The sequence below is a fragment of the Endozoicomonas sp. ALB091 genome (assembly GCF_049310265.1).
Taxonomy (GTDB): Bacteria; Pseudomonadota; Gammaproteobacteria; order Pseudomonadales; family Endozoicomonadaceae; genus Endozoicomonas.
In genome coordinates this window covers 833,017-890,687 of sequence record NZ_JBLYNQ010000006.1, presented here as the reverse complement: position 1 = coordinate 890,687, position 57,671 = coordinate 833,017, and the positions used below count along the sequence as shown (strand labels likewise).

Genomic DNA, 57,671 nt, shown 5'->3' with positions numbered 1-57,671 from the left:
CCCCAATATGAGTGGAGCACTCTCTGTTGATCAGCCCAATGCCATGTACCTTGTGGAACTGGCACTGGATCTGTCCAGGCAGGTGTTGCGTACAGGAGGTGTGTTTCTGGTTAAGGTGTTTCAGGGTGAAGGCTTTGATGCCTATCTGAAAGATATGAAAACCAGCTTTGACAAAGTGCAGACCCGCAAGCCAACGGCTTCCAGGGCGCGCTCAAGAGAAGTATATCTGCTGGCCTCTGGCTTCAGGGGATAATACCGGGCGTTGAATAATAGGATGCATTAATCAGCATGATAGAAGACAATCACTGTCACACCGTCCGCTGATCGTGTATCGTTGCAGATAAGCATTAATACATAATCACAGCGAGCCAGGGGAACGTGCTCAATATAAACGATTACCTGAGGCTTAAGTACGCTCAAGAGAGGTTAGCCCCTTGAATGATATGGCAAAAAATTTGATTCTCTGGGTCATAATCGCCTTGGTGCTATTGACCGTCTTTAAAAACTTTGATGGCATGCAGTCGTCTACCCAGAAGGTTGCCTATTCTGACTTCATCAGCATGGTAGAAAATCGCCAGGTCAGTAAGGTTGTCATTGATGGTTTTACCATCACCGGCATGTTAAACAACAGTGAACGTTTTGAAACCAATCTGCCGCCCACGGTGCCAGACAACAAACTGATGGATGAACTCCTGCTGGGCAAGGTACAGGTTGAGTCCAAGCCTATTGAAAAGCAGAGTATCTGGACACAGCTATTGGTGGCCAGCTTCCCGATTCTGGTGATTCTTGCGGTATTCATGTTCTTCATGCGTCAGATGCAGGGCGGCGGCGGAGGCCGGGGTGGCCCGATGAGCTTTGGCAAAAGCAAGGCCCGCCTGCTGTCTGAAGATCAGATCAAAACCACGTTTGCCGATGTAGCCGGTGTTGAAGAAGCCAAGGAAGATGTTCAGGAGCTGGTAGACTTCCTGAAGGATCCCGGTAAATTCCAGCGTCTGGGTGGTCGTATTCCCCGGGGCGTTCTGATGGTGGGTCCTCCGGGTACCGGTAAAACCCTGATTGCCAAAGCGATTGCCGGTGAGGCCAAGGTTCCGTTCTTTACCATCTCCGGTTCTGACTTTGTTGAGATGTTTGTAGGTGTTGGTGCCTCCCGTGTCCGTGACATGTTTGAGCAGGCCAAGAAGCAGGCACCGTGCATCATCTTTATTGACGAGATTGATGCGGTCGGTCGTCACCGTGGTGCCGGTATGGGCGGTGGTCACGATGAACGTGAACAGACCCTTAACCAGCTGCTGGTTGAGATGGACGGTTTTGAAGCGAACGACGGTATTATTGTAATTGCTGCTACCAACCGTCCTGATGTCCTTGACCCTGCGTTATTGCGCCCTGGTCGTTTTGACCGTCAGGTGGTGGTTGGCTTGCCGGATATCCGTGGTCGTGAGCAGATCCTTAAAGTGCATATGCGCAAGGTTCCGGTTTCTGACAATGTGCAGCCTTCGGTTATTGCACGTGGTACTCCGGGATTCTCCGGTGCCGACCTGGCCAACCTGGTTAATGAGGCGGCGCTCTTTGCAGCACGGGCTAACCAACGTACGGTGGGTCAGAAAGAGTTTGATCTGGCGAAAGACAAAATCATGATGGGCGCTGAGCGCAAGTCCATGGTCATGAGTGATAAGGAAAAGAGCAATACGGCTTATCATGAAGCCGGTCATGCCATCGTTGGTCGATTGGTTCCGGACCATGATCCAGTCTACAAAGTGAGTATTATTCCGCGAGGTCGGGCGCTTGGGGTGACCATGTTCCTGCCTGAAGAGGACCGCTACAGCCAGAGCCGCCAGGCACTACTGAGCCAGATATGCTCACTGTTTGGTGGCCGTATCGCCGAAGAAATGACGTTGGGCAAAGATGGGGTTACAACCGGTGCCTCCAATGATATCCAGCGTGCTACCCAGATTGCCAGAAGCATGGTGACCAAGTGGGGCCTTTCTGAAAAGCTCGGTCCACTGCTCTACGATGAGGATGAGGGTGAGGTTTTCCTGGGTAAAAACTACGGTAGCGGTGGTTCCAGGATGAACGTTTCCGGTGAAACGGCGAAGATCATTGATGAGGAAGTTCGTCGGGTTGTTGATGAATGTTACTCCCGCGCCAACCAGATTCTCGTCGATAACCGCGACAAGCTGGATCAAATGGCTGAGGCGCTGATTCAGTACGAAACCATTGATAGTGATCAGATTGATGACATCATGGCTGGCCGTGAAGTTCGCCCTCCCAAGGATTCTGGTGATAACGATGACAGCGGTGTAAAGACTGCTGCTGATGAGTCTGAAGTAAAGGCGGAAGATGGTGATAAAAAAGATTCAGGTGGTTCGATTGGTGGCCCAGCTGGGGAGCACTGATCGTCAGTCAGGTCTATGATGATGAAGGGCAGGTTTATCCTGCCCTTTTTTGTATCTGCCAATTTGTCGATGAATCATGGTTATCGGTTTTTTGGCCACGGTTGGTAAGTAGTTGGCCAAATGGAATCGTATATTTCTGGCTAAGTGGGCAGTTGCTATGCAAGGCGCAACGTAGGGAGCATAGCCGTAGCTATGTGACCGGAGTTGCAACGCCGCACGACTGCATGGATGCAGGAGATAGAGCAACGCAGGAGCAGTTGCCGGGAGTGACTGACAACTTAGTCAGAAATATATGATTTCATTTGGTTAACTACTTATACCCGCTCAGGGGGAGTGATTGGTCAGGGTGGCCATCAGAAAAAATGACTGAACGGGATCTGAGGAGTATTCATGAGCAACGAATTCAAGTTGAACTGTGCAGGGAAAATGCTGGATCTGAACAGGCCCAGGGTGATGGGGGTTTTGAACGTTACACCGGACTCTTTTTATCAAGGGAGCCGCTGTGCTGATAACTGGCTGAATGTTGCCGAGCAGATGATCAAGGACGGGGCGGATATTCTGGATATTGGTGGCGAGTCGACACGCCCCGGTGCTTCCGGTGCGCCAGCCCAGGAGCAGGAGTTAGAGCGGGTTCTGCCAGTTATTGAAGGTTTGGCGTCGCGCTTCAACGTCATTATTTCCATTGATACCAGCTCTCTTCTGGTGATGAAAGAGGCGGTAAAAGCGGGCGCGGGGATTATTAATGATGTCCGGGCGTTGCACCGTGAGGGGGCGTTGGAAGCAGCAGCGGAAACGACAGTTCCCATTATTCTGATGCACTCTCTTGTTGATCAACCTGAGCCCGGGGTTGTACCGGTCTATGGTGATGTGGTTAAAGAGGTCAGCCAGTATTTGATGGCTTGTGTGGAGCGCTGCGAGAAGGCCGGAATTGCCAGGGAGCGCTTGATACTGGACCCGGGCTTTGGGGGCGGTATGTTTGGTAAAACGCCAGTGTACGATCTTGAAATGCTGAAGGGTTTTCGCCGCTTCCATGAAGCGGGTCTGCCGGTATTGGCGGGTATGTCCAGAAAGTCGTTTATTGGGGCAACCCTGGATCGGGATACCGAAGACCGGCTTCCGGGCAGTTTGGCAGCAGCTGCGCTGGCGGCACAGGCAGGTGCTCATATCATCCGTGTGCATGATGTCAGGGAAACGGTTGACGTCCTGCGTTTGCTTCAGGCCGTTGACGAAGCTTAACGTTTTCATTTCAAAAAATAATGATGCCTGCCAGTCTGGAGATCGAGCTTCCGCAGTGGTGGGTAGTCTTCACTGTCATTAAGTCATCAATGTCGCCTATTCCTTAAACCCTCTTCGTTTCAAGATAACCTGATGGTACTGGTGGTTCACTTGAATGAGTGAGATGATTACCAGATATTGCTTTCAGAAATTCTTGGTAAACGGCTATGGCTCGAAAATATTTTGGTACCGACGGAATTCGAGGGAAGGTGGGTGACTTTCCAATTACTCCGGATTTTGTCCTGAAGCTGGGCTGGGCAGCGGGTCGTGTGCTGGCGGAACAGGGTGAAGGGAAAGTCATTATTGGCAAGGACACCCGAATCTCCGGGTATATGTTTGAGTCCGCGCTTGAGGCCGGTCTGTCTGCCGCCGGTATCGATGTTGTCCTGACCGGGCCAATGCCGACCCCTGCCATTGCCTATCTGACCCGAACCTTTAATGGGCAGGCGGGTATTGTTATCAGCGCCTCCCATAACCCGTTTTACGACAATGGTATAAAGTTTTTTGCAGGCGACGGCACCAAGCTATCCGATGAGGTTGAGCTGAAGATTGAAGCATTGCTTGAGTCAGAGATTGAGGTAGTGGATTCCCAGAGTCTGGGTAAAGTGACTCGGATGAATGATGCTGCAGGCCGGTACATTGAGTACTGCAAGGGCAGCACTTCCCAGCAGCTGGATCTGCGTGGCATGAAAATTGTGATTGATGCCGGCCACGGTGCAACCTATCAGGTTGGTCCTGCGGTCTTTCGAGAGCTGGGTGCGGAAGTGATACCGATGTGCATCCATCCGGATGGTGTCAACATTAACGAGAACGCAGGCGCTACCAGCCCGGAAGGCATGGCTGCCAGAGTCAGGGAAACCGGTGCGGATCTGGGAATTGCCTTGGACGGTGATGGTGACCGGGTCATTATGGTGGATGATCAGGGTGAGGTCGTCGATGGCGACCAGCTGCTGTTTATTATTGCCATGGATCGCCATTCCAGGGGGATCTTGAAGGGTGGTGTCGTGGGCACGTTGATGACCAACCTGGGAATGGAGAAAGCATTGGAAGCTGCCGGCATTCCCTTTGCCAGGGCCAATGTCGGTGACCGTTATGTCAATGAACTGCTGATAGCCAATGACTGGCAGCTCGGCGGTGAGTCTTCAGGCCATATTATCTGTCGTGATGCATCGACCACGGGTGATGGCATTGTCTCGGCCTTGAAAGTGTTAAAAGCCATGCAGGCAGCAGGTAAGTCACTGTCTGAAATGGTGGCTGCGATCACTCTTTATCCACAAGTTATGATCAATGTCCGGGTGCAGAATAAGCGGGACACCGACACCATTGCGGGTATTGTTGAGGCGGTAAAAAAAGCAGAAGAAGAGATGGCTGGAAAAGGTCGCGTTCTTCTGAGAGCTTCAGGAACTGAGCCAGTCATTCGGGTGATGGTAGAAGGTGAAGACGGCGTTCAGGTAAAGGCTCAGGCGGAAAAGCTGGCAAAAGTGGTTGAACAGGAAATGTGCTGAATGTCACCCGGTGCAGGTATCGGCTTGCACCGGAGCTGTGTTGCCTTGATTTCAATAGCTTCGCAGGGCTTGACTTATTGTATGTTGGTGTCTTTCGGGTTAGTATTCCGGCCTCGCGATCAAAGAGGTAAGCGGTATGCGTCAGCCACTGGTAGCCGGAAACTGGAAGATGAATGGTTCTTCTGACAGTATCCGTGAGCTTGTTGATGGAATCCTTTCGGGACTTGAAACCAAGGCTGAGGTGCTCGTTTTTCCACCTAGCGTATACGTTCAGCAGGTACGCGACTTGCTGAAGGGTTCTGCGGTTAAATTTGGTGTGCAAAATGCCTCTGATAACCTGTCAGGAGCCTACACGGGTGAAATCTCTCCTCTGATGGCCAAAGACCTTGGCTGTGAATATGTACTTATTGGTCACTCTGAGCGTCGTTCCCTCTATGGCGAAACCGATGCCGATGTGGCTGCAAAATTCTGTGCTCTGGTTGATCAGGGTCTGGTACCAGTCCTTTGTGTTGGTGAGACTCTGTCTGAGCGCGAAGCTGGTGACACTATGAAAGTAGTGGCTCATCAGATCAATACTGTGCTTCGGGCTGCTGGTCCGGAGCGTCTGGCTAATTATGTAATTGCCTATGAACCAGTTTGGGCTATTGGAACCGGTCTGACTGCAACCCCTGAACAGGCGCAGGAAGTTCATGCTGAAATTCGTGCGCTGCTGGCAGAAAACGATCCGTCCATGGCGGACAGAACCCGTGTTCTGTATGGTGGAAGCATGAAGGCTGACAACGCGGCAGAACTGATGAGCCAGCCTGATGTTGATGGTGGTCTGATCGGTGGTGCTTCGCTGGTAGCTGCTGATTTCAAGGTGATTTGTCACGCTGCGGGATAGTAATGGAAACCATTATTCTTCTTGTGCACGTGCTGGTAGCTGTTGGCGTGATCGCTATGATCATGCTGCAGCAGGGCAAAGGTGCAGAAACAGGAGCCAGTTTTGGCTCGGGGGCTTCACAAACGGTGTTTGGAAGCCAGGGCTCAGCGAACTTTCTGAGCCGTACAACCGCTATTCTGGCAACGATCTTTTTCGTCACCAGTATCGGTCTGGCGATGATGGCCAGGCAGAAAGCTGATAGTGTTGCTGATGCTGGTTTACCATCTGTTCAGATTGAACAGAGTGTGCCGGTCAATGATGCGCCTTTTTCGGTTGATTCATTAGAAAACACTATCGAAAGCGATGCGCCTGTGTTAGAGTCTCAGCCCGTTGAGAGCAGCGGCTCCAGCAGCTCTGAAAACCCTCAGTAAGATTTAAAATCTTATTGATTTATAAAGAGTTTTCAGAAATAATTTTGCTGTCGCCGAGAGCGACAGTTAAGGCCGAAGTGGTGGAATTGGTAGACACGCTGTCTTGAGGGGGCAGTGCCCGTATGGGCGTACGAGTTCGAGTCTCGTCTTCGGCACCAATAGAATCAAGGGTTTACGGGGATTTAGGAATAGACTAATATGGTCGTTTATCAAAAAAATTCCCAAAAAAAAGCGGCCAAAAATAGCCTCTTAATAGTATTTTGGTTCATGACTATTGTTTGACAATAGTCGCATAAAAAAAAGGCCTGAGATGGCCTTTTTTTGTACCTTCGTTTTCTTCATCTCGTTCCTTTGACTTCCTGTGTTTTACGGATGTAAACCTTCTTGGCTTCCAGGGTTTGTGTCCGGATACCAGTCCTTCATGATCCGATACTCCTTTTGCTTTCAGGTCATGGAAGTGCCACTTTCCTGCAATCAACTTTTCTTTGGCGGCGCTATTAATCAGATTCTGCCACTGGGTGTCCAGCGTGTTCTTGACCATTTTTTTCCCCGGCTCCATCTGGACACCCTTTTGAGCTTTGACGTTAGGTGCACCAAAGACGTACTCGAACTTTTCCCCCTGGTTAAATTCATCCAGCATGGCCAGTGCTTTTTTCAGCCGTGGTGTCCAGAGCGTGATTTCATCCAGTGAGCCTTTTGCCCTTCCGGGTGTAAGCTCTCAAAAACTGCTGGTGGAAGCTACCGGTGTCTTCAGCCACTGGCTGGGCATCGGCATCGGTGACCCTTACGACCCGGAGCCTGAAACCACCAAAGAGCCACTGGCCCACCCAGCCATGTTGACTCACGTCACTGTGGTACCATCGGAAGGGGATTGATATTATGAAGTGGCGGCTCGAGTGCCGGATGTTTTTGCCAGCCAGCAATACAAGTTCCGGGGTAAGAAACTCTACGAGTATTACTATGTGACGGAAACTCTACGAGTATTACTATGTGACGGAAACCGTCGAGTGCTTTACCGGTTTCACCCTGTTGGTGGTAGAACGGGAGTTACGACCAGGGCCTGGTATGTTTCTGGCCCTGCGTGAAGAGAATGGTAAAAAACAGTTGTGCAGCTTTCTGATCAGTTATAAAGGTCTGGCCAGACCAATACCCGTACGCCGGATATGCAGACCATTGGCCGGGTGCGAATTATGGATTACTGGGAATTGGAAACAAAACGATAGGATGACAGGCAGCTGATGGAAGTAGTTGAATCCGGTTTTACGCCTGAAAAAACAGTCGCAGAAGCATCCCCGAAGCCCAGATTGCTGGTGCTTCAGGATCTTCAGCAAATGGACTGGAAACGGTTTGAGGAGCTGTCTCAGAGATATTTCCAAAAGAAGGGATATAACGCCCGTCTGACTGGTTCCGGTGCGGACGGGGGTGTTGATGTTATTCTGGAAAAAACGACACAGGAAGGAAGATCCGTTAAGGTTTACGTTCAGTGCAAAGCCTGGTCATACCAGAGGATAGGGGTTAAGGCGGTTCGTGAACTGTATGGGGTGATGGCTGCTGACGGCGTTCCGGTGGGCGTGTTTATCACCGCCAGTGATTTTACCGAAGATGCACAGGCCTTTGCCAAAGGTAAAAAGCTGCAACTGATTTCTGGCAACAGGCTTCTGACACTGATCAGCCAGTTGCCGGAAGTGCAGCAGAAAGAGCTGGCAACGGATAGCCTGTCTGGTGATTACGGGACTCCAACCTGCCCGCAATGTGATATCAAGATGGTGCTCAGAACTGTCTCAAAGGGAAAGAATAAGGGCAATCAATTCTGGGGCTGCAGAAACTTTCCGGGCTGTCATCAAAAGCTGTATTTGAAAAGGGATGAGAAGAACAGCAGCGTTTCATTAACCAGTGTTTTAGGTATTCCGCCAAAAGTAACAGGTGACTCTGTTGTCATTAACCGTCGTCGTGTTTCTGACCCTTCGAATGCTTATGACAGTGAGCCAATGGTTGCCAGAAAAACACGACGACCGAAGGTTTCCGGTAAGACCTCAAACGGGAATAGCCACAAACCATTGCTGATCAGTGGTGTTTTTGTATTTGTGGTTATGGCGTTGGTGATCAAGGGAATCTCAGCCGTATTGGCGTTCCTGTCAGAGTCCACCAATAGCCATGGGGCGAAAGTCCATCAGCAGGCACAACAGACCTATTTGGAAAAGGGAAACAGGCCAGAATCGTTATTTGTGGAAAATACAAACCGGACTTCTGAACCGATAAACCCGCCTGTTCAGCAATTATCGACTGCCTATGACCAGCAAGTGGCGATGATGGAGCAACAGGCTGTCCTGGCCAGTGATCAGAAAATACTACTTGAGATACAGGCCAACCGGGAGCAGGAACAAGCCAGGGCGAATGCCTGGAAAGCCTGGTATCAAATGCCCCGGGGTTGTGATGACTGGCTCTCTGAAGAACATATGATTGAATGCATTAACCAAAAGATGAGAGCCAAAAGGGAATTTGAACAGCTTTGGGCGGAAGGTAAGATCTAATCTCTCAAATCTCCGGAACCAATCGCCCCGCCTCCGCATACTGGTATTTTTTCTCCAGTATCTTCACCCCCCAATCATGATATGGTCCCGACTAAGAGCATCCTCTGGGTCTCAGGACAGGTTGCCAGCCAACCTTACTGTGCCAGCACCTTCTTCAATTTTGCTCAAGTGTCTTCCGACATAAACGAGACCCGCTCAAACAGTAAGTCCCGGTCCGGGTGTAATTCCAACAGGCTCATGCCACGGTCGGTATGTTTAGCGATAAAGGCCGACACCCGTCACTTTTTGCATAACGGCCTGCCAGGTTTCTCAGCTCTGCCAGTTTTATCGCTGTATTGCACAAACCACTCAATGTAGAGTCGTTCATTGGTGATGGCTGGGGCTTCGGGGATGGTGTCAGTGGTCCTCATATAGTGATTCGCTAAATCATTAAGGTCAGGCTTCAGCAGGTTGTAGCTCTTCCAGATAGGAAACAGGAAATGAAATCCAGGCATCCTGGCCCTGGATAATCATACCTGTGATCGATTTCACGCCAAGAAACATTTTGTACGCTTTGTCCCCTTTCATCTGGCCAATACGATATTCAGGCTGGATACGGTCAATGGCTGTTGACTTATGAGTGTACAGGACGGCATTGTGAAGGTCGTTTAAATAAACGGTGGGAATGTTCACAGGGCGCTTTTTGCTGATGAACACCAGCTCTTCAATCCCTTCGCCATCCACAAAGCTGCCATCATCAATGACATAAAAATAAACCCACTTGTCCCGCAGGAGCTGACACAATGATCTTAGGGCACTGGTACTATTGGTTGCGGTGATATTCTCAAGGGTTTGTTCGGTATCCATAAACGTTCGTTCATCCATACTCTACGATTGATTCTCGGTCAGCCTCCTGGTGCAGCTAGGCGTTGATACCCACAACGTTCGTGCTGAGGCTGTCGAAGGGTGGAAACTTCGGACTCTAATAGATCGTGCCAGGCACCCTTCGACTCCGCTCAGGGTGAGCGGAGCTTGTACACGTCAAACTCATTGAAACCATGTATTAGGGCAAAAAACAGGGCTCATGAGCAATCAGCTCAAAGCACTGCTCTATATCCTGATCATAGAAGACTTCGTGCCACTTATCGGTGTGCCGCATATAAGACAGCGCATAGGTATTATTACCGCTGTAGGTCATTCTGGCAAACTTCCGTTCAAAGGACGGGCTGATGGCAACGGGAGATGGGCAGTGGTAAGTGGCGCAGAAATAGAAAAAACTGCCATGCCATTTGGTAAAGATATCCATCAGATAGTTGAACCTCGGGTTCTCCGGCGGAGGCTGGACATTTGCCGGTTTCAGGTATTCCTCTACCCATCGGTCGGCCCGGGCTTTCAGGGCCGCTTTGGTCTCGGGTGATACTTTGGGGTTGGATGCCCGTTTTGCGGGCATCCACATATAACTGCTCATAAATCTCTCTGCTGCCAGATACTGCTCTGATACATTGCATACAATCCAAGGTGGCCCCAAATTCCTACGCCATTGGCCAGGATATCCCCGTTCTCTTTTCAAGAGCGCTGCCCGCAAAAGAAAAGCTGCCTTTTCGGGGAGCGGGCAGCGGGAAGCGATCTCTAAAGGGCATAAAGCGTATCGTAGCAATGTGGTCGCTTCGATAAAACCTTCAATACTGGCACAGTCAAAACGTCTGCCCTTGAATTTATAAGCCAGCACACAACCACGCAGAGATTGCTTCTTCATTAGCACCCGAAAGGTACACTGGCAAAGCTTCCTGCTCAGACATGGCAATCAATTGATGAAAAAGGTCAACCCCGGCAATTCACTCGGTAATATCCTGAGATAGGTATTAGAAATAGTGGAAATAAGTAAGTTCTTCCGGGACAAACACTCTCAGCCTGTTTAAACGCTATCCTTATACAAAAATAGCGACAAGAGACAGGATGAGTACCCGTGAACATTGACGATGTTATCAACCGGTTATCAAACCATGTGATGGGTGAGCTGCCCAGAGAAACCCTGCTGGCGGCCAGTGAGCAGCGGACGGAATTGATTCCGCGCCTGCTGGACTATCTCGAAGGCGTTGCCGGGCAGGGGGATGAGATACCCGAAAGCCAGCGTGTGGATCTGGTCTTTTTTGCCTTTTACCTGCTGGCTCAGTTCCGGGAATCAAAGGCATTGCCGGTGATGCTCCGGATAGTGTCGGCCAAACCCCGGACGGTCAATCGACTGCTTGGTTATGTGGTCAGTGAGAGCCTGGCTCGAATACTGGCATCGGTGATCGCTGGTGAAGTAAGCAGCGAAAGTGACACCAGTAACGGATGTAACGTGGAACCACTGAAGCAGTTGGTTGAAAACACAGCGGTTCATCCTTGCGTTCGATCTTCCTGTTTGACCTGCCTGACGATTCTGGTTTTCCATGGGTTTCTACCCCGAGAGGTGCTGTTCAGCTACTTTCAGCAGCTGTTTAGTGATGGGCTTGAGCAGGAGCGGAGTCCGGTCTGGGACGGATTGGTCTCTAACTGCATCATTGCCGGAGCCGCCGAGCTGGAAACTTCTGTTTTGGACGTGTTTGACCGGGGACTGCTGACCGATTCATTTATGGGCAGGGAGCGGTTAGGTACGATGTTACAGGAGCATTCCGGCGAGGTAAGCTTTCCATCCTATGAAAGCTCTGCCCTGATTGATGATTGTGTGGCTGAGTTGCAAGGTTGGGCCAGCTTTAACAGCACGCGGCCGCAGGAGAAGCCCGCTGAAAGAGCACCTGTCGGAAGCAACGCGGAGCCAGAGGGCGCTCAGCGTGTGATGCGGCCCTGGCCAGCCAGAAAGCCACCGGTTCGCACGCGAGCGGGGGCTCAGCGGTTGCCAGGTCAGCAACGGCCCTTTCCACCTTCCTCTCCCGGAAAGCCCGCACAGCCGCTGGTCAGACAACACCCGAAGGTGGGAAGAAATGATCCCTGCCCCTGCGGTAGCGGGCGCAAGTATAAGAAGTGTTGCGGCTGATGGGTGAGAAAAGGCCGTTTCCCACGGGATGAACCGTGGGAGTGCAATACCAGTGATATTCAATGCTTTTGAACTGAATCCGCCATTTACCAAAACCTGCGTAAAGCATCGCCCAATGCGGGCGGTGATAATAAGCAACAAGCCCGTAGAGGGCTTGCAGAACCGGAAGTCTTAAGTATTTACAGGTGTTTAGTATTTCTGTAATATTTGCGACATGAAAACAAAACGTGCTTTTAAAGAAAGATTCTACCCAACACCTGAACAGGAAGCACTCCTTGCTCAGTCGTTTGGTTGTGGCCGTTTTGTTTATAACAACACCCTCCGTTTTCGCACTGATGCCTACTACAAAAATGGGCAATCTATCTCCCATTCCAAGGCAGAAAAGCGGCTTGTGTCGCTCAAGACAGAGTTCCCATTTCTGGCTGATGTATCCAGCGTCATCCTGCAACAAACACTCAGGGATCAGCAGGAAGCCTTCAAGAACTTTTGGGCTGGCAGGGCGAAATACCCCAAATTCAAAAAGAGACATTCGAGGCAAAGTATACGGCTGACAAAGGCCGCTTTCAGCATGAAAAAAGGCCAACTGTTCATCGCCAAAAGCAAAGAACCGCTGAATATCCGCTGGAGCCGAGAACTTTGTTCTGAGCCTTCCAGCATCACCATCAGCAAAGATCGGGCGGGCCGGTACTTTGTTTCCATGCTTTGCGAGTTTGAAGCTAAACCAATGTCTATCAGCAACAAGACAGTAGGTATTGATTTAGGTTTAACCGATCTGTTCATCACATCGGACGGTAAAAAATCCGGCAATCCCCGTCACACCCGACGCTATGAGCAAAGGCTCGCCTACCTTCAGCGTCAACTGGCTAAAAAGCAGAAAGGCAGTAACAATCGAGCCAAAGCAAGGCTCAAGGTTGCCCGTGTCCATGCCAAAATAGCCGACTGCCGGATGGATGCTACCCACAAGGCATCCCGTACACTCATTAACGAAAACCAAGTTGTGTGCGTTGAATCGTTGGATGTGAAGGGCATGACGGAAGGCCGCCCCATCAAAAATCCAAAGCTGGCAAAACATATCGCAGATGCCAACTGGGGAGAGTTTGTCCGACAACTGAAGTACAAGTCTGAATGGGCTGATCGTACTGTGGTTGAGATAGACCGTTTCTTTCCCAGTTCCAAGCGGTGCTCCTGCTGTGGGTTTGTCCATGAAAGTCTGCCGTTGTCTATTCGTGAATGGGATTGCCCTGAGTGCAATACCCATCACGACAGGGACATAAACGCAGCAAAGAATATAAGAACCGCCGGACTGGCGGGGTTAGCCTGTGGAGCGACTGGAACGGGGATAGCGGCTTAAAAACCGCTATCTAGGGAAGGCGTGTTGAAGCAGGAAGGTTCTTGGAGCGATCTAAGAACCCTCGCCCGATAGGGCGGGGAGTGTCAGATGTTGCTATCATCGACATAATGAGGGTTTGATTGACCATACCAGCTGCAAAGTCCCTTGTGGTTACGCCCATCGTGTAATGGCTTAATATTTGCGTAAGATGGCTGATCGTCTGGTAATGGAAAGCTTAAAGATTTAGCGAAGTCTTCTACTTCTTTAATTTGTTCTCTAATTAACTTTCCTCTACTTAACTTTTTTCTAATTATAGGAGTTAGTGCGTCAGTACCGCCCCCTAACATTCTTGAGACAATACAATGCCTGGCAGTTAAAAGACCCTGTTGTTTAGCTACTGCATGTTCTGTGGATTTCAAAGCTGGAACTAAATTATCTTTTACTTGAGATGCCAAAGAGTTTAAAGCTTCTTCAGTTATATCAGGATATGCAATTCTGTATGCATTTTTAGTAAGTTCAATAGATGCTTTGATATAATATTCTTCCTTGCATTGCCATAATCGCATTGCATCGTGTAAAGACAGGGTCTTTTTAAACTCACTTTTATTTGAGTTTTCTATTAGTATATCTTTCAGCTTATTCTCTAGATTAAGCATATGTTTAATCATGGAAAGAACAATCTGATTGTTTTTTTGGGAAGCGATGAGGGAGTTATCCCAATGGGGAATTGTCCCGTCAGATCCAGCAAATGGCATATCAATAGTGCGTATTAGTAGACCATTCTTTCCCCTAAGTGGAATGAGTGGATATTGTAATGCACTTGCCGATGAGTCAAGTTCCTTTAAAGGTATATTTATATCACTATGAATGCCGCCGTATGTATAGAGGAGCGCTAGCCGATAATAATCACTTCGTAATGCTTGATTTTCCAGTCCTACGTTGTGTAGTTGCGTAATGTTAACAAAGTCTTTATAGAGCTTATCGCAGTCAGGCTCATTAGAATCTTTTAATGCTTTATAAAAGTCTTCATTCAGTTTGTCGACGGTGATGATTTCCACCGTCCCGGATATACCATCACATTTTGATTCTGCAGCAATAAATTTCATTGGTTTATCAGTCAGAACGCAAACATGAAAATCATTGAACTTTCCAAGGCTCTTAAAATGGTGAACTATTTGTACCTGTCTCTCAGGGAGAGTTTTCTTACCAACCCATTCAAAAAAATGGTTTCTTGGAATTAATTCTCCATGTGTTTGACTTGTAAATTCTTGATATGCACTCTTTATTTCAGAATCTTTTAGTATTAACTCTTCGATAAAGTTTTTTGTAGGTAAAGCTTGAGTGGAAGAAATGTTCATAAAACTCCGTTTAACTAATTAAATCCTTTGATCACAAAGAATTAAAATTGTTAAATTCTAACTAGTAATCAGCTTAGAGTGTGTGGTCAAGAAAAAGTTCCATAAGTTCGAATGAGAAAAGAGCACTACCCGCAAAACCTGTTCTGGTTGTGCGGGTAACGTACAGCAGATCACAGGCGATAAAACACCTATCCGGAGATAAGTTCCTCACTTTGGATGTCCAGCCGGGACTTCACCCGGCGTTCTTCCAGTTCTTTCTCTGCCTGTTCTTGCAGTTTTCCAATGTACTCACAATAGGCCGTCAGATTTTGCCTGCGGTTCTGGTCGAATTGTTCAAAACGATGTTTAAAGATCAGCTGATCCTCTTTGCTCAGGTTCATCCAGCTTGGTCTGAAACCCAGGTCTTCCGGGTTTAACAGGTCGTGCACAGCGACCCATTCCTCGCCTTGGCGAAGTTTCATGCCGGGGTTGATAATGTAATGGCCTCGACGGATGCGTTTGAATAGCCTGCGGTTATAGGGTGCATCCCGATCGACCTCATTGCCGGAGAGAATACTGCTGATGTAGCTCTGCTTTTTCCGACGTTCCGGTAAGACCTCGTCCGGCAGGGTTTGCACCCATTCGGTAATGTCTTTGGCCGAGAAACCCTCGCCTCTGCCTGCCAGTTCGCCCAGTTTGCGATAAAACATGGCAAACATCAGGTTCAGTACAAACAGTCCCATCAGGCGCTTGTCCAGCTTGATCAAACGGCCTTGGGTCTGGATGGACAGGCTGTCCGGTTCCAGGTTGCTGTAGACCGGTGCCAGTTTATGGCGGGCATAGCGCTCATCCATCAGTGCCTGTTCCAGTGCCATCTGCAGGGCGTTGAGACCATGGCTGCCAGACAGATCCGGGTTGGCACCGCGCTCCATCAGTTCCCTGACCAGGCCAGCATTGCCAAGACGGGCGGCAACCATCAACGGGGTCAGGTTGAAGATGGTGCGGTGGTCGATGCCGTATTTCTCTGTGTCGCGCAGTACACTGCCGGGGTTATTGAGGTCGTAGGTCATGTAGTGCTTTTGGTGCAGTTGTTTGACCGCTTTTTCTTCCGTCTGTGTGGCGGGTTTAAAGCCGCTGGTGAGCAACTGGTTGAGCATGGGGCGATGCCAGTGGATCAGGGCGTATTCCAGAGCCAGCAGCTGCTTTTTCCTGTTATTGCCGCTTGTGGCTTCTTTCTGCAGTTCCATGAAGGCGGTGCGATCGAGTACCGGCCAGGGTACCGGCTTTTGCTGCAGTATCCGGCTGCGGATCTCATCGGCCTGTTCCTGCTTGCCCTGCAGTTCCAGCTTGCGGGCCTCTTTCTGCCACTCATCCAGGCTGGAGTCCTGCTTATCCATCTGCAGGTCACCGGTAAATCGTTCCAGGTCCAGTAGCCGCATTAACGGATGCTTCTGGTTGGCTTCGATAATGTAGAGGTTGCTCACCGCCCGGGTAATGGCAACGTAGAGGGCGTTGATATAAAACTTGTAGACTTCCAGGGATTTGTCCTGTTTGTTTTTCGCCCTGGCATATTCCAGTGTCTCTTTTTCCAACGCGGCGGGGTCTACACCCGAAGCAATATCCCGGAAGCTCTTTTCTTCATCGCTGATAAAGTTGTAAAGAATGATATTGTCGTATTCCAGCCCCTTGGCCTCCTGGATGGAGAAGACCAGCGGCGTATTAAACCACTGCCGGGCGGCGGCTTTCTGGTCCGGGTGCATCACCAGCACGGCAAAGCGGGTGGAACGGGCGGTTTTGCTGTCCAGATCCTGTTTGACCTTTTGGCTGTTGGCCAGCAACTGCAACTGTCCCCGGTGTTCGCCAATGCTGTCGACCAGGTAGTTGCTCTCTTTGTCGATGGAGCCAAAGCGGGCGTGCTTCAGTTTCAGAATCCGGTTGGCAATATGGGTGATCACCGGCGCATTACGGTAATTGGATTGGAGTATCCGGATTATCTCACCCTCACCGGTCAGGCCCTGCTGCTCGAAAAACAGGGTCTTGACCTTGGACCAGGAGAAAAAGTTCGGGTGGACAATCTGGTTGGAGTCACCACAGAGGATAAAGTGGCCCGGATACCTGAGGGTCTTCAGTATCAGGTAGAGCTGAATGTTGGTAATGTCCTGCACCTCGTCCACCACGATAAAGTCGTATTGGGGTTCGGCGCTGGCCAGGTAGCGGTGGCTGATAATGTTAGTGTCGTATAACTGTTCCTTTTCCAGGAACTGCCGGTATTTATCGAACAGGTCGTAAACGCCCGAACGCTCTTCTTCACTGAAGATGGATTGTTTCACCCCCAGCTTCAGGTACTCATCACGGGAGAGCCAGGGTGATTCGGTAGAAGGGCCGGTCAGCACGCCCCGGAACTCCTCAAAGAGTTTATGAGGGTCTTTCTGTTTGCTGTTGCCCTTATGGCGCTGGAACCAGCCTTCAAAGTCTTTCAGCGTTACTTCCCGACCGGCGGGTACCCGAATGCTTTCCAGGAACTCCCGAAAGGAGAGAAATTCCACATTCTGTTCTTCATTATCGTACTGGTGAGCGTAGTAAAGATTACGGGCGCTTTGTACCAGAAAGGGGGAGTGACTGACGTATAGTACGTCGCCCGTCGCTTGCTTCATTTTCTCCAGGGTCAGGGCGGTTTTGCCGCTACCGGCGCTGCCGATAATCACCAGGGGCGGTGGTAGCTGGTAAACGGACTGCTGTTCACCGTCGAAGGAGATTATCTTGTCCAGCAGGTTAAAGCGGTCGTGGTCGGTATTGAGATAAGTCAGGTCTGGTGAGGACTCAGTTTCCGCAGCATCAATCGGCGGAATTTTTTCCTCATCAATGGTTACGCCCCGTTCCAGGAATCGGGACTTTTCATAGGCGTGATTGCGGATATACTCCAGAATCAGGCAGTAGGGCTCGCCATTGTACCGGTGCAGGGAGAATAACAGCCGATCGTTACGGTTCAGCCGTGCGCGGTAAAGGTTATCCCCGATCTTGCGCACATCCGCCTGCTGGAAATTATTGTTCTCAAGGGCTTTGCGAACTTTGGCAAAGCCGGGTATCTGGTCTGCATTGAGATCGTTGTATAAAAGTATATTCATGGGCAATAGGGTAGAAAACCTGCTGTGCTTTTGCGAGCGTCGAATGCTCTGATGATGCCAGTATTATGAATGGGTGGCCGTTGGCCAGCAATTGTTCAGAGATGTCTAATTCGATTGGTGTTGGTGGTAAATCAGAAATCCTGTCGGGGTTTTATGCGGTTGACGGAATTGACCGTTCAGGGCAGGGCCATTCTTTCGGGTTTTCCGTTATTGGCAAACGGGGTGGCTTTACCGGGTTTGCAATTGCGCGTTATAAAGGGCGTGGCCGGTCTCTGGCGCTTCCTGCCAGGCAGGGTGAGCAGGATAACAATAGGGAACTGCCCGGGCAGAATGAGATTGTTCACCGGTCATTAAGGTCTCGTCGTATATATCCTCTGCAGAGTGTTATTCGCCCTTTTTTATTTCATCCTTTTTTATTCCGTCCTCATAAGCTTCGCAGGCGCTACTGGCCGAACAGTTACCCGGCTCATCGACCACCATTCAACAGCCACTATCCTCAAACGATGGGTGGTCTGGTTGTTTTTGGGCAGACTGGCAGGATCATGCAAGGGTTCCCGGCAGTTGCCAGAAAAAGGCGGTTCTGGAAAGCCACAAAAAAAACAGTCAGGAAAGAGAGAGCCTGGCAAGTTGGTCACAGTAAGATTGTCGGCGGTAAAGCCATTTTTCCGGACAGTGATCTGGTCTTTTTTCAGTTGTGTCTTGACTACTATGCCAACTGCGGCAATCACCCAGCCCGGCATGGGGCACACTCCCAGTATGATCCGCTACACCGACCATACTGTGACCTGTCCTGTGGTGATCATGTATATGGTCAGGTAATGGACTGCCCTGAGGGATGCTCTGGCCGATGCTTGCCAGAGGGGCCGGGAAGGCAGTGCGAGAGCCCGGGGAAGCATCCCTGCTTTTTCAATGGCACTTGCTTTTATGGCAAAGGCAGCGATTCCGGAGGTGTTATGTTCAGAAAATTCCGGATCGGACTTTGGAGCATCAAGCTGTTAACCGCTTTGTTTTTATTCTTTCTTCTTATTACCGTTCTGGACGCCTTTACAGGTCTTCGTGGCTCCGTCTCTTTCGCCAGCCCTTCGGCTTCGGAACTTTTGTCCGGATTAATCGTTGCCCTGGGGATGATGGCAATGGCCCTATTGGTTTTGTGTGTACTGATAAAGTAAGTAGCTGGCCATATGGAATCACATATTTCTGGCTACTTGGGCAGGTGCTATGCGAGGCACAACGGAGGGAGCATAGCCGTAGCTATGTGACCGGAGTTGTAACGAAGCACGATTGCATGGATGCAGGAGCTAGAGCAACGCAGGAGCGGTTGCCGGGAGTGCCTGAACAAGGAGTCAGAAATATGTGATTTCATATGGTTAGCTACTTAATACCAACTCCGCCTTCTGAAGAGCGTTTTGAGCAAGCTGTTTTGGATTGTCGCTATTGGTTTCTGACCATTTGGTCATGATATATGTTTACCGTCGGGAACTTTATGTAGCAATTGTTGACTAATGCTTTATTCGCTAATTCGAAGATGGCTCCTGTGGACAGGTTATTCGCAGGAATATCTTTGATCTGTCCAACCTCCTCCTTTTGCTGGCAATCACCCGGTTAAAGTAGTTGTTTATATGTGTAGTAGTTAAAACGATGGATCCAGTAAATGTGTATGCCGGTTGTAATTTGAACGATTTGAATAACCCGGCAAGACCTCAGCGCCCCGATAGTCCTGATGAAAACAACGCCTCTGGCACATTCTCCCGGATGTGCAGGCAGGTGGCTTCTCTCCAGCCAGGAGTGGTTGGCCCTGTTGTGCAACCCCGGGAGACTGATAGTGAGTCATTTATCCCCAATATACCTGGCCCTGCTGCTCATTTTTCAGGCTCCGGCACTTTTGATTTTGTTTCTCAAACCAGCCTTGCTTCGGCAGGTAAAGTTACCTCGGAGTGGGATAAACCGTCAATTGAAGATCACTGGTATCAAAAAGGTAAAATTGAGTATCTCAAAGATAATCTTATGCCAGACAAATACTGGAACTACTTATATCAGGAGGATGTTATTAAGGAGGATGAAATGCAGGAATTAAGAGCAATACGTACACGCAAACGTAGAGCCGAGACATTAGTTCAGATGTTAGAAAAAAAATACAAAAATCCTGACCATTTTGGTTTGACTAAGGAAAAAATTCTGGGAACAATTTTTACAACCCTCGGTGAACACCAGTCATTCTTGCAGGGTTGTCTCAATAAGGAATATCTGGAAACCCATCCCGGCAGTCTTAAATCCAATACTTCACTTGGTAATCAACGATCAGTGTCTGTGGACAGGCGTAATGCAGAGTATGCAGCCGCAGGACGGGGGGGGGCCTACAGCGGTGAAACAAGACAAGGCTGTGAGCATGATGATCAAGGGTTAATGAAGAAAGGCGGTAAAGGTCCAAAAGATGATACAAACAACAAATTTTCCAATGTGAAAGACAGTTTTCCTGTTCAGGAAAGTTCAGTACCACAACAACCACAACCATCATTGCGGGCACCGCTCCGGTTTTACCCCTGATCAGCGATAATCTGATGAATCGGTAAAATTCTCCAGCCATGGCAGGGAGTGCTTCGGGCAAGTTGACAGCACTGGGAAAAGGTAGATAATAGAGCGGTTTTTTGTGGTGTAGAGCTTTACCATTACTGTTTTGTAGCCAGCTTTTGTAACGATTAGTGAGTCAAATTCAGTGCTGATTCTTTGCTTCAGGGTCAGTGTATTTGATATTGGGGAGAGGTTGTCAGCTGGCTCTTGCCGAAGTATACTGATGAACAATTTGATGCGGGGTGGAGCAGCCTGGTAGCTCGTCGGGCTCATAACCCGAAGGTCGTTGGTTCGAATCCAGCCCCCGCTACCAAATCCTGAAAAACCCCCTTTGCGGGGTTTTTTGTTAGGTAGCGAGTAATTGATGTGTGATGGCCGTTCTGGTCATTGTGCGAATATATGGGGCTTTATAGCCCTTTTTTTGTTTTTTTGGCAGGTATTCAGTCGTGGCAGGTAAGCAGTCGCAGCTGGAGACACTTATCGAGCCGATCGTGGAGTCGCTTGATTACCGTCTCTGGGGTATTGAGTTTGTTTCCCGTGGGCGGAATTCGCTGCTTCGGGTCTATATCGACGCAGAAGATGGCATCACCCTGGAAGATTGCGAAAAGGTCAGCCGTCAGGTGAGTGCCGTTATGGATGTAGAAGACCCAATTGCGGACGAATATACCCTGGAAGTATCTTCTCCGGGATTGGACAGGCCGCTGTTCCGGCTTGAGCAGTACGAGATGATGACTGGCCATACGGTCAGTATACGCCTGAGGGTGCCTTTTGAAGGGCGCAGAAAGTATCGGGGCATCATCAAGGGAATTGAAGATCAGGATGTCGTTATAGAGGCCGATGGCCATGAGCTTCTGTTGCCAATCGAAAGCATCGATAAGGCGCAGGTGATACCACAGTTCGACTGAATTATCCTTCAGGCCGGGCGGATATCCCGGTTTAGCAGCCAGGGATGTGTTGGCAGGAGCCTGTCGGACTTGGCTGACCAGAGCGAGAAAAGCCTGATTTGAGACATTTTTCATGCTGATTTGAGGAGAATAGCAGGGCTATTTGACCAAAAGCAGCATGGGTCGTGACCAGATCAGGCTTTTCGCCGCAGGTCAGAAGTGAGTTCGGCAGGCTCCATAGGCATGGACTGGTTCAGCATAGGCGAGGCAGAGCATGAGTAAAGAGATTCTGTTGGTCGTAGAGTCCGTATCCAATGAGAAGGGAGTACCGCCCGAGGTCATCTTTGAGGCGTTGGAAACCGCTCTGGCGACAGCGACCAAGAAACGGTACGAAACCGAAGTGGATATCCGGGTTGCGATCAACCGGGCTAATGGGGAATACGATACATTCCGTCGCTGGACTGTGGTCGCTGACGAGGATTTTGAGTTTCCCGGCATGCATCTGACTCTGGATGAAGGCAAGGAGCACGACGAGTCTCTTGAAATTGGTGGTATCTGGGAAGAACCGGTTGAGTCGGTAGGCTTTGGCCGTATTGCCGCTCAGACAGCCAAACAGGTGATTGTCCAGAAGGTACGTGAAGCCGAGCGCCTGCAGATGGTTGAGCAGTACCGTGACAAAATGGGCACCCTGATTTCCGGTACCGTCAAGAAGACAACCCGTGACAGCATTATTGTTGATCTTGGCAATAACGCTGAGGCGGTTTTAAAGAAAGATCAGGTATTGCCCCGCGAGAACTTCAGAATGAGCGCCCATGTTCGGGCCCTGCTCCATGAAGTGTCCACTGAGGGGCGTGGTCCGCAGTTGATGCTGTCAAGAACAGCGCCCGCGATGCTGATTGAGCTGTTCCGTATTGAAGTTCCTGAAATTTCAGAAGAAGTGATTGAGATCAAAGGTGCTGCCAGAGATCCGGGTTCACGGGCCAAGATTGCCGTGAAAACCAATGATGGCCGGATTGATCCGGTCGGTGCCTGTGTCGGTATGCGTGGTGCCCGTGTTCAGGCGGTCTCCGGTGAACTGGGCAATGAGCGTGTTGATATCGTGCTTTACGATGACAACCCGGTGCAGTACGTGATTAATGCCATGCAGCCGGCCGAAGTGGCTTCAATCGTTGTCGATGAAGACAAGGGCACGATGGATATTGCGGTCAGTGAAGATAATCTGGCTCAGGCTATTGGCCGTGGTGGCCAGAATGTCCGCCTTGCCAGTGAACTGACGGGCTGGATCCTGAACGTCATGACCGAAGAGGACGCCGCTGCCAAACAGCAGCAGGAAGCGGGTCGTGTGGTTCAGACCTTCAGGGAAAAGCTGGATGTTGATGATGATCTGGCTGGACTGCTTGTGGCAGAAGGTTTTACCTCCATGGATGAGATTGCATACGTCCCTCTTGAGGAGATGTTGGCCATTGAAGGCTTTGATGAAGATATCGTTGAACAGTTGCGCTCAAGGGCCAAGGATCAGTTATTGACTCAGGCCATTGCCCAGGAAGAAAAGCTCGATGGTACCCAGCCTGCTGATGACCTTCTGAATATGGAAGGTATGGAGCAGCAACTGGCCTATGAGCTGGCCAGTCGCGGTGTCGTTACGATGGAAGACCTGGCTGAACAATCGATCGATGACCTTCTGGATATTGACGGAATGGATGAAGATCGGGCTGGTGAGCTGATCATGACGGCGCGGAAACCGTGGTTTGAAGAAGCGGGTAACTGAGCGGGCCACTGAGAGGAGAAGTGTGAATGGCAGATGTAACCGTAGAGCAACTCGCAGCAGTGGTCGGCGCTCCAGTGGAGCGGTTGTTGCAGCAGATGAAAGACGCTGGTCTCACCAAAAGCAGCGCCAAAGAGTCTGTGTCCGATGCAGAAAAACAGCAGCTGCTGGCCCACCTGAAGCGAACTCATGGTGATGCCGGTACCGGTTCTGAGCCGACCAGGATTACGCTGAAGCGTAAGACGGTCAGCCGCATGAAAGTGTCTGGTGGCAGTTCCGGCAAAAACAAAGTGGTTAACGTAGAAGTACGTAAAAAGCGCACTTACGTCAAGCGCGAAGCCGCTGAAGAAACACCAAAAGCGGATGAAGCGGCGGCCCGTCCTGAAAAGCAGGAAGAGCGTGGCCAGCGTCGGGATGACCGTGGTCAGCGTAAAGATGATCGCAGCCCACGCCGGGATGATCGTGGCCAGAAAGATGAACGCGGCGCGCGCAGCGATGACCGTGGCTCCCGTTCCGGTGAGCGCGGCACTCGTCAGGGCGGTGAGCGTTCTGGCGGTGACCGTGGCCCGCGTCCGGGTGGTGACCGTGGCCCACGTCCGGGTGGCGATCGTGGTCAGCGCACTGGTGGCGCTCCGGCACCTTCTTTCGGTGATGCACCGCCGCCGGCAGATGACCGCAAGTCCCGCAACAAGCGTGGCAGCAAGGGTAAAGATCGTCGTAATGACAATGACGATCTGCCACGCCGTGGTAAAGGTGGTCGCAACGAGCGTGATGATCGCCGTGGCGGCAGTCGCAAGTTTGCCCGTACCATGGCACCTGAGTCCATGGCGGCTCACGGCTTTACCAAGCCGACAGCGCCGGTTGTTCGTGAAGTTTCCATCCCGGAAACCATCACGGTTGCAGAGCTGGCCAGCAAGATGGCCATCAAAGCGGCGGACGTTATCAAGGCCATGTTCAAAATGGGCTCCATGGTAACCATCAACCAGGTTATCGATCAGGATACTGCCAGTATCGTGGTTGAAGAAATGGGCCACAAATACAAGCTGACCAAGGCAGACGCCATCGAAGACACCCTGGTGGATGATCAGCTGGAAGACGTTGCTTACGAAGCCAGGCCCCGTGCGCCTGTAGTGACCGTTATGGGTCACGTTGACCACGGCAAGACCTCGCTGCTGGACTACATTCGTAAGAGTCGCGTTCAGGCTGGCGAAGCCGGTGGTATTACCCAGCACATTGGTGCCTACCACGTAGAAACGGATCGTGGCATGGTGTCCTTCCTGGATACGCCTGGACACGCGGCCTTTACCGCCATGCGTGCCCGTGGTGCCAAGGCGACGGATATCGTTATCCTGGTTGTTGCTGCTGACGATGGTGTCATGCCGCAGACCGAAGAAGCGGTGCAACACGCGAAAGCGGCTGGCGTACCTATCGTGGTTGCCGTGAACAAGATGGATAAGCCGGAAGCAGATCCGGATCGGGTGAAAAACGAGCTGTCTGCCCGTGACGTTATTCCTGAGGAGTGGGGTGGCGATACGCAGTTTATGCCAGTATCCGCCCTGACCGGTGAAGGTGTTGAAGATCTGCTGGAAGCAGTTATTCTTCAGGCCGAAGTGCTTGAGCTGACTGCTCCGGATGAAGGTCCTGCCCGTGGCGTCGTTGTTGAGTCCCGACTGGATAAAGGTCGTGGTCCTGTGGCCACCGTTCTGGTGCAGGGCGGTAAGCTGAATCAGGGTGATAATATCCTGGTGGGACAGCAGTACGGTCGTGTACGTGCGATGCTGGATGAGAACGGCCAGCCCATCAAAGAAGCAGGCCCTTCTATCCCGGTAGAGATTCTGGGTCTGGATGGTACGCCGGATGCCGGTGACGAAATGCTGGTGGTTCGCGATGAGCGTAAAGCCCGTGAAATCGCCCTGTTTCGTCAAGGCAAGTTCCGCGAAGTCAAGCTGGCTCGTCAACAGGCTTCCAAACTGGAGAATATGTTCTCCAGAATGGGAACTGAAGATAAGAAGACGCTCAACATCGTCCTCAAGGCAGACGTACGAGGCTCCCTGGAGGCGCTGACCGCTTCTCTGGAAGAGCAGGGTAACGATGAGGTCGAAGTAAGGGTTATCTCTGGTGGTGTTGGTGGTATTACCGAAACCGACGCCAACCTGGCCCTGGCTTCCAACGCCGTTATCGTTGGCTTTAACGTTCGTGCCGATGCTTCTGCCCGTAAAGTGGTAGAGACTGAAGAGCTGGATCTGCGTTACTACAGTGTTATCTACGACATCATTGATGACGTTAAGAAAGCGCTGACCGGTATGCTGGGCTCCGATACCCGTGAACAGATCGTGGGTACCGCTGAAGTTCGTGAAGTATTCCGTTCACCGAAGTTTGGCGCTGTGGCTGGCTGTATGGTTATTGAAGGTACCGTGTACCGCAACGACCGTATCCGCGTACTGCGTGATAACGTGGTGATCTACGAAGGTGAGCTGGAGTCTCTGCGTCGTTACAAGGATGATGTCAACGAAGTTCGTAACGGTATGGAGTGTGGTATCGCCGTTAAGAGCTACAACGACGTTAAGCCTGGTGACAAGATCGAGGTTTACAAGACGATTGAAGTACAGCGTACGCTTTAATTCGTTATGCGTGTGAATGTGAAATAGACGCCAGAGCCTGCGGTTTTTCCCGCAGGCTTTTTTAACCACAAAGGCACAAAGTCACAAAGGGAAGGATTGCTTTGTGTCTCTGTGCCTTTTGTGCCTTTTGGGTATTGTGGTTTACGGAGTGAGTATTCAATGGCTAAAGAGTACAGTCGTACCCAGCGAGTAGCCGACCAGATTCAGAAAGAACTGGCTCAGCTGATTCAGCTGGAAATGAAAGATCCTCGTCTTGGCATGGTCACGGTCAGTGTGGTCGAAGTAAGTCGGGATCTCGCTTTTGCAGATGTTTATGTCTCGTTTCTTGGGGTGGATGATCAGGAAAAAATTGATCAATCCCTGGAGATATTGAGTCAGGCCGCGGGGTTCCTGCGTTCTCAGCTGGCCAGGGCCATCAAGCTGAGGTTTACCCCGCGACTCCGCTTTTACTATGACAACAGTCTGCGGCGCGGGGCTTACCTGTCCTCGCTGATCGATCAGGCGGTTGCCAAAGACGCTAAAGCGGATAAAGGCTCAGAAGAAGGTACCGAGGAGTAAGTCATGGCCAGAAGAGGTCGACGCGCTAATCGTGGCCGTCCGGTGGACGGTATTATTGTGGTTGATAAAGTCTATGGCGCTTCTTCCAACGAGGTGCTCCAGCGGGTGAAGCGGTTGTTTAATGCCGCCAAGGCGGGCCATACCGGCAGCCTTGATCCGCTGGCAACGGGCGTTTTACCCATCTGTCTGGGGGAGGCCACCAAGTTTTCCCAGTATTTGCTGGATTCTGATAAATCCTACCGCACCACCATGAAAATGGGGGTGAGAACCACCACAGGTGATCGTGAGGGGGAGATTGTCGAAGAGCGTCCGGTGACGGTCACCCGTTCCGATGTGGAGGCCATTCTGCACCAGTTCCGGGGTGATGTTGAGCAGGTGCCCAGCATGTTCTCTGCGCTCAAGCACAACGGTAGGCCATTGTACGAATATGCCCGGGAAGGGATTGAAATTGAGCGCCCTTCGCGCACCATTACCATTCATCGTCTGGAGCTGCTGGACTTTGATGGGGATGAGTGTGTTTTCGAGGTGGATTGCACCAAGGGAACCTATATCCGCACGCTGGTTGAAGATATTGGTGAGGCCCTGGGCTGCCTTGGTCATGTTGCTGAGCTGAAGCGCCTCAAGGCAGGCCCTTACACTGAGCATCAGGCGCACTCCCTGGATGAGCTGGCGGCCATGCGGGATGAAGCCCGTGAGTCGGCCCTGGATGTCGACCAGCGTATAGAGTTTGCCGAGCTGTCCGCTCTGGCAGAGGAGCTGGGCCGTGACAAGCTGGAACCAGCGCAGTCAGAGCGCCTGAGGGAGTTGTCGAAAATCCGCAATAAGGCCGGTGATCGTGTTATTGATGACCTGTTGTTGCCTCAGGACAGCGCTGTCAGTGACTGGCCGCAGGTCAAACTGGGTGCAACCAGCAGTTATTATGTTTCCCAGGGGAATCCGGTCCAGGTGCCTCAGGCACCGACATCCGGCAATGTCCGCATCTATGGCGTTGCTGAAGGGGCCGAAGGCGTGCTGTTCCTGGGTATCGGCGAAATTACCGATGATGGTCTGGTAGCACCCAAGCGTCTGGTCAAAGGCTGATTCAGCCTGAAATACGCGATTCCATTTGCCCAACTGCTTATATAGTTTTTTTGGACGCGTTCACAACATAGTGATAGAATTCGTCGCTTGTTTGAATGGCTGGCTGTAAATATGCACGGTCATGCCGGTTATCTGTATTGCATATTATCTGGAGATTGAACAATGGCTTTGACTGCTGAACAGAAAGCTGAAATCCTGAAGAAATTCGCTCGCACTGAAGGCGACACCGGTTCCCCTGAAGTTCAGGTGGCTCTGCTGACCGCTAACATCGAAGGTCTGCAGGGACACTTCAAGGCGAATCACAAGGATCATCACTCTCGTCGTGGTCTGATTCGCATGGTAAACCAGCGTCGTAACCTGCTGGACTACCTGAAGCGTAAGGATGTTGAACGTTACCGCAGCCTGATCCAGCTTCTGGGTCTGCGTCGCTGATCGTTTGATACAGTCATATTGGGTGGTGGTGTCTTGATATCACCTCCCTCAGTCAAGGCACCGCGAGCTGCACTATCTGTGGCTGGCGGTGTTTTGTTATTTGCGGGTTGAGAATGTTGTCAGCCCGGGCATTATCTCTCTGCGGGTTGCGACTGCCGGGCTCTGTTTTCTCTGGTAGTCTTGGACAAGAATTACCCATGCCTGCACTCTGTCTGCATGGGGTGCAATTCAGAGACTTCGATTCAGAGGTCTCTGAATTGCATCCATCTCTATGACAGTGTGGATGCAGGTGGGGTGATATCGTTTGGTAATAAAGGAAAATAACGTGAGTATTGCTCCAAAAGCATTGACAAAGACTTTCCAGTTCGGTGAACACACCGTGACCCTGGAAACTGGACGGGTTGCCCGTCAGGCCACCGGTGCCGTGCTGGCAACCATGGGTGAGCTGCAGGTTCTGGCGACGGTAGTGGGTGCTAAAAGTGCCCGTGATGGTCAGGACTTTTTCCCATTATCCGTTCACTACCAGGAAAAGGTTTACGCGGCGGGTAAAATTCCCGGCGGTTTCCTGAAACGTGAAGGTAAGGCCAGCGAAAAAGAGACGCTGACTTCCCGTCTGATTGACCGTCCTATCCGTCCGCTGTTCCCGAAAGGTTTCATGAACGAAGTTCAGGTCATCATCACGGTAATGTCGGTGGATAAGAAGAACGATCCTGACATTCTGGGCATGATTGCCACGTCTGCGGCCCTGGCTATCTCCGGTATTCCCTTTGCCGGTCCTGTGGGTGCTGCCCGTGTTGGTTTCACTGAAGACGACGGTTACCTTCTCAACCCATCTTTCGAGCAGATGAAAAAGTCTGAGCTTGACATGGTGGTTGCCGGTACCAGCGACGCTGTGCTGATGGTTGAGTCCGAAGCGCAGGAACTGACAGAAGATGAAATGCTGGGTGCGGTTCTGTTTGCCCAGCAGGAGTACCAGGCGGTTATTGCTGCCATTAAAGAGTTTGCGGCAGAAGCCGGTAAGCCAACCTGGGACTGGCAGCCAGAGCCAGAAAAAACGGCAGTGAAAGAAGCCGTTGCTGCTGGCTTTGAGCAGAAAATTCGTGAGGCCTATGGCATCACCATCAAGCAGGAGCGCAGCAACAAGCTGGCGGAGCTGCGCGCTGAAGCTGAAGCTGAGCTGGTTGGCGAAGACGAAGGCAAGTTCAGTGCGGATGATGTTCAGACCTACTTCAGCAAACTGGAAAAGTCCGTCGTCCGTGGCAACATCATTAACGGTCAGCCGCGTATCGATGGTCGTGATACCAAAACCGTTCGCCCGATCACGGTAGAAGTTGGCGTTCTGAAAAAGACCCACGGTTCCGCCCTGTTCACCCGTGGTGAAACTCAGGCTATCGTCACCACAACGCTGGGTACTGCCCGTGATGCGCAGTTTGTCGACGCCCTGGAAGGTGAAAGCCGTGACCCGTTCATGCTGCATTACAACTTCCCTCCCTACTCTGTAGGCGAGGCTGGTCGTATGGGTCCTCCGGGACGCCGTGAAATCGGCCATGGTCGTCTTGCCCGTCGTGGTATTCAGGCAGTACTGCCCGGTGAGGAAGAGTTCCCTTATACCATCCGTGTGGTGTCTGAAATTACCGAATCCAATGGTTCCAGCTCCATGGCTTCCGTCTGTGGCTCTTCCCTGGCGCTGATGGATGCCGGTGTGCCTCTGAAGGCACCGGTTGCCGGTATCGCCATGGGTCTGGTTAAGGAAGGCGAGCAGTTTGCAGTCCTGACCGATATTCTGGGTGATGAAGATCACCTGGGTGATATGGACTTTAAAGTGGCTGGAACGGCCCACGGTGTTACGGCGTTGCAGATGGACATCAAGATTGCCGGTATCACTGAAGAGATCATGGATATCGCCCTTGACCAGGCTCTGCATGCGCGTCTGCATATCCTGGCCGAGATGAATAAAGTCATCGCCCGTTCCCGCAGTGAACTGTCGCCAAACGCACCAATGACCATGACCCTGAAGATTGATCAGGACAAGATTCGTGATGTTATTGGTAAAGGTGGTGCCACTATCCGTTCTATCTGTGAAGATACCGGTGCATCGGTTGATATTGCTGACGACGGCACCGTTAAAATTTATGGTGAGACCCGCGAAGCCTGTCAGGCAGCTTATGACCGTGTCTACGGCGTCACTGCTGAAGCGGAAATCGGCAAGATATACAACGGTACGGTAACTCGCATTGTTGAGTTTGGTGCTTTTGTTAATATCCTGCCAGGTCAGGATGGTCTGGTGCATATTTCCCAGATTGCTGATCATCGGGTTGAGAACGTTGCTGACTACGTCAAGATGGGACAGAAGCTTGAAGTGGTTGTGATGGATCTGGACAACCGTGGTCGTATTAAGCTGAGCATGAAAGAAGTTGCTCGTATTAAAGAGCAGCAGGCTGCAGCGGCTGAATAATCACCGCTTCAAAGAGGCTGGCCTCAGTGCCAGTCTCTCTCAATATCTTGTTGTGCATTAGAATTTTCTGCTACTCCCTGACGGAGTTATTCTGTGACCCGCAAGAAAAATGAGAGTCACTTTTTTCACGAGGAGGCTGTCCGAGAATAGCGCCCGTAGCGAGGATTGCGAGAAATTGAGGATAAAAATTTCTGCTTCTGAGGAGAATAGCGGGGCTATTTGACGAAGAAGCAGGAATTTTTAGACCAATTTATCGCAACCGCAGTAGGGCAGTCTATTCTCGGACAGCCTCCTAGTCTGACTGTGTTTAACCCACATGGCAGTGGAACCTAATAATCCTCTTGAGGTCAAACTTCGGTATTCATAGTCCAGGCGTGCAGGGCTTTATTCTGAAGGCATCATCAACCGACTCCCATCGAAAGCCTGCTAGAGTTGACCGGCAAGTCAGTTCAAGCGGTATTCCTGACAGCTCCAGAAACAGATTTAACGGTAAAAGAGTCTATCAGACTCATAAAGATACAGCCTCAGCGCTGAATGATGGCAAGGATATTGAGGATGCCTTTTGGCAAAAAAAACTATTGCAGGGACGTCAAATCACCCCGGCTGATGTGCTCTCAGCTTATAGAAATGATACAACGTCTCTCAGGAGTGGTTTATTCCTTGAGAGGCTTTGCTTAAAGAACATTCTTTATAACAATCAAAAAGTATTCCCGGATCAGGTCATTCAGGAATTCAATCGGAAGCCAAATCAAAATAAGTACAAATTAGCGATAGCGCGCTTCAAATCGCAATGTTGTATAAGGGGGCGGCTGTTGCATGGTCAGCAGGTCACGCCGGATGTGGTGGTAAAAGAATATCAGGCAGCCAAAGCATCACTGGAACTGGCCCGTTTCAAGCAACTCTGTTGCCTGAGGGGTTTGCTATTGAATGGTCACCAGGTCAGACCGGATGCAGTGGTTAAGGATTTTCCGGGTAGTCCCGAAGGCAAAATGGCACTGGCGCGCTTCAAAGCAGAATGTTGCCTGAGGGGCCTGTTATTGAATGGCCAGCAAGTCACTCCCGATGCGGTGATTAAGGCTTATCAGGCAGTCAGTGCAACACTTGAGTTGGCGCGCTTTAAGGCGGCATGTTGCTTTAGGGGGCTGCCGTTGAATGGCCAGCAAGTCACACCGGATGCAGTGATTAAGGCTTTCCCGTGTAGCCCGCAAGGCAATCTGGGGATAGGGCGCTTTAAGGTGGAATGTTGCCTGAGGGGGTTGCCATTGAATGACCGACCGGTCACACCGGAGGCGGTGGTTAAGGATTATCAGGCAATCAAGGCAACACTGGAGCTGGCCCGCTTTAAATCGGAGTGTTGCCTGAGAGGCCTGCGATTGAATGGCAAGCGGATCTCACCGGATGTGGTGTTTAAGGGTTATCAGGATGCCAGTGCAATATTGGAACAGGCGCGCTTCAAAGAGGCATGTTGCCTGAAGGGTCTGCTGTTGGAAGGCCAGCAGGTCAAACCTGAGGCGGTCGTTAAGGGTTATCAGGCAGCCAGGGCAGTATTGGATTTGACGCGCTTCAAAGAGCGATGTTGCTTGAACGGCGTGCCGTTAATGGGGCAGCAGGTCACACCCGATGAGGTGGTTAAGGGTTATGAGGAGGCCAAAGCAACACTGGAGCTGCCGCGCTTCAAACAGGAATGTTGTCTGAGAGGGCTGTCGTTGAATGGCCAGCCGGTTACACCGGATACGGTGATTAAGGATTTCCCGGACAATTCGAAAGGCAGGCTGGGGATGACGCGCTTCAAACAGGAATGTTGCCTCAGGGGAGTGGCGTTGAATGGTCGGCTGGTCGAAGCGGATGCAGTGGTTAAGGATTATGAAGGCGGTGGCTGGTTAATGGAAAGGGCTTATTTTTATGTACAGCTGGCATTAACGGCAAGAGAATTGAACGGTGCCTGTCTGGATAACCGGCAAGTGTTAGAAGTATTTAATGAAGTACCCGGCGATCATGCTGTAAAGCAAGCCGGGTATCTGATTCAAAAGTTGAAACAACCCATGCATTATGATGAAAACAATGCAGCTCAGGAGATACTTCAAGAGGCCTGGCAAATCTTAAACAACGCATCCCATAAAGACGACGAGCAACAACGACTGCAATGTCAATTGCAATTCATGGCTATGCACTATGGGCTGTCCATTGATCATCAGAGAGTGTCAGCAGAGCAGGTATTGCAATCCATCAAAGGACTGAGAAACTCGTTTCAGAGTTCACGTATCCATTTCTTCTTCCTGGCGCATTGCTGTATCACAAGACAGTTGGTTAATGGACGACACGTTCATAAGAATCAGGTTCTGGAGTGTCTTCAACGCTTTTCTGAAGGAAGCAAGATGCGCCATGCTCTGGGCTTCTGGTTTGAACAATGCAGCTGTGAAGCCAATATAATGGATAATATGCTGTTTAAACGAGAAAATACCGTTGTCCGTGGGAGTGATAGTCATCAAGAATGCTCAGCCTGTGACAGTCAAGCTGAGGCTTCTGTTGCGGTCAGTAGAGAGCACCCCGGATCACCTGAACAGTTTACTGACAACGCCTGGTTTGGCTGTTTTTCCACAGATGTAAACGGGTGTTCAGCCAATCTTGACAAAGGAGGCCCACTTTCTTGTCAGGTTACTTATTTAAATTCAATAACGCTGAAAACACTGGAGATTATTCAGGAAATTAATAATTCTTATACCGACCCTCCCATTCTGGTTACCGGTTCATACGCACGCTTTTTACAGAACCTCCACTCATCATTTGATGAGATTGACATTATCTGCACGAAAGAAGCATCTGTCAGAACCCTTTTTGACAAGCTGCAGGCACTGAATACCGACAGTGAGTCAGACATCCCTCAAAGTGTCATCATCTGGCCTGTCCCGGAATGTCAGGCGATGAAATTGCCAAAGGCCTACAGTATTGATCTTAAAGACGGTGATCTGGGGGTAAAGGCAATGGGTTTTCAGGTTTATGTTGACGCCAGAGTAACCGATGGAAAGGCATCACGATTGCCCGTTCTCGTTCCTGGCGTTGAGAGGCCGGTATGGTGTTTGTTGTTTGCAGAAGAAACCAGATTGCTGAACGATACGCTGCAATATCTCACGGATAACCTTGATCAGCTGACAGAGCAATTGCACAAAGGCGCAGCATTCGACCTGCCTCAAACCATTCTGTTTCACAACCCCCAAAACACCGGGGAGCGTATTTATGGTTTGCTGATAGGCTGTCTGCTTATCCTGAATAAAGCCAAACAGTTTATTGCCCTGCACTCTGAAGGAAAACCTGGCTGCCGACCTAACCAGCTTCAGGAAGAATATCAACGCCTTCATGCGCTGACTGAGAGTCTTCAAATGAAATTGACTCACCATGTTTGCCGTCATGATTTTGAGTTCAGAGTTAACGACTGGTTATCAAAAACCCGGCCTTTGAATGAGTGTGAGGTTAAGAGTAGGGAGGCTGTCGAGGAACTGCTTGCGCTGATGAAGCCTGCATAAGAGCGGGTAGATTCCACTCATTGAGCATTTGGTCACACTTGGTGCAAGCCATAAAAAAAGCACCGTGTGGTGCTTTTTTTATGGTTGATGATTACTCATCAAGGAAGCTGCGGAGGTGATCTGAGCGCGTTGGATGACGCAGTTTTCTCAGGGCCTTCGCTTCAATCTGACGAATACGCTCACGGGTAACGTCGAACTGCTTGCCCACTTCTTCCAGCGTGTGGTCGGTGTTCATATCGATACCGAAGCGCATTCTCAGTACCTTGGCTTCACGAGCGGTGAGGCCAGCCAGAACCATGCGGGTAGATTCCTTCAGGCCTTCACCGGTTGCCCGGTCGATAGGCGACTGCATGGTAGCATCTTCAATAAAGTCACCCAGGTGCGAATCTTCATCATCACCAATGGGTGTCTCCATGGAGATAGGCTCTTTGGAGATCTTCAGTACCTTACGAATCTTGTCTTCTGGCATATCCATGCGCACAGCCAGTTCGTCCGGTGTGGGTTCCCGGCCCATCTCCTGCAACATCTGTCGTGAGATCCGGTTCAGCTTGTTGATGGTTTCAATCATGTGAACCGGAATACGGATGGTGCGAGCCTGATCTGCGATCGATCGGGTAATCGCCTGACGAATCCACCAGGTGGCATAGGTCGAAAACTTGTAACCACGGCGATATTCGAACTTGTCCACCGCCTTCATCAGACCGATGTTGCCTTCCTGAATCAGGTCAAGGAACTGCAGGCCTCGGTTGGTGTATTTCTTGGCAATAGAAATAACCAGACGAAGGTTGGCCTCAACCATCTCTTTTTTGGCGCGGCGGGCACGGGCTTCGCCAAGGGACATTTTACGGTTGATGTCTTTTATCTGGACCAGGGAAAGATCAAACTCTTTCTCGATATTGGCCAGCTTTTTCTGGGCGCGAACAATCTCTTCGCGATAGTTCTGCAAAGCATCTATGTAACCACCGCTGCCAGCGGCCAGTTCATCGATCCAGCCAAGGTTGGTTTCGTTGCCCGGAAATGCCTTAAGGAAAATCTTGCGGGGCATTTTGGATTTGCGAACACACAGCTGCATGACCGCGCGCTCGTTATCACGGATGCGCTCCACGGCATTGCGGATTCGGAACACCAGCATGTCGAAGATGCGTGGAACCAGCTTCAGCGGCATGAAAGCTGCGGCCAGTTCTTCAAGTGCCGCCCGGCTGTTATCACGGCCATGAGTGGCAATAGCCGTGGTGGCTTTTTCCAGGGCATCTCTCAGAAGGGTGAAGCGCTCTCTGGCCTCTTCCGGGTCGAGTCCGCTATCGCCCTCTTCTTCGCTGTCTTCATCATCACCATCGTCGTCATCGTCATCAAGTGAATCGTCGATTTCGATATCGTTATCATCGGTATTGGTGATCTCAGTATCATCGTCGGGATCTATATAGCCGCTGATAACGTCGGTGAGGCGGCCTTCTTCTTCAGTAAGGCGGTCATACTCGTCGAGGACAATCTGGGCAGAACCGGGGAATTGAGCCAGTGCCGACATGACTTCACGCCAGCCTTCCTCGATGCGCTTGGCAATCTGGATTTCGCCCTCACGGGTTAACAGCTCTACGGTACCCATTTCCCGCATGTACATGCGGACAGGATCAGTGGTTCTTCCTGCTTCCTGTTCGACGGCGGCAAGCGCTGCGGCTGCTTCTTCGGCGGCAGCTTCATCGGTGTCGGCTTCAGCCATGAGCAGGGTATCGGCGTCGGGAGCGGTCTCGTAGACGCTGATACCCATGTCATTGATCATGCGGATAATATCTTCCACCTGATCAGGATCGGAAATATCTTCCGGAAGATGGTCATTAACCTCCGCGTAAGTCAGGTACCCCTGTTCCTTACCACGGGCGATAAGCTCTTTTAATCTGGATTGTTGTTGCGAATTTGCTGACATATCAACCCTTTAACAGCGGATATTGACGAACCGGACAAAAAACGTAAGCAGGCAATTATAGCTCATAAACTGGGTATAGTACCACAGGGCAGCGGCCCGACTTGGTTGGACGAGGTACCGGAATGCATTCCATGACGCGGGTTACCTTTCCTTGGTGTTTTCAGACCGGGTTTGAATTAGAAATGTGGCCAATAATGCAGTTCCACGGGACACAGTGAAATTCAAGTATACCTAATATTTTTTGTTGTGCAGTTATTTTTTTATGCATGGATTCGAGGAATCGGTTGCATTTGTCTGACACTACCAAAAAAAGATTAACTTTCCCCATTTTTTTCGTGGTGGTTGCCGGGTGTTTTGTCGGTTGCCTGCTGCTGGGTCATCTGCTCTCTGAACGCTTCCTGATGTTGACGGAACTGCTGGCGAAGTTCTTCGTTAATTTGTCCCGGCTTTTTGTTCTGGAAGCTCTGGATAAGTGATTTGTACAGGTTCTTCTGATGGTTTAATCCTGCTTTCCTGCGAATGCTGGCCAGGGTTTCCAGAAACTCATCCCGGTGCGCGGTGGTGCCGTGATCCAGGGCGGCCAGGGCCTGCAGGCGCTGTCCTTTTTCTGTGCCGTACCATTGGGCAATAAGCGTGCTGGCTTTCAGTGACGGCTCTTTTTTCAGGATGGTTAACAGGTCGATCAGTAATTGACTGTCACTGTCGTTTTCCAGTTTCAGGTGGTCAAATGGCTCGGAAACTTCCCGGGCAAACTCCGGATTACATAATAACTGTCGTATGGCATAACCGCAGGTCACCAGTCTGGCTGAGTTGGTCAGATGGCGGGTTGAAGGCCTGCGTGAAATCTCAGGTGTGTTATAGCCCGGGTGTTCTTCTGGTGCGTACTGTCTTTCTTCGTAGTCTGCATCGTAGAAAGGCGCAGGCTCATAGTGACCATGATGAACCTGTGCTTCCTGGTTGATGTTGCGTGCTTCCGGCTCTGGTCGGCTTGTGGATAACTCTCTGGTGCGGGCACTTTCCTGAAAGTGAGCTTCCAGGTAGTGTGTATCCAGTCCTGTCCGGTCTGAGAGCTTTTTCACCAGCAACTGACGAAACAAGCCTTCCGGCAGTTTATCAAGATAAGGTTGAGCCAGTTTGGCCAAGCGGGCACGACCATCCATGGTGGTCAGATCCAGCTCTGACTCCAGTTCCCTGAACAGTAAGTTATCCAGGCTGATGGCCTGGCTCTTGATTCGCTCAATAAAGCTTTCGGAGCCTTCCTTGCGAACCATGCTATCGGGATCTTCGCCCTGTGGCAGAAACAGGAAACGGGCCTGACGACCATCCTGCATGTTGGACAGTGTCGATTCCAGTGCACGCCATGCCGCCCGTCGGCCGGCATCATCGCCATCGAAGCAGAAAATGACTTCAGGCACCACTTTGAACAGTCGCTGCATATGGTCAGGGGTGGTGGCTGTGCCAAGGGTTGCCACCGCGTTGGTGATTCCCTGTTGGGCCAGTGCCACCACATCCATATACCCTTCAACCACCAGGATGCGGCTCAGCTTGCGGTTGGCCTGCCGGGCTTCAAACAGCCCGTAAAGCTCTTTGCCTTTGTGGAAAACCGGGGATTCGGGCGAGTTAAGGTACTTGGGTTTTTCATCGCCCAGAACACGGCCGCCAAACGCAATGTAGCGACCCCGGCTATCCCGGATAGGGAAAATGATGCGCTCCCGGAAACGATCATACACCGTATTGCGGTCTTCATTTTTGACCAGCATGCCGGTGGTGATCAGCTGCTGCTCTTTTTCTGGTGAGGTGGCCAGCTCTTTTTTCAGGTTGTCCCAGCCCGGCGGTGCAAAGCCGATGGCAAAGTGCTGGCAGGTTTGTGGATCAAGCCCCCGGTTTTTCAGGTAGTGGGATGCCCTTGGGGATTGTTCATGCTGTTTCAGCTGGCGGCTATAGAAGTCCACTGCGCGCTCCAGCAGATGGTATAGTTCGCTGTGGTCCGGGCCCCGTTGTCGGTGCGGGTTTTCTTCCCTGGGGACTTCCAGGCCCAGCTGTCCTGCCAGTGTGTCAACCGCTTCAGGAAAGTCCAGGTGGTCGTGGTCCATAACAAAGCCAACGGCATTGCCACTGGCTCCGCAGCCAAAGCAGTAGTAGAACTGCTTGTCAGGGCTCACCGTAAAGGACGGGGTCTTCTCTTTGTGGAAAGGACAGCAGGCAGAGTAGTTGCGACCGGTTTTTTTCAGCTTAACCCGGTGATCGATCACATCGACGATATCAATGCGGGTCAGGAGGTCATCAATAAAATACTGGGGAATCCGTCCGGCCATGGTGGAGTGCTGCGCCTGAAACAGAAAAGAAAATAACTATTGGATAGATACTATCACCCGACAGGGTGAGTGTCAGCTTAACCGGGATTTAACGATTTTGCTGATGGATGACATGTCCGCACGACCCTGCGCCTGTGGTTTAACAATACCCATCACCTTGCCCATGTCGGCCATGCCGGAGGCACCGGTGCTGTTAATGGCGAGGTCGACCAGTTCGATGATTTCAGTTTCTGATAGCGGGGTGGGGAGAAAGTCAGCAAGAACCTCAAGTTCCAGCTTTTCCTGTTCGGCAAGATCCGTGCGCCCGGCAGACTCGAACTGTACAATGGCATCGCGACGCTGCTTTACCATTTTGTCCAGTACTGCCAGGGCACGTTGATCGTCTAGTGACTTTTCATCGACTTCAATTCGCTTCAGTTCGGCCAGAGCCAAACGGATAGTACCCAGTCGTGGTTTGTCGCGATTGCGCATGGCATCCTTCATGGCTTCTGTCAGTTGATCCCTGACAATGCAATCACTCATGACACGTTCCTTTTTACCTGACGTTAAGGTTGGTGGGTTCAAAGCTTAATGGTAGTCAACGCGTAAATCACAGGATTGAAGCAACCGACGTTAGGGTCAGTTGATCAATACAGACGCTCACGACGACGCTGCTCGCGCTGCAGTTTTTTAAGATGACGCTTAACAGCAGCAGCGGCCTTGCGCTTGCGAACGGTAGTTGGCTTTTCGTAGTGCTCACGACGACGAACTTCAGCCAGGATACCAGCTTTTTCACAAGAGCGCTTGAAACGGCGCAGGGCTACGTCAAACGGTTCATTCTCTTTAACTTTAACAGCAGGCATGCAGAGATCACCTTCCTTTTAATAACAAATGTTGACCATGAATCCGCCCCGGTCAGTGCGACTGAAGGCTAAAAAACTCACGGCTGGATTACAGCCAATGCTGCGCGAATGCGATAAATCACCTCTGTGATTACCAGTATCGTGCTTTGAAAAGACGGGACTTTACCCAAAGCAGGACGTTAATACTCACATTAACAAGACAGATTAGTCGCAGTTTTTCAAGGGCGCGAATTTTAAAGCTTATTCAGCAAAAATGCAAAAAACGCCTACTTAAGTAGTTAACCAAATGAAATCATATTTTCTGGCTAAGTGGACAGTCACTCTGCGGCGTTACAACTCCGGTCACATAGCTACGGCTATGCTCCCTGCGTTGTGCCTTGCATAGTAACTGCCCACTTAGCCAGAAATATACGATTCCATTTGGCCAACTACTTAACGTATGATTCTTCCCCTTTATGAAATACCCGGATTCGGGAATTTCACTGACTCTTTTTGCACACATTGTTTCACAGGTTGGTTTAATGATTGTTCTCGGGATAGAAACTTCCTGCGATGAGACCGGCATTGCCCTCTATGACAGCGGGAAAGGTCTGCTGAGCGATGCCCTGTTCAGTCAGATTGATATGCACATCGATTACGGTGGTGTGGTACCTGAACTGGCTTCCAGAGACCATATCCAGAGAGTATTGCCCCTGATTAACCAGGTGCTTGAGCAGGCAGGCATCAGTAAAGATCAGATCGACGCCATCGCCTACACCCGTGGCCCCGGGCTGGTGGGGGCCCTGATGGTGGGAGCCTGTATTGGCAAGGCTCTGGCCTGGGCCTGGGGTATACCATCGGTGGGGGTTCACCATATGGAAGGTCATTTGCTGGCACCCATGCTGGAAGAAACACCCGTAGCGTTTCCATTTGTGGCGCTGCTGGTATCCGGTGGCCACACTCAGCTGGTGCAGGTGGCCGGTATTGGTCGTTACACTCTACTGGGCGAGTCGGTTGATGATGCCGCCGGCGAAGCTTTTGATAAAGTGGCCGCGATGCTGGGTCTGGATTACCCTGGCGGTCCTGCCATTGCCCGGCTGGCAGAACAGGGGCAGGAAGGGCGTTTTCGTTTCCCACGGCCCATGACCGATCGCCCGGGACTGGATTTCAGCTTCAGTGGCTTGAAAACCTATACCCTTAATACCGTGGCAAAATGCCGTAAAGAAGCGATAGCCAAAGAGCCTGCGGATCAGGATCGTGCGGATATTGCCCGTGCCTTTGAACAGGCGGTGGTGGCAACCCTGACCATCAAATGTCGTCGTGCCCTGCAGCAGACCGGTATGAAGCAGCTGATTATTGCCGGAGGCGTTAGTGCCAATCAGTCACTGCGGGCTGCCCTGGAATCCATGGTGGAAAAAGAAGGTGCGGTACTGCGTTATGCCCGCCCTCAGTTCTGCACGGATAATGGTGCCATGATCGCTTATGCTGGCTGTCAGCGGCTGCTTGCTGGTCAGAGCGATGGGCCTGAAGTAGTGCCTGTGCCCCGCTGGCCTATGGAAGAGCTGGAGCCGGTTGGCTAGGAGGCTGACCGAGAATAGACTGCCCTACTGCGGTGGCAGCAAATTGGTCTAAAAAGTCGGAAATTTTTAGCAAATAGAACCACTATTCACTAAAAATTTCCGACTTTTTATCCTCAATTTTCTGCCATCCTCGCTACGGGCGCTATTCTCGGTCAGCCTCCTAGAAGCCTTTTAAAGAAGGGAACCACAAAGGCACGGAGGCACAAAGTTTTTGTTCTGATGTTACCTGTCGAGCAGGTCGCGCCCATCTTTACCTTTGTGGTTTGATGTTGATTTTCTTTTTTAGCGACAGCCTCTTTAGATTTCGTTTTCTGCGCCACTGTTTTCATGATTAAAAGAGCGTGAGTGTGACTCCTATGGATAAAGTACGAATAGAAGCCATTGAAACCCGGGCGGTCATCGGTGTTTATGAGTTTGAGCATGAAGCACCGCAGCCATTGGTGCTGGACCTGGAACTGACGACTGATTTTACCCGCGCGTTCACCAGTGACGACCTGCAGGATGCGCTGGATTACGACGCTATTACCCGACAGGTCAGGGCATTTTGTGAGGCCTCCCGGTATCAGCTCATTGAGGCACTGGCTGGCGGTATCATCACTCAGGTGCTGGAGCATTTTTCGGTGGATAAAGTGGCTGTCACCATTCGCAAGCCGAAGGCTTTGACCAATGCGCTTGCTACTGTCTGGTGTGAGCGAACCCGTACACAGATGATGGGACAGGAATAGCTGGCAGTGACTGTCTATGTGCTGGGTATTGGCTCCAATATTAACGCTGAGTATCAGTGTTGTCAGATGATCGCTGCGCTGGAGCAGCGATTTGGTAAGGTCACGGTCAGTGAGCTGGTGACCACGAAAGCGGTTGGTCTTGAGGCTCCCGATTATATTAACGGGGTGGTTTGCGTTGAGTCAGACATGAGTGCTGAGACATTGCAGCAATGGTGCAAGAGGCTTGAAGAGCAACTGGGCAGGGATCGCGAACAGCACCTTTGTGCTGCGGATATTGACCTTTTGCTGGCGTTGGACAGTTCTGGTGCCCTTGCCGTGGAAAAGTTGATCAATCAGGTTAAAGAACCCTGGTTTCGGCCCCTGGTAACGGAGCTGTTAAACAGGAATATGATGTCATCTGGTTAACGACTTAATTACCATAAAAAAAGGCCGTCTTGAAAAGACGGCCAGAATATTCAGGGGTTAGCCTGAAAAAACATGGCAAATAGCCTGTGCTTATGTACTAACTTGTAGAGTGCTCATCTCCTCATCTGTGGTCAGACTATGTAATTTACCGAAATCTACCATGCGCTGCTCAGGTGTAGGTGGTAGAGCTTTAGGAAAAATGGATGGCCCAACCAAGGACTCTTGGTCACTATATACGGAAGAAGCATCATCGTCGTCGTTATTTTGCTCAGAAGCATTGTCAACCTGCGGTTCACTACCAATGCCGTGGTGGCGGCCATCACGCTCAGCTATTGTGGTTGCAACGAACTCACTGTCGGCGCGAAATTTTTCTACCTCTGTCGAGTCATCGCAAATCTCCTTCAGCAACAAACCTTGGCGCTCGGGATTAACTGGCTTTACAGGCTCCTCTGTTTCCTCCACTGTTGACTTTGTTCGCTGCAATTCAGAGAACCACCGGTCACAGATCCGCGTTGATTCGCTGATCTTCCGTTCTCGTTCCATATGCTTGAAAAATTCTCTGGCCATGACAGTACAGCTTTTGCCATCGTCAGCCTCTGACTCTGAACTGTTTGCAGAGAATTCGAAGTGATCATCATCGACAGTAGGAACTCTTGGTTTGCTGCTTGTTGCGTCCTGTAGCTCATTGTGAGCATGCACATTTTCCTCGGTCAGAGCGAAGAGTTTTTCTCCAATCGCGGCTGCCAGGCTGGCAGCTTGTTCCGGTGTTGGTTCAAAAGAAGCTTTGGGTTTAATGACAACAGGAACTTCGGGTTCAACAACAGGAGCTTCCGGTTGGCTGGCCAGTGCGCTGTTTTTGACAATGGTTTGGGACTTATCGTAGCCCTCATGCCTGCCATCAACGTCACTGTACTTAACCACCCAGTGGTTGCTGAGTCGGCCAGGTGCCTCTTCCCATTTGACCTTGCCATCACTGTCTTTCAGGACTTTGCCATTTTCATCTCTCTGGGCAACATAGCCTTGATATGGAGCCTGGCGCATCTTGCTCCACTTCATGCCTTCCTGATTCTGGTAATCCGGGGCAGACACTCTTCCGTTGTAAGCCAGGGTCAGCTTCCTGTCAGGCGTGGGGATGATCACATCGTTCACCTGGGCGTACATGGTTTTGTCGACACCAGTGACATTGCCGCCGGCATCTCTGGTGAAGATATCCAGGGCGTTACCCTTGGCATCTTTGTAAACCCAGTTTTTCAAACGCCCAATGTCCAGCCTGTCGCGTTTGTCTGATACCCTTTTATCGAAATCAGGATCTTGAGGGTCACGAACAAGTGCACCGTTTTTCCAGTCATCAATGTCTTGTGTACGGTGTTCCTGAAGGTTCGGGCACATCTGGCTCAGGTATTCAAGCTCTTGTTGGATCGAGGTCTTCTCGCACTCTTTGGCATAGATTGCCAGGTGGCGCTTGTTGATATCGATATCCTTTTGCCGATTGCTGATGAGCTCATTTAATGACTTAACCGAAGACTGGTGTCCGCCTGCTTCTGCCTTCTTCAGATCTTTGCGCATTTCTCCAAGCGAGGATTCTAACTGTTTAACCCATGCCTGCACTTCCGCTTTATAGGCTTCAGGATTCGACTCTTTTTTGATGAGCTTTTTGGTATCCCCGTTGTTCGGGTAGGCCGCATCAAAATCAGCCGTCATTGTTGCCACGTCTTTTTCAAGCGTTTGTACTGCTGCGTGAAGCTTGGCGTGATATTGTTCTCTGACCAGCTTGAATGCTGCGATCACGTTCTCGTCAGTGCATTTAAATACAGGACGTTTGGGAGGCTCGCCAGGGTGAACAGGCGCTTTTTGATCAAGCGCTTTACCTTTCTTCACCGCTTTCTGTTTGGCTTTCTGGTATTTGGCATCGTCCTTGATGAAGGCTGCCAATAACTGTTCGTAAGCTGCCATTTCTTTGTTGTAATTGTACACAGCGGTGGCCAGCGCAGGGTCGTTACCCAGTCTCATGGCTACTGATGCATGGTCAGCATCCAGTAAATGATCTACCACCTTACCGCCCGGGGTCTTCTCTTTAACCGTCACGGTTGCCCGACTATTTTCATTAGCCACCGTCAGGGTCCGGGTCGGGGTATAGTAGTACTTTTCACCGGTTTTTGGATCTTCGTGGAGTACTTTTTCTTTGTGCAGCTTCAGCTTCTCATCCGCCAGTTGCTTATTGAACAAGTGGTTGGCTTCAGCGCGAGCTTTCTGACGGTCTACCTTGTCATGAACTTCCTTGTCGGTAACACCGTAGTGCTCGGCCAGCTTTGCGCAATGCGCTTCCTCGCGAAGTGTGTTGTGACGTTGCTTGGCCTCTCTCATACAGAGCTTGTCAAATGCCTGATTTTTTTCCTGCTTGAGAGCATCCTCAGCCTGCTGTGCAGCGGTTTTCTGCTCCAGCTTTCTGGCATTATACTTGGCCGGATGGAATACATAGAGTAACCCTTCGTAAGCAGGGGTAATCACGTAATCTTGCAGAGGTTTGGTAACAAATTTAACAGCGTTAAAGAGGAGCTTTAAGGGGGCAACAAGGTATGAGCCCACGACTTTCAACTTCTCAATTACACGCTCACCCAGGCTGGGCTTGTGAATGACAGTAATTGGCTGATCTTTAATCTCAGACGTTTTCTCAGATTTTATCTCAGCGGTTTTTTCAGCAGTTTTCGCTGGCTTATCAACAGTTTTTTCAGCGGTTTTCGCTGGATTTTCAGCAGTTTTTACGGCAGTTTTCGCTGGACTTTCAGCGACTTTGCCATCTGTGGTTTTTTCTACCGGGGTCGACTTGGCAGGTTTCACCGGAGCAAGCTCTGTCTGGACAGATTTCTGCGCAGACCCTGCCGGTGTGCCACCTATGGCAGCGATGCCTTGTTTAATTCTGTCAGACAGCAGTAAAAGTCGTGGCTGCCGCTGTGACGTTTGGGTTTGCTTGTCTACCCGGGTTGTTGTGGATGTTGCCACAGGCTGGGCATTAATAACCGGAGACGGTTTGACGCCCGGTGGAGGCGGCGGTACCGGTGGGATGTGAGCCGTAGTTACCTGTGATGTTACTGGACCTGTGTTTGCCATGGTTTATGTCCTTATTCAGTTTGTATGATTAATTACATCAATAAAGTATTGACTGAACATTTGGACACTTTATTTGGAGTTTTGTTCCAGTTTAATACTAATTAATGAAGTGTCAGTAACCAGAATGTGTTTTGGAATGCGTTAAGAGATTGAAATTATTATCAATAGCTCATAACGCTGTATCATAGATTGTTGGGGCTTTAATCGCTGATTTTATTCGTTAAGAAGTATTTTTGATTGCATTTGCTGAAGCCGCTTCTGTCTTAATGCTTCGCCGAGGGCTTTTCCTGTGATGTTTTCAGTCATCAACTCTCTGGCTTTAATGGATAAACAGCCAGTCAATAGTTCAATGATCTGGCTTTTTTTCAATTTAACCATTGCGAAGCTGTAGGAAAGAATCGTCATCAGGCTGATAAAGCGTTCAGGGCGGCGCAGGGCATCGGTGGCTTCAAACAGGGACATCAGGGACTCTGCATCGTTGCGGTGAATAACCGACGTAACGCTCTGGGCGTGCTCTGTGACCAGAAGGGCCATATCGGCATATTCTGAAGGTAATCGCAATCTGGATGAAACACCCTGAACCGTCAGTATGCCATTGGTTTTTTCCGCTTCGGCCTGAGGCAGTAGAGGCGAGAACAGGCAGCCAAACCGGATCAGTGCAGTGTTGTTGTCCCGGGCAGCCATGTTGAGGTGCAATAAGGTCTGGTTATGGATCAGGGATCGGAACTCGGGCAATACGGCCTGAAGAGCACCGCAGCACTCCAGCGTTTGAAAGTAGACCGAAGGGCTGGGTTCCATCAAGGCTCTGGACGTTTCTTGCCATACTCTTTCGGACACCAGGTGGGATGCTTCGCCGTTATTCACCATGTTGCTCATTAATTCCAGCGTCTCTTCTGCCACCTGAAAGCCAAGAGGGGCAAGTCTTGCGGCGAACCGGGCAACCCTGAGGATTCTAAGAGGATCTTCCTGAAAAGCAGGCGATATGTGGCGAAGTCGGCGGTTTTTCAGGTCTTCCTGACCTCCGTAGGGGTCAATAATGTTCCCGTGCTGGTCTTCTGCCATGGCATTAATGGTCAAATCCCGTCTCAGTAAGTCTTCCTCCAGGGATATATCAACGGAAGTGTGAAAGCTGAAACCCGCATAACCATGCCCGGTTTTGCGTTCCGTTCGGGCCAGTGCGTATTCCTCTTTGGTTTGCGGGTGAAGGAAAACCGGGAAATCCCGGCCAACCGGCTGATAGCCCAGATCCTTCATCTGCCCGGGCGTTGCACCAACGACAACCCAGTCATTGTCCTTGACAGGCAAACCCAGTAATTGATCTCTGACCGCACCACCTACCCGATAAACTTGCATAAACTAGCACTATTCCAGATATAAAAGTAAGAATTGTTTATAGCAAAATGGTGTATTTTTTTCTCTTTTTAAAATTTTATTTGGGGGGAAGGTTATGAGTGGTCATCAATGGGTTAATGAAGCCATCAGCAAAATTGAGGCGGATTTCCAGCGCAGTGCAGATACACATCTGATACGGCTTGAGTTACCGGAAATCAACGGTGTCGAGGTGTATCTGAAAGATGAAAGCACGCACCCGACGGGCAGCCTCAAGCACCGTCTGGCCCGATCTTTATTTCTTTATGCCATCTGTAATGGCTGGGTTGATGAGAATACCACCATTATTGAGTCCTCTTCAGGAAGTACAGCCGTTTCTGAAGCCTACTTTGCCCGGCTGCTGGGCTTGCCATTTATCGCCGTAATGCCCAGATCGACCTCCATGCAGAAGATACAACAGATCAGGTTTTACGGTGGTCAGTGTCACCTGGTCAATTGCTCCAGTGAGATTTATGCCGAATCCCAGCGGTTGGCAAGGGAGCTGAATGGACACTATATGGACCAGTTTACTTATGCCGAGAGGGCAACAGACTGGCGGGGTAACAACAATATTGCCGATTCCATTTTTCGACAGATGCGGGCTGAGAAATACCCGGTGCCCAGCTGGATTGTCATGAGCCCGGGAACCGGAGGAACATCGGCCACCATTGGACGCTACATTCGATACCAAAAGCTGAATACCCGGTTATGTGTTGTGGACCCCGATCACTCTGTTTTCATGGACTACTACGCCAGTGGCGACTCAAGCCTGACGATTGACCAGGGCTCTCGTATAGAGGGTATTGGGCGGCCGAGAGTCGAACCATCATTTATTCCTGGTGTGATTGATGACATGCGTCGAGTGCCTGATGTGGCCGCTATTGCAACCATTCACTGGCTGGAAAGGATACTGGGTCGCAAGGCTGGCCCGAGTACCGGGACTAATTTATACGGTGCCTTGCAAATTGCTGCACAGATGAAATCCGATGGTCAGGAAGGATCCATCGTTACCCTGTTGTGTGATCCGGGTGATCGTTATCTGGATACCTGTTATAACCCTGACTGGGTTGCTGCCCAGGTTGGGGATATACAGCCATGGATAGACAATTTATGTCGTTTTTATGGCAAATAATACCAACCTTCCCAGACTGCCTCCAAAATAAAACGGCCGCAGATGCGACCGTTGAGAGTTAAACGTCAGAAGATTAAACGTCGGTACCTGGCTGCCCGAGAGGTCCGTATTTCTCCTCCAATCCCCTGGCTTGAGCACTTAAGGCTTCACGAGCACCTTCAATTGCACCTCGTTTGGCCATTAAAAATACCTCCTGGCCCAGGGCATCCTGAAGTGAGGGCGGCAGTCCGGATTGTTGGCCCGTTTGTTGAGTTCTGGATTGCTCACTAGTCCTGACCTCATTCGTTTGTTGGCTGGCCAGTTCCCCAGTTAACCGTTGCTGTGTTTCCGGTTTTGTAGAAGGTTGAAGGTACGCTTCGCATCTAGCGGCTTCCTCGCGATGGAACTCAAGATCCCGGCGGGCATCGGCTTCCAGCCGAGTCCTTGTAGGTCCCTGCTGGCCATAATGAGAAATACCTTCATTCACTAAGCTACTCATGTGTTGAATGTCGCTGTCGACTCTCTGCTCAAGAACTGTACGTTGTGGTGTTGGAGCAGACTCTTTGCTGTCAGGAGGAACGGAGCGGCTATCAAATTGAGCATGTTGAGTTGACCCGGTAACCGAGGTCTGATGATGCGACTCATGACCTGAAGTCTGCACATTCCCGGGAGTTGCAGGGGTGTGTGTGGGAGCCGGGGTATATGGCGGCATTGCCGAACGGTGTGGGTCTTGTTGATGGCCTGTATGGGGTGATTGACTGCTCACTGGCTGATGGGCAGCGGGTGCAGGCGCGGGCGCAGGCGGTGCTGCAGATTGTTTTGCTCCCTGGTCAGGGGCTTTTTCCGGCGCTTTCTGCTCAGCACTCTTTTCCGAGTCAGCCGTCTTTTCCTTTTCAGCAGTTTTTCCTTTTTCAACATCTTGCTCTGATGTTTTTGATTCAGGTGCCCCCCCTGCATTCCTCGTATTGTTTAAGAAATTCCCCAAATTCAAGCGTTCAAGAAGGGTTTTACCGCCAGCTGATTTTTGTTTACCTTCGGCAGCTTTCTTTTCACCTTCAGCAGCTTTCTGCTCGCCGTTAGTCTTAGTCTCTTCCGGAGTTGCAGGGGCTGTTTCTGCGGCAGTTGGCGCTCCCGCTGGAGGTTGAGGTGTCATGTAACTGGTAGCAGGGTGCTGTGCAACGGAGCCGAAGGGGGGCTGGCCACCCTGTTGCTGATAGGACTGGGCTGGAGCGCCTGTTCCGGAACCTTGTAATTGAGGTGCGGGATCATGTGTGTCGACATTATGCCCAACATAGTGGCCAGTCGGCCCGGATGACTGTCCGGTCTGAAGCCCACCCGCTGCCGGTGGAGTGTAGATTGGTTGTGTGACCGATGCTGATAATGGGGTCGCCATTATTTAATCCTTGTTAAATTGATGGAGAAGTAGGGGGTTAAAAATTTTGCGGATCTCATTTTGCCGATATGGCGACAACATTCGACAAGTGGAAGTGTTATTGGTTCTATATCAATTAGTAATTATTTTTTTATAAAGATATACACTTTTTGGTGAACTATCGTAGGGTTTTATCAGTCTACAAAATGAGAATACATCCATGATTGATTCCGGGTGACCATTTAAGGAGTGTGGTCTCTGCTGCGAGTGCAGTTAACCTGGTATCGACGTGCAGAACTGGTGAGTATTATTCAAGTACTCAGGAAGAGCGATAGATATTCTAAATAACCAGTCAGGATCATTGGCTGCAGTCTGGTTGTTCATCCTGCACGCCCCAAATTGGAGAAAGGCAATATGGAGAAGGGTATGTTCCAGGCGAAAGATGCATTCAACGAAGGTATTGTCCGGCAAAAACCAGCTGAACTCTGGTCGATGATCTCTCCTCATTACTGCGTGGATGAGGCTTCCTGGTTACAGGAACTGGTTCAGATTCTGGATGAACAGTCCGGTGATTACCCTGAGACAGCCAGTCAGGCCACCAGAATGATTGAGCAGGTCAGGGGCAGTGACAATGGCATTCATATGATTGATGCATTGTTATTGCAGTACAGCCTGGATACCCGGGAAGGTATTTTGCTGATGTGCCTGGCCGAAGCCCTGATGCGTATTCCCGATGATCGCACTGCCGATGCCCTGATCCGCGACAAGCTCAGTGTGGCTGACTGGAAAAAACACCTGAGCCAAAGTGACTCTCTGCTGGTCAATGCCTCCACCTGGGGATTGCTGCTGACCGGCAAGGTGGTCAACCTTGACGCCGGGGAGGATGGCTCTGCCGGAGGGGTTATTGGCAAACTGGTGAACCGGATGGGGGAGCCGGTTATTCGCCAGGCGGTTAACCAGGCCATGAAGATTATGGGGCGTCATTTTGTCCTGGGGCGGAATATTTCAGAAGCGTTAAAGAATGGCCTGAAACAACGGGAAAAGGGGTACACCTACTCTTTTGATATGTTGGGGGAGTCTGCCCTGACCATGGAGGATGCCCGGCGTTATCACGATGAATACCTGGCGGCGATCAGAGCGGTTGCTACGGAACCTGATCACGAAAACTCCCCCCGTGCCGGCATTTCCATCAAGCTTTCTGCGCTTCATCCACGCTATGACGTGGCCCATAAAGCGCGGGTTTTCCGGGAGCTGGTACCGGCGCTGGTGGATCTGGTGCGAGAAGCCAGGGCGGGCAATGTAGCTATCAATATGGACGCTGAGGAACAGGATCGTCATGAGCTGTTTCTGGAAGTGTTTGAGCGGGTTTACCGACACCCGGATTGCCGTGGCTGGGGTGGGCTCGGTCTGGTGATCCAGGCGTACGGCAAACGGGCACTGCCATCGTTGTGCTGGCTTTCTGCCCTGGCCCATGAGCACGGAGACCGCATCCCGGTTCGGCTGGTAAAGGGAGCTTACTGGGACAGTGAAGTAAAGCTTTGCCAGCAACAGGGGCTGAGCGGTTATCCGGTCTATACCCGCAAGGAAGCGACAGATGTTGCTTACCTGGTGTGTGCCAGGTATCTGTTATCCGAGCCTGTCAGGGCGGCGCTCTATCCTCAGTTTGCCAGTCATAATGCTCACACTGTTGCCAGTATTCTTACCATGGCAGAACGTGAAGGTGCCGCTGATTTTGAGTTCCAGCGCCTCCACGGTATGGGGGATGCGCTCTATAATTTCATCCTGACTGACCATCGTCGTTCGGTGCGTATTTATGCGCCTGTTGGCAGTCATAAGGATCTGCTGCCCTATCTGGTTCGTCGTTTACTTGAGAATGGTGCCAATTCCTCCTTTGTTCACCGCCTGGTGGATGCGAAAACCCCGGTTGCTGAGCTGGTTCAGCATCCGGTGGAGACGTTGACAGGCCGGGTTTGTTTGCAGAACGACCAGATCCCGTTGCCACCGTCTATTTACGGCCAGTCACGGAAAAACTCACTGGGTGTGAATGTGGATATTGACAGTCAGTGGCAGCCATTTCAGCAAAAAGTACTGAGCTTTATGGGGCATAAATGGACTCAGGGGCCGTGGATTGATGGTCAGCTTGTACCGTCAACAGAGACCTCTGAAATAACCTGCCCCCATGACCGCTCTCAGATTGCAGGCCATTTGGGATGGAGTGATGAAACCCGGACCGATACGGCCATTGGCATTGCTGAAGCGGCCTTTGAACGCTGGAATTCCACACCCGCAGAACAGCGGGCAGAATGTCTGGAGAAACTGGCAGACTTACTGGAAGAAAACCGTGAGGAGCTGGTGGCCCTGTGCCATCAGGAAGCTGGCAAAACCGTGCACGATGCCATTGATGAAGTGCGGGAGGCGGTGGATTTTTGCCGCTATTACGCAGGTCAGGCACGGGAGCGGTTTTCATCGTCCATCATGATGCCGGGGCCAACGGGGGAGTCTAACGAGCTGCGGCTTTGTGGGCGAGGGGTTTTTCTCTGTATCAGCCCCTGGAACTTTCCCCTGGCTATTTTCCTCGGGCAGATTACCGCAGCGCTTGCCTCCGGGAATACGGTGATTGCCAAACCTGCTGAACAAACCGGCCTGATTGCGGGCAGGGCCGTTGAGCTGATGCTGGCAGCGGGTATTCCCGGGGATGTGATTCAATTATTGCCCGGCGAGGGTACCACGGTGGGTCGTCAACTGGTGGCTGATGCCCGGATTGCCGGTGTCGCTTTCACCGGCTCCACGGAAACCGCCCGGTTGATTAATCAGACGCTGGCGAATCGCCCTGGCGCAATGATACCGCTGATTGCTGAAACAGGTGGTCAGAATGCCATGATCGTCGATTCCACCGCACTGCCTGAGCAGGTGGTAAATGATGTTCTTTTGTCCGCCTTTGGCAGTGCCGGGCAGCGCTGTTCAGCGCTCAGGGTACTTTATGTGCAGAAAGATATTGCTGACCGGGTGATCGCTCTGTTGCAGGGGGCAATGAAGGAGCTGTCTATCGGTAATCCGAGTTTTCATTCTACCGATATTGGCCCGGTGATTGATGAAAAGGCTCGCCTGTCACTACAGGCACATATCGAACGCATGAAACAAGAAGCCAAACTGCTGTTTGAATGCCAACTGCCAGCGGATTGCGCTAACGGCAGTTTTGTTGCGCCGGTTGCCTTTGAAATTGACCATATTGGCCAACTGGAGAAGGAGCACTTCGGCCCTGTTCTCCATGTGATTCGTTACGACGCGAAAGCGTTACCTGAGGTGATTAAGCAGATCAACAGTACCGGGTATGGCCTTACCCTGGGAATTCACAGTAGAAACGAAGTGACGGCGACGTTTATTGAGCAGCGGGTCAAGGTAGGTAATATCTATATCAACAGGAACCAGACTGGCGCTGTTGTCGGTGTTCAGCCATTTGGTGGCCAGGGGCTGTCAGGTACCGGTCCAAAAGCGGGTGGGCCAAACTACCTGCAGCGGTTTGCAACCGAACAGACGTTGTCGATCAATACCACGGCTGTTGGCGGAAACGCTACGCTGCTGTCTTTGGGAAGTGAGTCTGTTTAAGCAGGGGAAGCCCTTATTCACAGGCTCTGAGGGAGTTGTCTGGAAATAACTTCCCTATTTTCATTGCCTGACTCCGTTCGGACTGAGTGCTGAGCTTGTCGAAGTATCGAAGTTCGGTGGCACGACCCTTCGATACTTCGACAAGCTCAGCACTCAGGGTGAACGGAAATCGGGAACTTATTAAAAGACAATTCCTAAAGGCTTTTATGCCTCCCTCAAGGGCCATGGAGCAACGAGAAGTCAGCAGTGCCTGGTTAATCCTGTGTTACCCGGTTCACCTCTTCAAGGCTGGTAACCCCCTGCAGTGCCTTTAATAGCCCCGATTGGCGAAGGTTGTTAAAGCCTTCTTTCTGGGCCTGTTCCGAGATTTCCAGAGAGTTGCCTTCGGCCATAATGATCTGCTGCATGCCGGGGGTGATCGACACCACCTCATAAATACCCACACGACCTTTATAGCCACCCTTACAGTTGTCACAGCCTTTAGGGCCAAAAATCTCGGCGGAGTCCGCCTGCTCTTCGGTAAAGCCCTCTTCCAGCAGTGTTTCTTTCGGGATGTCAACTTTTACCTTGCACTGACTGCACAGTCTTCGTGCCAGACGCTGGGCAATAATCAGGCTGACCGAGGTTGCGATGTTAAATGATGGCACCCCCATGTTCTGCAAACGGGTCAGGGTCTCTGCCGCACTGTTGGTGTGCAGGGTGGACATCACCATATGGCCGGTCTGGGCCGCCTTGATGGCAATGTTGGCGGTTTCCAGGTCCCTTATCTCACCCACCATGATGATATCCGGATCCTGACGCAGGAAAGCCCGCAACGCCTGGCTGAAGTCCATACCCTGTTTGGGATTGACGTTAACCTGGTTAATACCTTCCAGGTTAATTTCCACCGGGTCCTCCGCGGTGGAAATGTTTCGCTCATTGGTATTGAGAATATTCAAACCGGTATAGAGCGATACCGTTTTTCCCGAACCGGTGGGTCCGGTAACCAGAATCATGCCCTGTGGCTGGTGCAGGGCGGTCATATACATCTCTTTCTGCTCTTCTTCGTAGCCCAGGGCATCAATACCCATTTTGGCGCTGGAAGGATCGAGGATACGAAGTACGATTTTCTCGCCCCAGAGCGTCGGCAGCGTGTTGACCCGAAAGTCGATGGCCTTGCTTTTCGACAGCTTCATTTTTATCCGGCCATCCTGAGGCTTCCTGCGCTCGGAAATATCCATGGCCGACATGATCTTCAGTCGTGAAGCAATCCTGGACCCGAGGCTGACCGGGGGGCGATTGACTTCATGGAGCACGCCGTCGGTTCTGAAACGAACCCGATAGGTTCTTTCATAGGGCTCAAAGTGCAGATCCGATGCACCGCCTTTGATGGCGGACAGCAGCATTTTATTGACGAACTTCACCACCGGCGTGTCATCCTCGCCGCCGCCGTTAGCTCCCAGGGTATCATCGGACCCATCATCCACTGCGCTGACTTCAAGGTCTTCAAGATCGACCAGCCCATCGTCGCCAAGCTCTGACAAAGCGCCACCGGTATCATCCAGAGTGGCATCAATCATTTTCTCCAGAATTTCGGGCTCCGACAGGACCGTGTGAATGGTCAGGCCGGTATTAAAGCGGATTTCATCGAGACCCTGAAGGTTGGACGGATCAGAAACGGCGGCAAACAGGTGTGAGCCCCGCTTGATCAGCGGCAGCACATTGTGCTTTCGCATCAATTTTTCTTCGACGACGTCTTTGACCAGATGCTCTTTGTCAAAGGCTTTGAGATCGATCACTGGCAGGCCAAACTCTTCGGCAGTGGCGAGCGTCAGGGCATTACCGTTGACCAGCTTTTTTTCCAGCAGATATCGGGCGAGCGGTTTGTTGGCCTTGGCAGCAGCGGCTTCAGCGTCGTGAATGTCGGCCTCTTCCATCAATTGATCGGCCAGCAGGCGGGCAGCCAGCCCGGTCAGAGGTTTGTTTGCCATAACCTGTTTCTGTCCCTGGAGATTGAATTCATTGTCAGAGCCTGATGATGTTTCGCTGAACTGGCAACGGGGCATCAGCAGGCTCTTTGTAATATATCAGCATAAATGGCGGATGGTTAAGGGTGGTTTTGTGCGGGGGGATTTTATTGGCCCGGGTTTTTGCCGGGAATCGTGGGGATTTTATCGGCTTTGGTATTGGCTGGGTATCGTGGGGCTTTAATGGGGGCACGGTTGATGGGGTTATCAATGACGCCCAAACTCCGTTCGACCTGAGCGGAGTCGAAGGGCGCTCAGGGTGAACGGAGATTGTACACATCAAACTCATTGAAATGGTGTGCTGGAGACCGTGGGCACCAGGTTAGAAGGTATAACCAACCGTGCCGGTAATGGTGCCTTTACGCAGAACGTTGTCGGCATCGCCACCCCAGGTCACTTTGGCCATCATATCGTCGTATTTGGCGGTCAGGCCCATGTTGATCCTTTTCTCGCCTTCTTCAAAGCGACCAGTAAAATGGGAGTTGCCATTAACGTCATGAGTAAAGCGGAAAGTGGACTCAAGGTTCAGTCCCTGCATTGCGACATCGTTCCAATTGGCACCAACCATTACGTTGTAGCCCCAGCTGTTCCGGTCGAGGCGTTCTTCCTCATTGATTCCTGATTCAGCGCCCTTGCCCAGGATGCGGCCATAATATTCATCATTCAGGCCAGCTACCTGTTCAAACGCCGCTTCAGCAACAACGTACATCAGATCTGTGCCAAGAACCGCACCAAAGGGTTGGATCATCGATAAAGAAGCATCCCACATCGGTGTCCGTTCGATATTCTGATACCATTGGTCAGCTTTGACGGTTTTTCCCGTAGCCTGAGAAATATCAACATCATTGCCGAGTGCAAAGTCTCTGATACCAAGAACACCGCTACCAAGAATGTCATCTGGGTGATCAACCCAGATTGGTGCATTCTCTCTATAGGTAATTTCACCGGCAATTTGTGTGTAGCCCCAGACTTTAGTATTAAAGCTGGCTCCCCAGAGTTTAATGTCTTCTGGGTAAATTACTCGGGCGTCAACACCATTTTGTAGCATATACATCGCTGCCAAACCCCGCTGTAACATCTGTCGAGTGGTATTGGTTGGATCAGCGCTGATACCATCAAGGAGGCTTTCAACTGTTGCGTTAGGAGATTCACCTGCTGCAGAAGTGAGACCGGAAATACCTAAGCCGCCGAGTGCAGACGCTTGAGTAACTTTTGTTTCAAAAAATGGAATGCTTGAGTGGTAATTAGCGTAGTAAATTGCAAATTCAGTGTCTGGTAGTGACTCAGGGGTAAATGTGAACTTCATGCCCCACTGTCCAGAGTCGCTTGCATCGACTACACCACCGACATTAGCAACTTTTCCGTAGTCACCAAATGTACCAATATTTGCGCCATTTTCACCCAGAGCTGCAGCTAACAGAGCGTCGTAACCAGCGTTTCCAATAGTGTTCAGTCCGAATCTCGACAGTTCATAGTAGGCAAAGTCAGAGCCCGGAACAAAGAGATCTGTGCCAGAGTCGTAGGTACCACGTCCTGGCATAATTGAACCTTCCCAGTCATATTGGGCAAAGGCCGACAGTTTCATTTCATCATTGAACTGGAGATCGGCCATCAGCATGCCCTGGGCAATGTTCAGATCACCATCAGAGCCGGGAAGGGAAGAGAGTGCGACATCATATGCGTTGAGATCTCTCAAACCACCGGCGTAGAAAATAGATTCACCCCAGTTATGGGTCTGATCACCCAATTTAAGACTGAGTTTCTGACCGCCTTCAAATGTCCAGTCACCGTATAAATAAGCGCTTTGTAACTTGGCCCCCCGACCCTGATTATCTTTTACTTCATCGGACCAGCCGTTAAATGTTCCAGCTTCATCGTCAAGGCCTTTTGCAACATCCTTGGCGTTATTGGAATCCCACTTGTTGCTGCCATTCATCAGTACATGGTCGTAAAAAGCCGTAGCACGACCATAGAAACCGTAGTTATCTTTTTTCAGATCCAGCTCAGAAGTCAGCTTGAGAGCCTTGCTAACAAAGCCTTTATCAAAAGAACGATCGCCGTCGTTTTCGTTTTGCTCAGCACTATCTGGCGTTTCATAACCTTCCAGATCATACTTGGCCCCCAAAGTAATGGTAGTATTGAGAGTCCCCTGCACTTCACCATCCATTGCCTCAAACTCAAAAGCCTGGGTAGAAGCAGCGAAAAGCAGTGTACCGGATAAGACAAAACCAGCGGTTGCAGGTGCGAGCTGCAGTCGTTTTTGTGGTGTCAACATGAGATGGTGTGTCCTTGCCGTTTATTATTAGAGTTATTTTTTCCACCAATGGAACATTCTAACGGCGCTGTAGCGCTGGTAACCCGGATTCCTTTACAGCCTTGGAACACCTGATAATAGTCCCCACTATCACCGGCTACCTGACCATATTTTGCACCGCAGTTGGCTATATATACGACGATGTTTAGAAAGTGCTCTTGGTATTATTTTTATTGTTCTTTGTTTCGGCCTGTCTATTTGTACTAAAGAGCATAGTGGTATGCAAGAAATTTATACCCTGTCTGGTCATTTCCTTCTTGATTTTTTTCCCCTTTTTTTTACAGGGTTTTTCTTCCTGTCAGAGCGAGCTGTCTGGTGGTCACTTGTGATGCGACAACGAGTACATGGTTTTCATCAGAATTCACTATCTGTCAGAGATGAATTTTTCGAATTTTCCGGGAAGATTGAGGTCCTTGATGCTTCTGCGGATTGGGAAATTCAGTTCGGGACGAATGACGGCACGGCATACGTTCTGAAGTGTTGGCACTGTGTCTGCCTTGCTGGCCAGCTTATCCAGTAAACTCAATAGATTCTCCATTGATTCTCGCTGAGCAAACGTGCAACCGGACCCCAGTTTTTTTTGAATATCTGAACCATCGGCTGCTAATTTTTCCAGATATTGTTGGTATTTTTGCCGGAGTCTGGTGTGTTTTACTGAATTTGTTGGGGCAACCAGAAAGGTCTCAAGCATTAATTCTAACGGTTCAATGAATTCAGCTAACTCTGTCGTGTCGATGGTCATTGGGTCGGCACCGCTTTCCAGCAGTGTTTGAATCATTGATTTTCTGACGTTTGCGCTTTCTTCTTCATCTTTGCCTTTATACAGCAGGGTAAACCTTAATGCCGTCATCCTCTTGCACTCGCCCTTGTAGGACCAGGGCCCGGTAGTCATGTTGGGGTTGGCGTTATGAAGCAACAGGGCTTCCAGCAGATCGGATTGTCCCGCTTTTGCCGCCATGTGAAGCGGCGTTATGCTATCACCGTGATGACCAGCATCGGGAGTGGCCCCCAGTTCCAGTAGCTTGAAGCAAACATCCCACTGCTGGCGGTTTGAGACGATGGTCAGTAATGTTTGCTGCCCGGAATCGCTGTCAAATAATTTATCCTTACAGCGGTAGGCTTTATTAAAAAAATAAATCAGTTCCCTGGTACTGATGGGCAGCATGGTAGCGATGAATGCTGTATCTCTGGGCTTTAAAACATGTTTTTCAACCAGAGACTGAAGGTATTCAATTTCGGTCGTGTTAGCCGGTTCTTCGGAACCAAGAACGGCTATCCCTGTTACTTCTTTCTTTGGCGAATGATCGGCTTCAGCAATCTGATATTTGTACTTCATTGTTTTGGTGCTGAT

40 protein-coding genes, 2 tRNA genes and 3 pseudogenes (2 of these 45 only partly in view) are annotated in these 57,671 nt (G+C 50.7%); 28 read left to right on the top strand and 17 right to left on the bottom strand.

Annotation, left to right across the window (positions count from 1 at the left end; genetic code table 11):
- The 7 genes from rlmE to ACO6UX_RS10810 form a co-directional block, all read left to right on the top strand.
- Positions 1 to 253 carry the 3' end of a 23S rRNA (uridine(2552)-2'-O)-methyltransferase RlmE gene (gene rlmE, locus ACO6UX_RS10840; RefSeq protein WP_422447469.1) on the top strand. 368 nt of this gene lie to the left of the window's left edge, so only the last 253 of its 621 coding nucleotides appear in the window; its start codon lies beyond the left edge, outside the window; the stop codon is at positions 251 to 253.
- Between the two features lie 190 nt (positions 254 to 443).
- Positions 444 to 2,393, top strand: coding sequence for an ATP-dependent zinc metalloprotease FtsH (gene ftsH, locus ACO6UX_RS10835; protein ID WP_422447935.1), 1,950 nt, complete (start codon positions 444 to 446; stop codon positions 2,391 to 2,393).
- A 390-nt stretch (positions 2,394 to 2,783) separates the two neighbouring features.
- A complete protein-coding gene (folP, locus tag ACO6UX_RS10830; protein ID WP_422447467.1) occupies positions 2,784 to 3,629 on the top strand; it encodes a dihydropteroate synthase in 846 nt (281 codons plus the stop codon).
- 206 nt (positions 3,630 to 3,835) lie between these two features.
- Positions 3,836 to 5,173 carry a phosphoglucosamine mutase gene (gene glmM, locus ACO6UX_RS10825; protein ID WP_422447465.1) on the top strand — a complete coding sequence of 446 codons (1,338 nt, stop codon included), beginning with the start codon at positions 3,836 to 3,838 and terminating at the stop codon, positions 5,171 to 5,173.
- A 136-nt stretch (positions 5,174 to 5,309) separates the two neighbouring features.
- Complete coding sequence (tpiA, locus tag ACO6UX_RS10820) at positions 5,310 to 6,056, top strand: triose-phosphate isomerase (protein WP_422447463.1); 747 nt, start codon at positions 5,310 to 5,312, stop codon at positions 6,054 to 6,056.
- A 2-nt stretch (positions 6,057 to 6,058) separates the two neighbouring features.
- Entirely contained in the window at positions 6,059 to 6,466 is a 408-nt protein-coding gene (gene secG / locus ACO6UX_RS10815) for a preprotein translocase subunit SecG (RefSeq protein WP_209201916.1), read from the top strand.
- A gap of 71 nt (positions 6,467 to 6,537) precedes the next feature.
- A tRNA-Leu gene (locus ACO6UX_RS10810) sits at positions 6,538 to 6,624 on the top strand.
- 113 nt (positions 6,625 to 6,737) lie between these two features.
- Here ACO6UX_RS10810 and ACO6UX_RS10805 read toward each other — a convergent pair.
- Positions 6,738 to 7,106 carry a hypothetical protein gene (locus ACO6UX_RS10805; RefSeq protein ID WP_422447461.1) on the bottom strand — a complete coding sequence of 123 codons (369 nt, stop codon included), beginning with the start codon at positions 7,104 to 7,106 and terminating at the stop codon, positions 6,738 to 6,740.
- A 34-nt stretch (positions 7,107 to 7,140) separates the two neighbouring features.
- Here ACO6UX_RS10805 and ACO6UX_RS10800 point away from each other — a divergent pair, with 34 nt between their 5' ends.
- Positions 7,141 to 7,341, top strand: a complete 201-nt coding sequence (locus ACO6UX_RS10800; RefSeq protein WP_422447459.1) for a hypothetical protein — start codon at positions 7,141 to 7,143, stop codon at positions 7,339 to 7,341.
- Positions 7,342 to 7,704: 363 nt separating this feature from the next.
- Entirely contained in the window at positions 7,705 to 8,997 is a 1,293-nt protein-coding gene (locus ACO6UX_RS10795) for a restriction endonuclease (RefSeq protein WP_422447457.1), read from the top strand.
- A gap of 435 nt (positions 8,998 to 9,432) precedes the next feature.
- On the opposite strand, the gene ACO6UX_RS10790 is transcribed toward ACO6UX_RS10795, so the two are convergent.
- The 3 genes and pseudogenes from ACO6UX_RS10790 to ACO6UX_RS10780 form a co-directional block, all read right to left on the bottom strand.
- Positions 9,433 to 9,843, bottom strand: a complete 411-nt coding sequence (locus ACO6UX_RS10790) for a hypothetical protein (protein WP_422447455.1) — start codon at positions 9,841 to 9,843, stop codon at positions 9,433 to 9,435.
- A gap of 196 nt (positions 9,844 to 10,039) precedes the next feature.
- On the bottom strand, positions 10,040 to 10,444 hold the full coding sequence (locus ACO6UX_RS10785; protein ID WP_422447453.1) for a hypothetical protein: 405 nt from the start codon (positions 10,442 to 10,444) through the stop codon (positions 10,040 to 10,042).
- A 161-nt stretch (positions 10,445 to 10,605) separates the two neighbouring features.
- A pseudogene (locus tag ACO6UX_RS10780) lies at positions 10,606 to 10,726 on the bottom strand (UTP--glucose-1-phosphate uridylyltransferase); the annotation flags it as partial.
- A 216-nt stretch (positions 10,727 to 10,942) separates the two neighbouring features.
- Between ACO6UX_RS10780 and ACO6UX_RS10775 the strand changes: the two are divergent.
- From ACO6UX_RS10775 to ACO6UX_RS10765, 3 genes and pseudogenes are all read left to right on the top strand, one after another.
- Positions 10,943 to 11,701: pseudogene (locus ACO6UX_RS10775) on the top strand (DUF1186 domain-containing protein); the annotation flags it as partial.
- Between the two features lie 213 nt (positions 11,702 to 11,914).
- A pseudogene (locus ACO6UX_RS10770) lies at positions 11,915 to 11,992 on the top strand (SEC-C metal-binding domain-containing protein); the annotation flags it as partial.
- Positions 11,993 to 12,206: 214 nt separating this feature from the next.
- On the top strand, positions 12,207 to 13,343 hold the full coding sequence (locus tag ACO6UX_RS10765) for an RNA-guided endonuclease InsQ/TnpB family protein (RefSeq protein WP_422447451.1): 1,137 nt from the start codon (positions 12,207 to 12,209) through the stop codon (positions 13,341 to 13,343).
- Between the two features lie 83 nt (positions 13,344 to 13,426).
- Here ACO6UX_RS10765 and ACO6UX_RS10760 read toward each other — a convergent pair whose 3' ends face one another.
- Positions 13,427 to 14,680: a glycosyltransferase gene (locus tag ACO6UX_RS10760; RefSeq protein ID WP_422447449.1), complete on the bottom strand. Its 1,254-nt coding sequence runs from the start codon at positions 14,678 to 14,680 to the stop codon at positions 13,427 to 13,429.
- A 188-nt stretch (positions 14,681 to 14,868) separates the two neighbouring features.
- Positions 14,869 to 17,784, bottom strand: coding sequence for a UvrD-helicase domain-containing protein (locus tag ACO6UX_RS10755; protein ID WP_422447447.1), 2,916 nt, complete (start codon positions 17,782 to 17,784; stop codon positions 14,869 to 14,871).
- A gap of 101 nt (positions 17,785 to 17,885) precedes the next feature.
- Here ACO6UX_RS10755 and ACO6UX_RS10750 point away from each other — a divergent pair, with 101 nt between their 5' ends.
- The 11 genes from ACO6UX_RS10750 (at position 17,886) to ACO6UX_RS10700 (ending at position 33,668) form a co-directional block, all read left to right on the top strand.
- Positions 17,886 to 18,953 carry a hypothetical protein gene (locus ACO6UX_RS10750; protein WP_422447445.1) on the top strand — a complete coding sequence of 356 codons (1,068 nt, stop codon included), beginning with the start codon at positions 17,886 to 17,888 and terminating at the stop codon, positions 18,951 to 18,953.
- A gap of 595 nt (positions 18,954 to 19,548) precedes the next feature.
- Positions 19,549 to 20,328 (top strand): hypothetical protein, encoded by a 780-nt coding sequence (locus tag ACO6UX_RS10745; RefSeq protein ID WP_422447443.1) that lies wholly within the window; start codon positions 19,549 to 19,551, stop codon positions 20,326 to 20,328.
- 260 nt (positions 20,329 to 20,588) lie between these two features.
- Positions 20,589 to 20,665: transfer RNA gene (locus tag ACO6UX_RS10740), tRNA-Met, on the top strand.
- Positions 20,666 to 20,798: 133 nt separating this feature from the next.
- Complete coding sequence (gene rimP / locus ACO6UX_RS10735; protein ID WP_101746603.1) at positions 20,799 to 21,257, top strand: ribosome maturation factor RimP; 459 nt, start codon at positions 20,799 to 20,801, stop codon at positions 21,255 to 21,257.
- A 253-nt stretch (positions 21,258 to 21,510) separates the two neighbouring features.
- Complete coding sequence (gene nusA / locus ACO6UX_RS10730) at positions 21,511 to 23,004, top strand: transcription termination factor NusA (protein ID WP_422447441.1); 1,494 nt, start codon at positions 21,511 to 21,513, stop codon at positions 23,002 to 23,004.
- 26 nt (positions 23,005 to 23,030) lie between these two features.
- Positions 23,031 to 25,622 (top strand): translation initiation factor IF-2, encoded by a 2,592-nt coding sequence (gene infB / locus ACO6UX_RS10725; RefSeq protein ID WP_422447439.1) that lies wholly within the window; start codon positions 23,031 to 23,033, stop codon positions 25,620 to 25,622.
- Between the two features lie 159 nt (positions 25,623 to 25,781).
- Positions 25,782 to 26,180, top strand: a complete 399-nt coding sequence (gene rbfA / locus ACO6UX_RS10720; RefSeq protein WP_101746600.1) for a 30S ribosome-binding factor RbfA — start codon at positions 25,782 to 25,784, stop codon at positions 26,178 to 26,180.
- A gap of 3 nt (positions 26,181 to 26,183) precedes the next feature.
- Entirely contained in the window at positions 26,184 to 27,260 is a 1,077-nt protein-coding gene (truB, locus tag ACO6UX_RS10715; RefSeq protein ID WP_422447436.1) for a tRNA pseudouridine(55) synthase TruB, read from the top strand.
- A 162-nt stretch (positions 27,261 to 27,422) separates the two neighbouring features.
- Positions 27,423 to 27,692 (top strand): 30S ribosomal protein S15, encoded by a 270-nt coding sequence (gene rpsO / locus ACO6UX_RS10710; RefSeq protein WP_101746598.1) that lies wholly within the window; start codon positions 27,423 to 27,425, stop codon positions 27,690 to 27,692.
- A gap of 325 nt (positions 27,693 to 28,017) precedes the next feature.
- Positions 28,018 to 30,147: a polyribonucleotide nucleotidyltransferase gene (gene pnp / locus ACO6UX_RS10705; protein WP_422447434.1), complete on the top strand. Its 2,130-nt coding sequence runs from the start codon at positions 28,018 to 28,020 to the stop codon at positions 30,145 to 30,147.
- Between the two features lie 374 nt (positions 30,148 to 30,521).
- Positions 30,522 to 33,668 (top strand): hypothetical protein, encoded by a 3,147-nt coding sequence (locus ACO6UX_RS10700; RefSeq protein WP_422447432.1) that lies wholly within the window; start codon positions 30,522 to 30,524, stop codon positions 33,666 to 33,668.
- 91 nt (positions 33,669 to 33,759) lie between these two features.
- Here ACO6UX_RS10700 and rpoD read toward each other — a convergent pair whose 3' ends face one another.
- The 4 genes from rpoD to rpsU form a co-directional block, all read right to left on the bottom strand.
- Entirely contained in the window at positions 33,760 to 35,589 is a 1,830-nt protein-coding gene (gene rpoD, locus ACO6UX_RS10695) for an RNA polymerase sigma factor RpoD (protein WP_422447430.1), read from the bottom strand.
- Between the two features lie 314 nt (positions 35,590 to 35,903).
- Entirely contained in the window at positions 35,904 to 37,904 is a 2,001-nt protein-coding gene (gene dnaG / locus ACO6UX_RS10690) for a DNA primase (protein ID WP_422447428.1), read from the bottom strand.
- A gap of 72 nt (positions 37,905 to 37,976) precedes the next feature.
- Positions 37,977 to 38,426 (bottom strand): GatB/YqeY domain-containing protein, encoded by a 450-nt coding sequence (locus ACO6UX_RS10685; RefSeq protein ID WP_422447426.1) that lies wholly within the window; start codon positions 38,424 to 38,426, stop codon positions 37,977 to 37,979.
- A gap of 104 nt (positions 38,427 to 38,530) precedes the next feature.
- Positions 38,531 to 38,746, bottom strand: a complete 216-nt coding sequence (rpsU, locus tag ACO6UX_RS10680) for a 30S ribosomal protein S21 (protein WP_020582360.1) — start codon at positions 38,744 to 38,746, stop codon at positions 38,531 to 38,533.
- A 521-nt stretch (positions 38,747 to 39,267) separates the two neighbouring features.
- Here rpsU and tsaD point away from each other — a divergent pair.
- From tsaD to ACO6UX_RS10665, 3 genes are all read left to right on the top strand, one after another.
- Positions 39,268 to 40,305 (top strand): tRNA (adenosine(37)-N6)-threonylcarbamoyltransferase complex transferase subunit TsaD, encoded by a 1,038-nt coding sequence (gene tsaD / locus ACO6UX_RS10675; RefSeq protein ID WP_422447423.1) that lies wholly within the window; start codon positions 39,268 to 39,270, stop codon positions 40,303 to 40,305.
- Positions 40,306 to 40,661: 356 nt separating this feature from the next.
- Positions 40,662 to 41,030: a dihydroneopterin aldolase gene (gene folB / locus ACO6UX_RS10670; protein WP_422447421.1), complete on the top strand. Its 369-nt coding sequence runs from the start codon at positions 40,662 to 40,664 to the stop codon at positions 41,028 to 41,030.
- Between the two features lie 6 nt (positions 41,031 to 41,036).
- Positions 41,037 to 41,435 (top strand): 2-amino-4-hydroxy-6-hydroxymethyldihydropteridine diphosphokinase, encoded by a 399-nt coding sequence (locus tag ACO6UX_RS10665; RefSeq protein WP_422447419.1) that lies wholly within the window; start codon positions 41,037 to 41,039, stop codon positions 41,433 to 41,435.
- A 90-nt stretch (positions 41,436 to 41,525) separates the two neighbouring features.
- On the opposite strand, the gene ACO6UX_RS10660 is transcribed toward ACO6UX_RS10665, so the two are convergent.
- Positions 41,526 to 44,543: a hypothetical protein gene (locus ACO6UX_RS10660; RefSeq protein WP_422447417.1), complete on the bottom strand. Its 3,018-nt coding sequence runs from the start codon at positions 44,541 to 44,543 to the stop codon at positions 41,526 to 41,528.
- A gap of 213 nt (positions 44,544 to 44,756) precedes the next feature.
- The gene (locus ACO6UX_RS10655; RefSeq protein WP_422447415.1) at positions 44,757 to 45,896 is read right to left on the bottom strand and encodes a polynucleotide adenylyltransferase; all 1,140 of its coding nucleotides are present in this window, start codon (positions 45,894 to 45,896) and stop codon (positions 44,757 to 44,759) included.
- 94 nt (positions 45,897 to 45,990) lie between these two features.
- Between ACO6UX_RS10655 and ACO6UX_RS10650 the strand changes: the two genes are divergently transcribed.
- Entirely contained in the window at positions 45,991 to 47,043 is a 1,053-nt protein-coding gene (locus ACO6UX_RS10650) for a PLP-dependent cysteine synthase family protein (protein ID WP_422447413.1), read from the top strand.
- Between the two features lie 73 nt (positions 47,044 to 47,116).
- Here ACO6UX_RS10650 and ACO6UX_RS10645 read toward each other — a convergent pair whose 3' ends face one another.
- Positions 47,117 to 48,415 (bottom strand): hypothetical protein, encoded by a 1,299-nt coding sequence (locus ACO6UX_RS10645; protein ID WP_422447411.1) that lies wholly within the window; start codon positions 48,413 to 48,415, stop codon positions 47,117 to 47,119.
- Positions 48,416 to 48,820: 405 nt separating this feature from the next.
- Here ACO6UX_RS10645 and putA point away from each other — a divergent pair, with 405 nt between their 5' ends.
- Entirely contained in the window at positions 48,821 to 52,000 is a 3,180-nt protein-coding gene (putA, locus tag ACO6UX_RS10640) for a bifunctional proline dehydrogenase/L-glutamate gamma-semialdehyde dehydrogenase PutA (RefSeq protein ID WP_422447409.1), read from the top strand.
- Positions 52,001 to 52,254: 254 nt separating this feature from the next.
- Here the strand turns inward: putA and pilB are convergent, their stop codons facing one another.
- The 4 genes from pilB to ACO6UX_RS10620 all read right to left on the bottom strand — a co-directional run.
- Positions 52,255 to 53,970, bottom strand: a complete 1,716-nt coding sequence (gene pilB / locus ACO6UX_RS10635) for a type IV-A pilus assembly ATPase PilB (RefSeq protein ID WP_422447407.1) — start codon at positions 53,968 to 53,970, stop codon at positions 52,255 to 52,257.
- 34 nt (positions 53,971 to 54,004) lie between these two features.
- Positions 54,005 to 54,217: a hypothetical protein gene (locus ACO6UX_RS10630; protein WP_422447405.1), complete on the bottom strand. Its 213-nt coding sequence runs from the start codon at positions 54,215 to 54,217 to the stop codon at positions 54,005 to 54,007.
- Positions 54,218 to 54,328: 111 nt separating this feature from the next.
- Positions 54,329 to 56,281, bottom strand: coding sequence for a DUF1302 domain-containing protein (locus ACO6UX_RS10625; RefSeq protein ID WP_422447403.1), 1,953 nt, complete (start codon positions 56,279 to 56,281; stop codon positions 54,329 to 54,331).
- A 403-nt stretch (positions 56,282 to 56,684) separates the two neighbouring features.
- Positions 56,685 to 57,671, bottom strand: the 3' portion of a protein-coding gene (locus ACO6UX_RS10620; protein WP_422447401.1) for a hypothetical protein. Its footprint extends 369 nt past the window's final position; 987 of the gene's 1,356 nt are visible here — the last part of the coding sequence; its start codon lies off the right edge, out of view; the stop codon is at positions 56,685 to 56,687.

What these genes read in the sequence shown, in the direction of transcription:
- ACO6UX_RS10655 (WP_422447415.1), bottom strand. Translation starts at nt 45,896, where the DNA reads ATGCAAGTTTATCGGGTAGGTGGTGCGGTCAGAGATCAATTACTGGGT.
- truB (WP_422447436.1), top strand. Translation starts at nt 26,184, where the DNA reads ATGGCCAGAAGAGGTCGACGCGCTAATCGTGGCCGTCCGGTGGACGGT.
- tpiA (WP_422447463.1), top strand. Translation starts at nt 5,310, where the DNA reads ATGCGTCAGCCACTGGTAGCCGGAAACTGGAAGATGAATGGTTCTTCT.
- ACO6UX_RS10625 (WP_422447403.1), bottom strand. Translation starts at nt 56,281, where the DNA reads ATGTTGACACCACAAAAACGACTGCAGCTCGCACCTGCAACCGCTGGT.
- infB (WP_422447439.1), top strand. Translation starts at nt 23,031, where the DNA reads ATGGCAGATGTAACCGTAGAGCAACTCGCAGCAGTGGTCGGCGCTCCA.
- ACO6UX_RS10755 (WP_422447447.1), bottom strand. Translation starts at nt 17,784, where the DNA reads ATGAATATACTTTTATACAACGATCTCAATGCAGACCAGATACCCGGC.
- dnaG (WP_422447428.1), bottom strand. Translation starts at nt 37,904, where the DNA reads ATGGCCGGACGGATTCCCCAGTATTTTATTGATGACCTCCTGACCCGC.
- rbfA (WP_101746600.1), top strand. Translation starts at nt 25,782, where the DNA reads ATGGCTAAAGAGTACAGTCGTACCCAGCGAGTAGCCGACCAGATTCAG.
- nusA (WP_422447441.1), top strand. Translation starts at nt 21,511, where the DNA reads ATGAGTAAAGAGATTCTGTTGGTCGTAGAGTCCGTATCCAATGAGAAG.
- ACO6UX_RS10765 (WP_422447451.1), top strand. Translation starts at nt 12,207, where the DNA reads ATGAAAACAAAACGTGCTTTTAAAGAAAGATTCTACCCAACACCTGAA.
- ACO6UX_RS10685 (WP_422447426.1), bottom strand. Translation starts at nt 38,426, where the DNA reads ATGAGTGATTGCATTGTCAGGGATCAACTGACAGAAGCCATGAAGGAT.
- folB (WP_422447421.1), top strand. Translation starts at nt 40,662, where the DNA reads ATGGATAAAGTACGAATAGAAGCCATTGAAACCCGGGCGGTCATCGGT.
- glmM (WP_422447465.1), top strand. Translation starts at nt 3,836, where the DNA reads ATGGCTCGAAAATATTTTGGTACCGACGGAATTCGAGGGAAGGTGGGT.
- ftsH (WP_422447935.1), top strand. Translation starts at nt 444, where the DNA reads ATGGCAAAAAATTTGATTCTCTGGGTCATAATCGCCTTGGTGCTATTG.
- ACO6UX_RS10790 (WP_422447455.1), bottom strand. Translation starts at nt 9,843, where the DNA reads ATGGATACCGAACAAACCCTTGAGAATATCACCGCAACCAATAGTACC.
- putA (WP_422447409.1), top strand. Translation starts at nt 48,821, where the DNA reads ATGTTCCAGGCGAAAGATGCATTCAACGAAGGTATTGTCCGGCAAAAA.
- pilB (WP_422447407.1), bottom strand. Translation starts at nt 53,970, where the DNA reads ATGGCAAACAAACCTCTGACCGGGCTGGCTGCCCGCCTGCTGGCCGAT.
- rpsU (WP_020582360.1), bottom strand. Translation starts at nt 38,746, where the DNA reads ATGCCTGCTGTTAAAGTTAAAGAGAATGAACCGTTTGACGTAGCCCTG.
- ACO6UX_RS10645 (WP_422447411.1), bottom strand. Translation starts at nt 48,415, where the DNA reads ATGGCGACCCCATTATCAGCATCGGTCACACAACCAATCTACACTCCA.
- ACO6UX_RS10760 (WP_422447449.1), bottom strand. Translation starts at nt 14,680, where the DNA reads ATGAACATTTCTTCCACTCAAGCTTTACCTACAAAAAACTTTATCGAA.
- ACO6UX_RS10795 (WP_422447457.1), top strand. Translation starts at nt 7,705, where the DNA reads ATGGAAGTAGTTGAATCCGGTTTTACGCCTGAAAAAACAGTCGCAGAA.
- rpsO (WP_101746598.1), top strand. Translation starts at nt 27,423, where the DNA reads ATGGCTTTGACTGCTGAACAGAAAGCTGAAATCCTGAAGAAATTCGCT.
- secG (WP_209201916.1), top strand. Translation starts at nt 6,059, where the DNA reads ATGGAAACCATTATTCTTCTTGTGCACGTGCTGGTAGCTGTTGGCGTG.
- rpoD (WP_422447430.1), bottom strand. Translation starts at nt 35,589, where the DNA reads ATGTCAGCAAATTCGCAACAACAATCCAGATTAAAAGAGCTTATCGCC.
- ACO6UX_RS10805 (WP_422447461.1), bottom strand. Translation starts at nt 7,106, where the DNA reads ATGCTGGATGAATTTAACCAGGGGGAAAAGTTCGAGTACGTCTTTGGT.
- ACO6UX_RS10785 (WP_422447453.1), bottom strand. Translation starts at nt 10,444, where the DNA reads ATGAGCAGTTATATGTGGATGCCCGCAAAACGGGCATCCAACCCCAAA.
- ACO6UX_RS10660 (WP_422447417.1), bottom strand. Translation starts at nt 44,543, where the DNA reads ATGGCAAACACAGGTCCAGTAACATCACAGGTAACTACGGCTCACATC.
- folP (WP_422447467.1), top strand. Translation starts at nt 2,784, where the DNA reads ATGAGCAACGAATTCAAGTTGAACTGTGCAGGGAAAATGCTGGATCTG.
- ACO6UX_RS10650 (WP_422447413.1), top strand. Translation starts at nt 45,991, where the DNA reads ATGAGTGGTCATCAATGGGTTAATGAAGCCATCAGCAAAATTGAGGCG.
- ACO6UX_RS10750 (WP_422447445.1), top strand. Translation starts at nt 17,886, where the DNA reads ATGTCTAATTCGATTGGTGTTGGTGGTAAATCAGAAATCCTGTCGGGG.
- tsaD (WP_422447423.1), top strand. Translation starts at nt 39,268, where the DNA reads ATGATTGTTCTCGGGATAGAAACTTCCTGCGATGAGACCGGCATTGCC.